Source organism: Streptomyces mangrovi (assembly GCF_900114215.1).
Taxonomy (GTDB): domain Bacteria; phylum Actinomycetota; class Actinomycetes; order Streptomycetales; family Streptomycetaceae; genus Streptomyces; species Streptomyces barkulensis.
This window is the reverse complement of the sequence record NZ_FOSG01000006.1, coordinates 282,679-334,072: the sequence shown is the minus strand read 5'-3', so window position 1 is coordinate 334,072 and position 51,394 is coordinate 282,679. Positions and strand designations below refer to the sequence as shown.

The 51,394-nt window shown below is 73.9% G+C and carries 43 protein-coding genes and 1 pseudogene (1 of these 44 cut by a window edge); 23 read left to right on the top strand and 21 right to left on the bottom strand.

Annotated features, from left to right (window positions below):
- The 3 genes from BM237_RS11610 to BM237_RS11600 form a co-directional block, all read right to left on the bottom strand.
- On the bottom strand, window positions 1-590 hold a 590-nt coding region (locus BM237_RS11610), incomplete at its 3' end, for an NAD(P)-binding protein (RefSeq protein WP_139238092.1).
- 13 nt (window positions 591-603) lie between these two features.
- The gene (locus BM237_RS11605) at window positions 604-2,523 is read right to left on the bottom strand and encodes an AMP-dependent synthetase/ligase (RefSeq protein ID WP_093849482.1); all 1,920 of its coding nucleotides are present in this window, start codon (window positions 2,521-2,523) and stop codon (window positions 604-606) included.
- 183 nt (window positions 2,524-2,706) lie between these two features.
- Window positions 2,707-4,023, bottom strand: coding sequence for an acetyl-CoA C-acetyltransferase (locus BM237_RS11600; RefSeq protein ID WP_093849481.1), 1,317 nt, complete (start codon window positions 4,021-4,023; stop codon window positions 2,707-2,709).
- A gap of 74 nt (window positions 4,024-4,097) precedes the next feature.
- On the opposite strand from BM237_RS11600, the gene BM237_RS11595 reads away from it, so the two are divergent.
- Together BM237_RS11595 and BM237_RS11590 are read left to right on the top strand one after the other, a co-directional pair.
- Window positions 4,098-5,456: a 3-oxoacyl-ACP reductase gene (locus BM237_RS11595; protein ID WP_093849480.1), complete on the top strand. Its 1,359-nt coding sequence runs from the start codon at window positions 4,098-4,100 to the stop codon at window positions 5,454-5,456.
- 14 nt (window positions 5,457-5,470) lie between these two features.
- Window positions 5,471-6,445 (top strand): MaoC family dehydratase, encoded by a 975-nt coding sequence (locus BM237_RS11590; protein ID WP_425443681.1) that lies wholly within the window; start codon window positions 5,471-5,473, stop codon window positions 6,443-6,445.
- Here the strand turns inward: BM237_RS11590 and BM237_RS11585 are convergent.
- Window positions 6,431-7,147, bottom strand: coding sequence for a TetR/AcrR family transcriptional regulator (locus BM237_RS11585; protein WP_093849479.1), 717 nt, complete (start codon window positions 7,145-7,147; stop codon window positions 6,431-6,433). The two genes, BM237_RS11590 and BM237_RS11585, sit on opposite strands and share 15 nt — an antisense overlap.
- Window positions 7,148-7,227: 80 nt before the next feature.
- Here BM237_RS11585 and BM237_RS11580 point away from each other — a divergent pair, with 80 nt between their 5' ends.
- The 6 genes from BM237_RS11580 to BM237_RS11555 all read left to right on the top strand — a co-directional run bounded on the left by BM237_RS11580 (window position 7,228) and on the right by BM237_RS11555 (window position 15,438).
- The gene (locus BM237_RS11580) at window positions 7,228-7,698 is read left to right on the top strand and encodes an SCP2 sterol-binding domain-containing protein (protein ID WP_093849478.1); all 471 of its coding nucleotides are present in this window, start codon (window positions 7,228-7,230) and stop codon (window positions 7,696-7,698) included.
- Between the two features lie 16 nt (window positions 7,699-7,714).
- A complete protein-coding gene (locus BM237_RS11575; protein WP_093849477.1) occupies window positions 7,715-8,929 on the top strand; it encodes an acyl-CoA dehydrogenase family protein in 1,215 nt (404 codons plus the stop codon).
- 437 nt (window positions 8,930-9,366) lie between these two features.
- A complete protein-coding gene (locus BM237_RS11570; protein ID WP_093849476.1) occupies window positions 9,367-10,602 on the top strand; it encodes an MFS transporter in 1,236 nt (411 codons plus the stop codon).
- Window positions 10,599-12,491 carry a S9 family peptidase gene (locus tag BM237_RS11565; protein ID WP_245793553.1) on the top strand — a complete coding sequence of 631 codons (1,893 nt, stop codon included), beginning with the start codon at window positions 10,599-10,601 and terminating at the stop codon, window positions 12,489-12,491. The genes BM237_RS11570 and BM237_RS11565 overlap by 4 nt, the downstream gene beginning before the upstream one ends.
- A gap of 201 nt (window positions 12,492-12,692) precedes the next feature.
- A complete protein-coding gene (locus BM237_RS11560; protein ID WP_093849475.1) occupies window positions 12,693-14,639 on the top strand; it encodes a RiPP maturation radical SAM C-methyltransferase in 1,947 nt (648 codons plus the stop codon).
- Between the two features lie 115 nt (window positions 14,640-14,754).
- The gene (locus BM237_RS11555; protein ID WP_425443680.1) at window positions 14,755-15,438 is read left to right on the top strand and encodes a DUF5825 family protein; all 684 of its coding nucleotides are present in this window, start codon (window positions 14,755-14,757) and stop codon (window positions 15,436-15,438) included.
- Window positions 15,439-15,654: 216 nt separating this feature from the next.
- Here BM237_RS11555 and BM237_RS11550 read toward each other — a convergent pair whose 3' ends face one another.
- Complete coding sequence (locus BM237_RS11550; protein ID WP_093849473.1) at window positions 15,655-16,545, bottom strand: universal stress protein; 891 nt, start codon at window positions 16,543-16,545, stop codon at window positions 15,655-15,657.
- A 186-nt stretch (window positions 16,546-16,731) separates the two neighbouring features.
- Window positions 16,732-17,367, bottom strand: coding sequence for a hypothetical protein (locus BM237_RS11545; protein WP_093849472.1), 636 nt, complete (start codon window positions 17,365-17,367; stop codon window positions 16,732-16,734).
- Window positions 17,368-17,673: 306 nt separating this feature from the next.
- Between BM237_RS11545 and BM237_RS11540 the strand changes: the two genes are divergently transcribed.
- From BM237_RS11540 to BM237_RS11500, 9 genes are all read left to right on the top strand, one after another.
- Complete coding sequence (locus BM237_RS11540; protein ID WP_093849471.1) at window positions 17,674-18,135, top strand: Crp/Fnr family transcriptional regulator; 462 nt, start codon at window positions 17,674-17,676, stop codon at window positions 18,133-18,135.
- Window positions 18,136-18,286: 151 nt separating this feature from the next.
- The gene (locus BM237_RS11535) at window positions 18,287-18,901 is read left to right on the top strand and encodes a CBS domain-containing protein (protein ID WP_093849520.1); all 615 of its coding nucleotides are present in this window, start codon (window positions 18,287-18,289) and stop codon (window positions 18,899-18,901) included.
- 225 nt (window positions 18,902-19,126) lie between these two features.
- Complete coding sequence (locus tag BM237_RS11530; RefSeq protein ID WP_093849470.1) at window positions 19,127-19,834, top strand: response regulator; 708 nt, start codon at window positions 19,127-19,129, stop codon at window positions 19,832-19,834.
- A 124-nt stretch (window positions 19,835-19,958) separates the two neighbouring features.
- Complete coding sequence (locus BM237_RS11525; protein ID WP_093849469.1) at window positions 19,959-20,387, top strand: pyridoxamine 5'-phosphate oxidase family protein; 429 nt, start codon at window positions 19,959-19,961, stop codon at window positions 20,385-20,387.
- A 191-nt stretch (window positions 20,388-20,578) separates the two neighbouring features.
- Window positions 20,579-24,286, top strand: a complete 3,708-nt coding sequence (locus tag BM237_RS11520; RefSeq protein ID WP_093849468.1) for a nitrate reductase subunit alpha — start codon at window positions 20,579-20,581, stop codon at window positions 24,284-24,286.
- Window position 24,287: 1 nt separating this feature from the next.
- Window positions 24,288-25,829, top strand: a complete 1,542-nt coding sequence (gene narH, locus BM237_RS11515) for a nitrate reductase subunit beta (RefSeq protein WP_093849467.1) — start codon at window positions 24,288-24,290, stop codon at window positions 25,827-25,829.
- A complete protein-coding gene (narJ, locus tag BM237_RS11510; protein ID WP_093849466.1) occupies window positions 25,826-26,629 on the top strand; it encodes a nitrate reductase molybdenum cofactor assembly chaperone in 804 nt (267 codons plus the stop codon). Before narH (BM237_RS11515) ends, narJ (BM237_RS11510) begins: the two co-directional genes overlap by 4 nt.
- The gene (narI, locus tag BM237_RS11505; RefSeq protein ID WP_245793552.1) at window positions 26,626-27,438 is read left to right on the top strand and encodes a respiratory nitrate reductase subunit gamma; all 813 of its coding nucleotides are present in this window, start codon (window positions 26,626-26,628) and stop codon (window positions 27,436-27,438) included. The genes narJ (BM237_RS11510) and narI (BM237_RS11505) overlap by 4 nt, the downstream gene beginning before the upstream one ends.
- On the top strand, window positions 27,435-28,082 hold the full coding sequence (locus BM237_RS11500) for a vitamin K epoxide reductase family protein (protein WP_245793551.1): 648 nt from the start codon (window positions 27,435-27,437) through the stop codon (window positions 28,080-28,082). Before narI (BM237_RS11505) ends, BM237_RS11500 begins: the two co-directional genes overlap by 4 nt.
- 63 nt (window positions 28,083-28,145) lie before the next feature.
- Here BM237_RS11500 and BM237_RS11495 read toward each other — a convergent pair whose 3' ends face one another.
- The 10 genes from BM237_RS11495 to BM237_RS11450 form a co-directional block, all read right to left on the bottom strand.
- Window positions 28,146-28,520 carry a cupin domain-containing protein gene (locus tag BM237_RS11495; RefSeq protein ID WP_245793550.1) on the bottom strand — a complete coding sequence of 125 codons (375 nt, stop codon included), beginning with the start codon at window positions 28,518-28,520 and terminating at the stop codon, window positions 28,146-28,148.
- Window positions 28,517-29,275, bottom strand: a complete 759-nt coding sequence (gene narI / locus BM237_RS11490) for a respiratory nitrate reductase subunit gamma (RefSeq protein ID WP_093849465.1) — start codon at window positions 29,273-29,275, stop codon at window positions 28,517-28,519. The genes BM237_RS11495 and narI (BM237_RS11490) overlap by 4 nt, the downstream gene beginning before the upstream one ends.
- Entirely contained in the window at window positions 29,272-29,985 is a 714-nt protein-coding gene (narJ, locus tag BM237_RS11485; protein WP_093849464.1) for a nitrate reductase molybdenum cofactor assembly chaperone, read from the bottom strand. Before narJ (BM237_RS11485) ends, narI (BM237_RS11490) begins: the two co-directional genes overlap by 4 nt.
- Window positions 29,982-31,703, bottom strand: a complete 1,722-nt coding sequence (narH, locus tag BM237_RS11480) for a nitrate reductase subunit beta (protein ID WP_093849463.1) — start codon at window positions 31,701-31,703, stop codon at window positions 29,982-29,984. Before narH (BM237_RS11480) ends, narJ (BM237_RS11485) begins: the two co-directional genes overlap by 4 nt.
- Window positions 31,703-35,377 (bottom strand): nitrate reductase subunit alpha, encoded by a 3,675-nt coding sequence (locus BM237_RS11475; RefSeq protein WP_093849517.1) that lies wholly within the window; start codon window positions 35,375-35,377, stop codon window positions 31,703-31,705. The genes narH (BM237_RS11480) and BM237_RS11475 overlap by 1 nt, the downstream gene beginning before the upstream one ends.
- 237 nt (window positions 35,378-35,614) lie before the next feature.
- On the bottom strand, window positions 35,615-36,088 hold the full coding sequence (locus BM237_RS11470) for a hemerythrin domain-containing protein (RefSeq protein ID WP_093849462.1): 474 nt from the start codon (window positions 36,086-36,088) through the stop codon (window positions 35,615-35,617).
- Window positions 36,089-36,155: 67 nt separating this feature from the next.
- Window positions 36,156-37,316, bottom strand: coding sequence for an MFS transporter (locus BM237_RS11465; RefSeq protein WP_175540973.1), 1,161 nt, complete (start codon window positions 37,314-37,316; stop codon window positions 36,156-36,158).
- Window positions 37,317-37,677: 361 nt separating this feature from the next.
- Entirely contained in the window at window positions 37,678-38,124 is a 447-nt protein-coding gene (locus BM237_RS30280) for a CopD family protein (RefSeq protein WP_217655833.1), read from the bottom strand.
- A complete protein-coding gene (locus tag BM237_RS11455; protein ID WP_217655831.1) occupies window positions 38,121-39,605 on the bottom strand; it encodes a multicopper oxidase domain-containing protein in 1,485 nt (494 codons plus the stop codon). The genes BM237_RS30280 and BM237_RS11455 overlap by 4 nt, the downstream gene beginning before the upstream one ends.
- A gap of 167 nt (window positions 39,606-39,772) precedes the next feature.
- Window positions 39,773-40,564 (bottom strand): DUF2249 domain-containing protein, encoded by a 792-nt coding sequence (locus BM237_RS11450; RefSeq protein WP_093849459.1) that lies wholly within the window; start codon window positions 40,562-40,564, stop codon window positions 39,773-39,775.
- A 68-nt stretch (window positions 40,565-40,632) separates the two neighbouring features.
- On the opposite strand from BM237_RS11450, the gene BM237_RS11445 reads away from it, so the two are divergent.
- From BM237_RS11445 to BM237_RS11435, 3 genes are read left to right on the top strand one after another with little or no spacing between them, the layout of a single operon-like run.
- Entirely contained in the window at window positions 40,633-41,361 is a 729-nt protein-coding gene (locus BM237_RS11445) for a helix-turn-helix transcriptional regulator (RefSeq protein WP_093849458.1), read from the top strand.
- Window positions 41,358-42,539, top strand: a complete 1,182-nt coding sequence (locus BM237_RS11440; RefSeq protein ID WP_217655829.1) for a DUF8744 domain-containing protein — start codon at window positions 41,358-41,360, stop codon at window positions 42,537-42,539. Before BM237_RS11445 ends, BM237_RS11440 begins: the two co-directional genes overlap by 4 nt.
- Window positions 42,536-45,325, top strand: a complete 2,790-nt coding sequence (locus BM237_RS11435) for a multicopper oxidase domain-containing protein (RefSeq protein ID WP_093849457.1) — start codon at window positions 42,536-42,538, stop codon at window positions 45,323-45,325. Before BM237_RS11440 ends, BM237_RS11435 begins: the two co-directional genes overlap by 4 nt.
- On the opposite strand, the gene BM237_RS11430 is transcribed toward BM237_RS11435, so the two are convergent.
- The 4 genes from BM237_RS11430 to BM237_RS11415 all read right to left on the bottom strand — a co-directional run bounded on the left by BM237_RS11430 (window position 45,309) and on the right by BM237_RS11415 (window position 47,893).
- The gene (locus BM237_RS11430; RefSeq protein ID WP_245793549.1) at window positions 45,309-45,818 is read right to left on the bottom strand and encodes a GNAT family N-acetyltransferase; all 510 of its coding nucleotides are present in this window, start codon (window positions 45,816-45,818) and stop codon (window positions 45,309-45,311) included. The two genes, BM237_RS11435 and BM237_RS11430, sit on opposite strands and share 17 nt — an antisense overlap.
- A gap of 91 nt (window positions 45,819-45,909) precedes the next feature.
- Window positions 45,910-46,791: an alpha/beta fold hydrolase gene (locus BM237_RS11425; RefSeq protein WP_093849455.1), complete on the bottom strand. Its 882-nt coding sequence runs from the start codon at window positions 46,789-46,791 to the stop codon at window positions 45,910-45,912.
- Between the two features lie 13 nt (window positions 46,792-46,804).
- Window positions 46,805-47,446: a TetR/AcrR family transcriptional regulator gene (locus BM237_RS11420; protein WP_093849454.1), complete on the bottom strand. Its 642-nt coding sequence runs from the start codon at window positions 47,444-47,446 to the stop codon at window positions 46,805-46,807.
- Window positions 47,447-47,617: 171 nt separating this feature from the next.
- Window positions 47,618-47,893, bottom strand: coding sequence for a helix-turn-helix domain-containing protein (locus tag BM237_RS11415; protein ID WP_093849453.1), 276 nt, complete (start codon window positions 47,891-47,893; stop codon window positions 47,618-47,620).
- A gap of 37 nt (window positions 47,894-47,930) precedes the next feature.
- Between BM237_RS11415 and BM237_RS11410 the strand changes: the two are divergent.
- Window positions 47,931-48,221, top strand: a pseudogene (locus tag BM237_RS11410) (M24 family metallopeptidase); the annotation flags it as partial.
- On the opposite strand, the gene BM237_RS11405 reads toward BM237_RS11410, so the two are convergent.
- Window positions 48,208-49,035, bottom strand: a complete 828-nt coding sequence (locus BM237_RS11405; protein WP_093849452.1) for a methyltransferase domain-containing protein — start codon at window positions 49,033-49,035, stop codon at window positions 48,208-48,210. The pseudogene BM237_RS11410 and the gene BM237_RS11405 overlap by 14 nt on opposite strands.
- A 113-nt stretch (window positions 49,036-49,148) precedes the next feature.
- Here BM237_RS11405 and BM237_RS11400 point away from each other — a divergent pair, with 113 nt between their 5' ends.
- Together BM237_RS11400 and BM237_RS11395 are read left to right on the top strand one after the other, a co-directional pair.
- On the top strand, window positions 49,149-50,123 hold the full coding sequence (locus BM237_RS11400) for a LysR family transcriptional regulator (protein WP_093849514.1): 975 nt from the start codon (window positions 49,149-49,151) through the stop codon (window positions 50,121-50,123).
- A gap of 243 nt (window positions 50,124-50,366) precedes the next feature.
- A protein-coding gene (locus tag BM237_RS11395) for a DNA translocase FtsK (RefSeq protein ID WP_139238091.1) crosses the window boundary here: on the top strand, window positions 50,367-51,394 show its 5' portion. It continues 604 nt past the right edge of the window; 1,028 of the gene's 1,632 nt are visible here — the first part of the coding sequence; the start codon lies at window positions 50,367-50,369; its stop codon lies off the right edge, out of view.

The window sequence follows — 51,394 nt, the reverse complement described above, 5'->3', positions numbered from 1 at the left end:
GCCTTGATCTCGCCTCCCGCGTCCTCGCCGTCGCCGAAGAAGACGCCCACCGGCGCCAGGTGGAAGGTGTCGCCCACGCCCATCCTCCCGGCCGCCGCCTTCAGATGGACGTCCGAGGGCGTCACCGTGGGGTTCAGCCGTACTCCCAGCATCCGCCTGGCCTGGTCGTAGTACGGCTTCAGCTCCTCCTGCCAGTCGGTGATGTGCCCCCACTGGCGGTCGGCGAAGAACGCCGGCGGCGGCACGTAGAGGGTGTTGGCGTAGTTCAGCGAACCGCCGCCCACCCCGGCACCGGCCAGGATCATCACCTTGTCCATCAGATGGATGCGCTGGATGCCGTACAGGCCCAGCGCCGGGGCCCACAGGTAGTTCCTCAGGTCCCAGGAGTTCTTCGGCAGCGTCTCGCGGGTGAAGCGCCGCCCCGCCTCCAGCACCCCGACCCGGTAGCCCTTCTCCGTCAGCCGCAGCGCGGACACCGAACCGCCGAAACCGGAACCGACCACGATCACGTCGTAGTCGTACGCGCGCCCGGTCTCACGGCCGGGTTCGCGGTCGCGGCCGCTGTGGTGGTCGCCGTGGTGGTCGCTCATGGCGGTCCTCCTCTCACTTCCGGTAGAGGGCGTCGATCCGGTCCGCGTGGGCGGCGGCCACGGCATGTCGCTTGATCTTCATCGACGGGGTCAGCAGGCCGTTGTCCTCGGTGAACTCCCCCTCGACCAGGGCGAAGCGGCGGATCGACTCCGCCCGGGAGACCGCCTCGTTGGCGTAGTCCACGGCGCGCTGGACGTCGGCGAGGAGTTCGGGGTCCTTCTCCAGTTCGGCGAAGGGGGTGTCGAGGGGGCGCTTGCGCACCGACAGCCAGTGCTCCAGGGCGTCGGGTTCGAGGGTGATCAGTGCCGCCACATAGGACCGGTTGTCGCCGACAACCATGCACTGCCCGATCGGCGGCCGGCTGCGCAGCCGGTCCTCCAGCACGGCCGGGGAGACGTTCTTGCCGCCGGAGGTGACGATGATGTCCTTCTTGCGGCCGGTGATGCCGAGGTAGCCCTCCTCGTCCAGGAAACCGACGTCTCCGGTGGCGAACCAGCCGTCCCGCAGGGACTGGGCGGTGGCCTGCGGGTTGTTCCAGTAGGAGGCGAAGACGACACTGCCCCTGATCAGCACCTCGCCGTCGTCGGCGATGCGCACGGCGGTGCCGGGGATGGGCTGCCCGACCCTTCCCGGGCGCGGGTCCAGGGGCGGGACGAGGGTGGCGGCGGCGGTGGTCTCGGTGAGGCCGTAGCCCTCGTAGATGATGATGCCGCAGGCGGCGAAGAAGAGGTTGAGACGGCGGTCCAGGGGGGAGCCGCCGCTGATGGCGTAGTGGAGTCTGCCGCCGAGCTCCTTGCGGACGCGCCGGTAGACCAGCAGGTCGTACAGGCCCCGGGCGAGGGAGAGTTTGAGACCGGGGCCGGTCCCGGTGCCGCGGAAGGTGTCCATGAAGGCCTCGCCGTAGCGTACGGCGATACGGTCGGCCCGTTCGAAGGAGGAGCCGCGGCCGATCTTCTCCGCCGTGGCGCGTCCGGTGTCGTGGATCTTCTCGAAGAGGTAGGGCACGCCGACGAGGAAGGTGGGGCGGAACCGCTTGAGCTCGGGCCGCAGTTCGTCGGGCTTGATGCTGGGCCAGTGTCCGATCTCGATGCGCGCCTGGAGGCAGGCGATCTGGATGGTGCGGCCCAGGATGTGGGCCAGCGGCAGGAACAGCAGGGTGGAGGCCTCCTTGCCGGTGGCCGCCTCGAAGACCGGGTGCAGCAGCTGCACGGTGTTGTACGCCTCGGCCTGGAGGTTGCCGTGGGTCAGCACGCAGCCCTTGGGGCGGCCGGTGGTGCCGGAGGTGTAGCAGATGGTGGCGACGGTGTCACAGGTCAGGCCGGCACGGCGCTCGGTCACCTTCTCGTCGCCCACCTCCCTTCCCAGATCGGACAGTTGGGCGACGGCCCCGGCCTCGATCCGCCAGGTGCGCGGCGGTTCGGGGACGGAGACCGCGGCGGCCGCGGCGGTGACGGCGTTCTCCTCGGTCTCCACGACCAGGAAGCGGGCGCCGGAGTCGCGCAGGATCCACTCGATCTGATCGGCCGACGAGGTGGGGTAGACCGGTACGGTCTGCCCGCCGGCCGCCCAGATCGCGAAGTCGAACAGCTCCCACTCGTAGCGGGTGCGGGACATCAGCGCGACCCGGTCGCCGGCCCGGAGTCCGGCGGCGATCAGCCCCTTGGCGACCGCGTTCACCTCGCGGGCGAAGGCCGCGGCGGTGACCGGGGCCCACCGGCCGGCCTCCCTGCGGCGCAGCACCACCGCGTCGGGGTCCTGTTCGGCGCAGGTGAAGGGGATGTCGGCGGTGGTGCCCCGGTCGGCGGGCGGCGGGGTGCGCCAGGAGGAGCGCGCCTCGCGCACGGCGCCGTCCTCCCGGATCAGCTCCACCGTCACGCGGTCGGCGAGTTCGCTGCGCTGCTTCGCCCTTTTCAGATCCTTGCGTACGCCCATGGTCGGCTCCTGTTCGCGGCGTGGGGAGGACTGCACTGACCGATGTGTGGGGGGAGGTGTGGACCGGCTTCGGTTCGGGGAGCGGTTCCGGCCGGCACCGGGCCCGGGGGCGTCGGGCCCGGTGCCGGGCCGGGGAGAGGGGCGGGCCCGTACGGGCGGCGGTGGCTCGTACGGGCCCGGCGGTCAGCGTTCGAGGATCGCGGTCACGCCCTGCCCGCCCGCGGCGCAGATCGATATCAGGCCGCGTACGGTCGGCTCCCCTCCTTCGGAGGGCCCGCCGCGCTCGGCGGCCTTCTCGTGGAGCAGCTTGGCGAGGGTGCCCACGATCCGGCCGCCGGTGGCGGCGAAGGGGTGCCCGGCTGCGAGGGAGGAGCCGGCGACGTTGAGCCGGTCGCGGTCGACGGTGCCCAGCGGGCCGGGCAGGCCCAGGCGGCGGACGCAGAAGCCCTCGTCCTCCCAGGCGGCGAGGGTGGCCAGGACCTGGGAGGCGAACGCCTCGTGGATCTCGTACAGATCGAGGTCGCCCAGCTTCAGCCCGGCGTCCTGGAGCAGTTTCGGCACGGCGTACGCCGGCGCCATGAGCAGTCCGTCGGGGCCGTCGACGAAGTCGACGGCGGCGGCGCGGGAGTGGGTGAGGTAGGCCAGTACCGGCAGGCCGCGCCGCGCGGCCCACTCCTCGCTCGCCAGCAGCACGGTGGAGGCGCCGTCGGACAGCGGGGTGGAGTTGCCGGCGGTCATGGTGGCCCCCTCGCCCCTGCCGAACACCGGCTTCAGCCGGGCGAGTTTCTCCGGTGTGCTGTCCGGGCGCAGGTTCTGGTCGCGCTCCAGGCCCCGGAAGGGGGTGACCAGGTCGTCGAGGAGGCCGCGTTCGTAGGCGGCGGCCAGGCGCCGGTGGCTGGTGGCGGCCAGGGCGTCCTGGTCGGCTCGGGCGACGCCCCACTCGGCGGCGGTGCGGGCGGCGTGCTCGCCCATCGACAGGCCGGTGCGCGGCTCGGCGTTGCGGGGGATGTCGGGGACGGCGTGCCGGGGGCGCAGCCCGGCCAGGGCGCCCAGGCGCCGGGGCAGGGAGCGGGCCCGGCGGGCCTTGAGGAGCAGTTTCCGCAGGTCGTCGTTGAGGCCCAGCGGTGCGTCGCTGGCGGTGTCCACACCGCCGGCGACGCCGCATTCGATCTGCCCCAGGGCGATCTTGTTGGCGACGAGGATGACGGTCTCCAGGCCCGTTCCGCAGGCCTGCTGGACGTCGTACGCGGGGGTGCGGTGGTCCAGTGTGCTGCCGAGGACCACCTCCCGGGCGAGGTTGAAGTCCCGGCTGTGCTTGAGGACCGCTCCCGCGGCGAGCTCCCCCAGCACCTCGCCGCGCAGGCCGTGGCGCTCGATCAGGCCGGCCAGGGCGGCGGCGAGCATCTCCTGGTTGGAGGCGGTGGCGTAGGGCCCGTCCGCCCGGGCGAAGGGGATGCGGTTGCTGCCGACGATCGCGACGCGGCGGACGGCCGTTGCCATGGCCACCACTCCTTGTGGTAGGAAACCCCTCTACTTACTTCGGAGTAAACTTACTCATGCGTAAGGAGAAATCAATGGTGGATCGCTACCAGAAACTGACGGCCTCCGGCCCCGGGGCGCTCCTCGCCCGGCGCCTGGGTCTGCCGCGCCCGGAGATCCTGGAGCGCCACCGCCCGGGCCGCCCCGTCCTGTCCGGCCCGGTGGTCGTGGACGGCGCCGGGGGCGGCCGGCTGACCGGACCGCTGCGCGAGCTGGTGGCCGCGCTGCCGGGCGCCTTTGGCGGCTCCTCCGGTTCGCAGGACTCCCCCGCCGCGCTGGTCTTCGACGCCACCGGCATCGACGGCAGCGAGGGGCTGCGCGCCCTGCACGACTTCTTCCACCCGCGGATCCGCTCGCTGGCCCCCTGCGGCCGGGTCGTGGTCCTGGGCACCCCGCCCGAGGCGGCCGGCGGGGTGCGGCAGGCCGCCGCCCAGCGGGCGCTGGAGGGCTTCGTACGCTCGGTCGGCAAGGAGCTGCGGCGCGGGGCGACCGCGCATCTGCTGCTCGTCGCCCCCGGGGCGGAGGGCGCTTTGGAGTCCACGCTGCGCTTCGCGCTCTCGGCCCGTTCCGCCTACGTCTCCGGCCAGGTGCTCCGGATCGGGGAGCCGGTCGCGGGAAGCGCCGCGCCGGACGACTGGGAGCGCCCGCTGGAGGGGAGGACGGCCGTGGTCACCGGAGCGGCGCGCGGCATCGGCGCGGTGGTGGCCGAGACCCTGGCCCGGGACGGGGCGACGGTGGTCTGCCTGGACGTGCCCGGCCAGGGCGGGGAGCTGCGCGAACTGGCCGGACGGATCGGCGGGGACGCGCTGGAGCTGGACATCACGGCCGACGGTGCCGCCGACGCCCTGGCGGAGCACCTGAGCGACCGTCACGGCGGTGTGGACGTCGTGGTGCACAACGCGGGCATCACCCGCGACAAGACCCTGGGCCGGATGGACGCCGCGAAGTGGGACTCGGTGATCGCGGTCAACCTCACCGCGGTGGAGCGCCTGACCGAACGCCTGCTGGGGGCCCGGGGCTCCGGCGAACCGGTGCTGCGCGAGGGCGGCAGGATCGTGTGCACCTCCTCCATCAGCGGCATCGCGGGCAACGTCGGGCAGACCAACTACGCGGCGAGCAAGGCCGGTCTGATCGGGCTGGTCCAGGCCCTCGCACCGGTCGCGGCCGAACGCGGCGTCACCGTCAACGCGGTGGCCCCGGGCTTCATCGAGACGAGGATGACGGCGGCGGTGCCCCTGTTCGTGAGGGAGGCGGGCCGCCGCATGAACAGCATGAAGCAGGGCGGGCAGCCCGTCGACGTGGCCGAGGCCGTCGCCTACCTCGCCTCGCCCGGCAGCGGCGGGGTCAGCGGCCAGGTGCTGCGGGTGTGCGGCCAGTCCCTGCTGGGAGCGTGAAGGACATGGGAGACATGAAGGGCGCGGAGGGTGCGGGAAGCGCGGGAAGCGCCGGCCGCGGGGAGCCGGAGACGCTGGAGATGTCGTCCGCGCCGGGTACGGCCGGGCTGTACGTCCGCGCGGTGCTGCCCAAGTCCGGCGGCGGGCGGGGCCGTCCGGTGCCGGCGCGGCGGCTGGTGCTGCGCGATGTCGCGGCCGACCCCGGGCGGCTGCGCCGCTACGCCGGGGTCTGCGGCTTCACCGGCGCCTCCCGGCTGCCCATGACGTATCCGCACATCGTCGCCTTCCCGCTGACGATGTCGCTGATGACCCGGCGGGACTTCCCGCTGCCGCTGCTCGGGCTGGTCCACATCGCCAACCGGATCGACCGGCACAGGCCGGTCGAGGCCGGGGAGCGGCTCACCTACCGGGTCTGGGCCGGGGACCTGCGGCCGCACCCGAAGGGCACGGCCTTCGATGTGACGGCCGAGGCCGACGACGGCGCCCGTACGGTGTGGCGGTCGGTCAGCACGTATCTGCGCCGGGGGCGCGCGGCGGCCGGTCCCGCGCCGGGCGCCGGAGCCCGCTCCGGTGGGACCGCGCCCGGTGGCGCGGGCGGGCCGGGCGGGCCGGGCGGGCCGGGCGGGCCGGTGCTGGAGGAGCGCTGGGAGGTGCCCGGCTCGGCGGGGCGCGCGTACGCCGCCGTCTCCGGTGACCGCAACCCGATCCATCTGCACCCGCTCACCGCGCGGCTGTTCGGCTTCCCGCGCGCCATCGCGCACGGCATGTGGACCAAGGCCCGCTGCCTGGCGGCGCTGGAGGAGCATCTGCCCGGTGCCTGCCGGGTGGACGTCTCCTTCCGGGCCCCGGTCCCGCTGCCCTCGGCGGTGCGCTTCCACGCCTCGGGTCCGGCCGCGTCCGCCGGCGGCGTGCTGTGGGACTTCGCTCTGCGCGGGGACGGCGGCGCGGGGCGCGAGCATCTGCGCGGCGAGGTCTCACTCCTGGACTGAGTGCTCCGGGGCCGCCGGCGCCCCCGGTGTCCCGGCGGGTTCCGGGCCCGGGGCGCCGGACCCCGCCGGGGGCGTCCAGATCTCCCCGGCCAGCACATTGCGCATGCCCACCCACACCATGTTCATCAGACGCCGGGTGACCCGCTCGGGGGACTCCCCGGGGTGGCGCTCCATCCAGTCGGTGAGCGAGTCCGCCGCTCCCACCAGCGCGTGGGCCACGAAGTCGGCCTCCTCGTCGGCGACCGGGACCGGCCCGAGGGCCTCACCGATCCCGTCCCGCACCAGGCCCGCGACCTCGGCCATGACCGCGCGGCGGGCCTGGGCGACCTCGGCGGTGATGGCCTCGCTGAGCTGCGACGCCTGGCGGTGGAGGACGACCCAGCTGTCCCGGTGCTCGGCCACGAAGGCGAAGAACGCCGACAGTCCCGCCCACAGCCGCAGCTCCGGGGTGCGCACATCGCGCGCCGCGCCCTGGAAGGCCGCCACCAGCCGCTCGGCCTCGCGGCGCAGGCAGGCCAGGAACAGACCCTCCTTGGAGTCGAGGTAGAGGTAGACCATCGGCTTGGAGATGCCCGCCAGCTCGGCGATCTCGTCCACCGAGGCGGGGTGGTATCCGCGCCTGGCGAAGACCTGGACCGCCACGTCGATGATCTGCTGTTCCCGGATCCTCCGGGGAACCCGTCGCCTGCGTTCGCCGCTCACTCTTGCCAGCCTACCTACCACGTCGTAATCTTACTCACCAGTAAATTTACTCTTGAGTAAGAAGAGTGAAGGGGAACCCCATGACCAACGGCGTCAGCCGGGAACCGGCCGACCTCGCCGCCCTCGACTTCACCACCGTCTCCCCCGAGGAGTTCGCACGGATCGTCAAGGGTCTGTCCACCAAGGAGATCGCCGAGATCATGCGCGGCGAACTGCGGATGCGCGTGCTGGACGAGGTCTTCCGGCGCATGGAGCGGCAGTTCCGCCCCGAGCGGGCCGGATCACTGGACGCCGTGATCCGCTGGAAGGTCACCGGGGAGAGCGAGGTCGTCCGAGAGATCACCATCCGCGACGGCGCCTGCACGGTCCGCGAGGGCCGCGGCGAGACCGACCCGCGCGTGACGCTGACCCTGGGCGACGCCGAGTTCCTCAGGCTCGTCTCCGGCAACGCCAGCCCCGTGACGATGTTCATGACGCGCAGGCTGAAGCTGGCCGGCGACGTCGGCCTGGCCTCCGGCCTGACCCGCTACTTCGACATCCCCAAGGCATGAGGAGCGAACGCGGATCATGAGCGGTTTCTGCCTCGACCTCACCGAGGAGCAGAGCGACCTGCGCGAGTGGGTGCACGGTTTCGCCGCCGACGTCGTGCGCCCGGCCGCCTCCGAGTGGGACGAGCGGGAGGAGACCCCTTGGCCCGTCATACAGGAGGCGGCGAAGATCGGCCTGTACGGCTTCGAGTCCCTGGCCGACATGTACGGCGACCCCTCGGGCCTGTCCCTCCAGATCGCCAACGAGGAGCTGTTCTGGGGCGACGCCGGCATCGGCATGGCCCTGTTCGGCACCTCGCTGGCGGTGGCGGGCATCTTCTCCGCCGGCACCCCCGACCAGCTCGCCGAGTGGGTCCCGCAGTGCTTCGGCGACGAGGACGACCCCAAGGTGGCGGCCTTCTGCGTCTCCGAGCCCGAGGCCGGCTCCGACGTCTCGGCCATGCGCACCCGCGCCCGGTACGACGAGGCGAGGGACGAGTGGGTGATCAGCGGCCAGAAGGCCTGGATCACCAACGGCGGCATCGCGAACGTGCACGTGGTGGTGGCCTCGGTGGAGCCGGAGCTCGGCGCACGCGGCCAGGCGGCGTTCATCGTCCCGCCCGGCACATCCGGCCTGGAGTCCGGCCGCAAGATCAGGAAGCTGGGCCTGCGGGCGTCGCACACGGCCGATGTCTTCCTGGACGAGGTGCGGGTGCCGGGCCACTGCCTGCTGGGCGGCAGGGAGAGGCTGGAGGCGCGCCTGGCCCGCGCCCGCGAGGGCGGACAGGCCAAGGGGCAGGCCGCCATGGCGACCTTCGAGGTCAGCCGGCCCACCGTGGGCGCTCAGGCGCTCGGCATCGCGCGCGCCGCCTACGAGTACGCCCTGGAGTACGCGGGCGGCCGCGTCGCCTTCGGCCGCCCCATCGTCGAGAACCAGGCCGTCGCCTTCGCCCTGGCCGATCTGCGGACCGAGATCGAGGCCGTCCGTCTGCTGATCTGGCAGGCGGCCTGGATGGCCCGCAACGGCCGCGCCTTCGACGCGGCCCAGGGGTCGATGTCCAAGCTGCGCGCCGGCGAACTGGCCGTCGCCGCCACCGAGAAGGCCGTACAGGTCCTCGGCGGCGCCGGGTACAGCCGGGAGCATCCGGTGGAGCGAATGTACCGGGACGCCAAGATCTACACCATCTTCGAGGGCACCAGCGAGATCCAGCGCCTGGTGATCGCCCGCGCGGTCTCCGGCCGCCACATCCGCTGACGCGGCGCCGGCTCCCACCGCTCCCCCGCACCGTCCGTCCGCGCTCCCGGCCACCCGGGGCGCGGACCGACGCGTTCCGTTCCGCGGCCCCAACTCGCCTTTCCCACAGGCCTCTTGTGACCCGCGTCACCTCGTGATTAGACTCCCGTCCGCTGTGATTCGCACACGTTTTCTTCGCATGTCGACCATCGGATCCGACCTTCACGGACACCGCGTGGAGATCGAGTGGAAGGGCTGCGCGTGGAACGAGGACCGGCGTTACCGGAGACGAGTGCCTTACCCGCGTTGACCCGCTTGGGCGCACGGCTTTCCGCACGGTTTCCCGCGCTGCTTCCCACGCCGCGCCCCACGCCGCGCCCCCGGCCCGCCCGGTGAGGCGGACCGGGGCCGCCGGCCCGGCGGCCGGCGGGCACCGGGCTCCAGCCCCGCGCCGCGACGTGCGGCTGCTGTGGTGGGCCAACAGCGCCGACGCCCTGGGCACCCAGATCTCCGGTCTCGCCCTCCCCCTGCTCCTGCTGGGCCTGGGGTACTCCCCCGCCCTCGTCGGAGCGGTCGCGGGGGCCTCCACCGCACTGGGGCTGCTGATGGGCCCGTTCGCCGCCGTGCCCGCCGACCGGGGCGCCCGCCGCCGCGTGATGATCCTCTGCGCCGCGGTGTCCGCCGCCGCGCTGGGGTCGCTCGCCGCGGCCCTGGCACTGGGCTCCCTCCATCCGGCGCACCTGTTCGCCGCGGTCCTCGTCGAGCGCGTCGCGACCTCCTGCCAGGAGGCGGCGGCCCGCGGCGCCGTGGCCCTGATCTGCCCCGCGGACGACCACCCGAGGGTGGTCTCGCGGCTCCAGGCCGGCGAGCAGGGCGCCCTGGTGCTGGGGCCGCTGCTGGGCGGGCTGCTCTACCAGGCCGCCCGGTGGCTGCCGTTCCTGGCGGACGCCCTGTCCTACCTCGTCGCCGCGCTGTGCGTGCGCGGCATGCGCTCGGACCTCGCTCCGGCGGGGACACGGGCGCGGGACACACGCCCCTCGCGGGCCCGGTGGGCGGCCTTCGCCTCCGAGGCGGGAGCGGGCCTCGGCCTGGTCCTGCGCTCCCCCGTACTGCGCCTGGTGCTGGTGTGGACGGCCGCCGCCGGCGGGCTGCTGGTCGCGCTCCACTACACGGTCGTCTTCGCACTCCAGGGCGGCGGACGGGGCCCGGCCGCCGTGGGGCTGGTGTTCTCCGTCGCGGGCGCGGCCGGCCTCGCCGGGGCACTGGCCGCACCCGCCGTGGTCCGGCGGCTGACCGCGCCGCGGACGCTGGTGGCGGTCTCGTGGCTGGTGGTGACGCCCGCCGCCGCACTGGCGGCCGGAAGCGGCCCCTGGTCGTACGGGCTGCTGTTCGGCGCCGTCTCCCTGCTGGTCCCGGCCGCCGTGGTGGTGCTCCAGACCCGGGTGCTGCGGGTGACGCCGCCCGAGCTGCTGGCCCGCACCGGAACGGCGCTGGCCACCGCGGCGGGGATCGCCGCGGCGGTGGCGCCCCTCGCCGCCGGGGCGGCCGTGGCCCGGGTCGGAACCGCGCCGACGATCGCGGGGTGTGCGGTGCTGCTGGCCCTGCTCGCCGCGGGCACCACCCTGGCGGTGGCCCGCGGCGCCCTGTCCGCGCCCCTGCCCGGGCCGGACGCGACGGTGAAGGGGGCACTGTGAGCACGACCGGCTCCTCCGCGCCGGACGCGGGCCGCCCCGCATCCGGTTACCGCGTCTACCGGCCGGTGCTGCCGGAGGTCTGCCCCGGCGACCCGGCGCTGATGGTGCTCACCGGCGACGCCGGCGGCCGCTGCGAGGTCTTCGCCCTCGACGCCCGTACCGGCCGCACCCGGCAGGTCACCGACCGCCCGCGCGGCACCCTGCACTGCGCCATCGACGCCGACGCCGCCGTCTGGTGGTTCGACGAGGACGAGACCGGTCGCGGCCGCTGGCTCCACCAGGACTTCCACGGCGGTCCCGTACGGCCCGGCCTGGCCGGCCTGCCCGCCGGGACCCCGCGCGGGCTGGCGGTCGGCGCCGGCGGGACGGTCGCCGTCGGACTCGGCGACGAAAGCGGTCTGACGGTCCATCTCGGCCGGCGCGGCGGCCCGGGCCGGCCGGCCGTGCGAACGGAGGGGCACGCGGTCCTGTGCGGGCTCTCCCCGGACGGCCGGCTGCTGGCCGTCACCCGGTCGGCGTCCTCGGACCGGGCCGTCACCGTCCACACCGCCTCCGGCGAAACGGTGGCCGAGCTCTCCGGCCGGGGCGGCGGGCTGTGGGCGTTGGGTTTCGCACCCGCCGCACCCGGCAGCGGCGGGGACGGCGGGGCGGAGCTGCTGCTGGTGCGGCAGGACGGCGACCGCTACGAGACCGCCACCTGGCGTGCCGGGGACGGGGTGCGCCCGCACCGGTGGTGCTCCTTCGACACCGAGATCACCGCCCGCTGGTACCCCCGGGGGCGCCGGATCCTGGTACGCCAGGACCGCCGCGGCCGCAGCCTGCTGTTCACCGCCGACCTGGACCGGCAGGCCCTGACCCCCGTGCCGGTGCCCCGCGGCAGCGTTCTGGACGCCGTGCCCCGGCCGGACGGGGACGTGCACTACCTGTGGACCGACACCGCCACCCCGCCGCACGCCCGTTCCGCCTCCGGCGCCCCGCCGCCGGCCGCGGAAGCGCCCGCCGTCCGGGTGCCCGGACGGCACACCGAACTGTGGACGCCCGGGCCGGACGGGGACGTACACACCCTGCTCAGCCTCCCCGAACGTCCCGCCGTCCGTCCGCCGCTGGTGATGCTCGTCCACGGCGGCCCCGCCGACCACGACCGGGACGCCTACGACCCGACCGTGCACTCGCTGGTCGCCTCGGGCTTCGCCGTGGCCCGGGTCAACTACCGCGGCTCCACCGGCTACGGGCCCCGCTGGCGCGCGGCCTACGGTCAGGGGGTGGGCCTGACCCAGGTCGCCGACCTCGTCTCGGTCCGGGCCGACGTACTGGCGCGCGGGCTGGCCGATCCCGGTGCGGTGGGCCTGTGGGGCACCTCCTGGGGCGGTTACCTCGTCCTGCTGGCGCTGGGCACCCGGCCCGGCCTGTGGAGCGCGGGGGTGGCCGTCAAGCCGCTGGCCGACTGCGCCACCGCCCACCGCACCGGTACGCCGGCCCTGCGCGCCCTGGACGAGGCGCTGTTCGGCGGCACCCCCGATCAGGTGCCCGAGCTCTACGCGCGCAGCTCCCCCGTCCACTACGCGCACCGGGTGCGGGCGCCGCTGCTGATGGCCGCAGCCCTCCACGACGTCAAGTGCCCGCCCGAACAGGTGCGCACGTACCTGGCGGCGCTGCGCGCCTCGGGGGTGCGCCACGAGGAGATGTGGCTGGACTCCGGCCACGACGGCTACCTCGGCGGCGACCACGTCGCCGTGCTGCGCCGGGCCCTGGGCTTTCTGGACCGGGAGCTGCGCGGCGCCGGCCGGACGACCGGCCGTGATCACGACTCCCCGTCCCGGCCGGGGCGGGGGCAGGACCGGCCGCCGGCACCGGCGGCCGGGGACCGAGTGGACCACGAGAGGAGGTAGCCATGCAGAAGGACGTCATCAACAACGACCCGCTCGCGGGCGACGAAGAGAACCGCAAGCCCACCGTCGGCGTCACCGTCACCATCCCGCTCCGCACCGCGGAGGACACCGAGGAGGAGTGACTCCTCACCGCCCGGTCCGGCCCTCACCGCCGGGCCGGGCGGCCGCTTCCGGCCACATCTTCCGTTCCGAGGAGCTGCCATGCGCGTCCTTCTTGTCAACATGCCCTGGTCACCGATCGATCTGCCGTCCCTGGCGCTCGGCATCCTCAAACGCAGCGTGGACGAGCGGGTTCCCGGTGGCCGGGCCGAGGTGCTGCACGCCAACCTGGAGTTCACCGACTGGATCACCGACCGCATGGAGTTCTCCGGGGACGACTACGAGTACTACGCCCTGTCCTCCTACTTCATGGGATGCGGCGACTGGGTCTTCTCCTCCGCGCTCTACGACGACCCCGAGTGGCGGACCGAGGAGTTCACCTCCGTGATGGGCGGGAAGCTGAGCTCCTCCCGTCTGCGGCTGACACGTGAACTGCACCGGATCGCGCCGGAGTTCGTCCGGGAGACCGCCGAGCGGATCGTGGCGTACGAACCGGACGTGGTCGGCTTCACCTCCACCTTCCAGCAGAACACCGCCGCGCTGGCCGCCGCCCGGCAGGTCAAGCTGCTGGCCCCGCACATCGTGACCGTCATGGGCGGCGCCAACTGCGACGCCGAGCAGGGCGCCGCCGTCCACCGCAACTTCCCGTTCGTGGACCACGTGGTGCGCGGCGAGGGCGAGGTGGCCTTCCCCCGGCTGCTGACGGCGCTGGCCGAGGGCGCCGAGAAGACGGAGGGGGCCGATCTGTCGGACATACCGGGGCTGTGCCACCGGGGGGCGGACGGATCCGCCACCGCCAACCCGATGAGCACCTCGCCGATGCCCCCGTCCGCCATCCTGCCGCCCGACTACACCGGCTACTTCGAGCGGCTGGCCGCCTCCGTGGCCCGCAACTGGGTGGAGCCCAAGCTCGTCGTCGAGGGGGCCCGCGGCTGCTGGTGGGGCGAGAAGCACCACTGCACCTTCTGCGGGCTCAACGGCTCGTTCATGCAGTTCCGCAGCAAGAGCCCGGAGGTCTTCCACGACGAGATCATGGAGCTGGCCCGCCGGCACCGGGTGCTGGACATGTACGTCGTCGACAACATCCTCGACATGGGCTACCTCAACACGGTGCTGCCCCGCATCATCGACAGCGGGTACGACCTGCGGCTGCACATCGAGATCAAGGCGAACATGCGCCGCTCCCAGCTGCGCACCCTCGCGGACGCGGGCCTGATCTACGTCCAGCCGGGCATCGAGAGCCTCAACAGCCGTGTGCTGGGGCTGATGGACAAGGGGGTCAGCGGCTGCCAGAACGTCCGGATGCTGCGGGACGGCGCCGAGACCGGCCTGTCGGTCTCCTGGAACTACCTCCACGGCTTCCCCGGCGAGACGGCCGCCGACTACGAGGGGGTCATCGCCCAGATACCGGCGCTGGAGCACCTGAACCCGCCGGTCGACCTGTCCGCCCGCATCGCCATCGAGCGTTTCAGCCCGTACTTCACCCGCCCCGAGCTCGGCTTCTCCGGGCTGCGCGCCGAAGAGCACTACCGCTTCACCTACGACCTGCCCGAGGAGGAGCTGTACGACCTGGCCTATGTGTTCAAGGCCCCGGCGCGCGGCATCGGCGAGGAGACCGTGAAGTCGCTCAACAAGGCGCTGGCCGCCTGGAAGAAGGCCCATGCCGACAGCAGGCTCACCCACGCCGACCTGGGCGACCGGATCGTGCTGGTCAGCCGCCGGAGACTGTTCGACTGGGGCGCGCTGGAGCTGACCGATCCGCTGGAGATCGCCGCCTTCCGGCTGCTGGACCAGCCGCACGCCCCCACGGCCCTCACCCGCAAACTCACCACCCGGCTGCGCCACTCCGTGGAGGGGGACGCCGTGGAGGGGCTGCTGAAGCGCTGGCTGGAGCTCGGCCTGGTCTTCGCCGAGGGCGGCCAGTACGTCCACGTGGCCCCCGCGGCGGTCAACGAGGATCTGCTGAGGCTGGACTTCATGCGCCATCTGCACGCCGCCCCGCGGGAGGGCGGCCCCACACCGGCGGCGCGGCCGACGGCCGGTGTCTGAGGGGTCCACGAGCCGCCACCGACCACCGGCTTCCGGCTTCCGGCTTCCGGCTTCCGGCTTCCGGCTTCCGGCTTCCGGCTTCCGGCCGAGCATGCCTACGAGGGAGAGGACACGAGTGAGCACGACGATCACGGAACACCCCGGCGGCCCGGCGCCGCTGACCGTCGCCGCCTGGCGCGACTACGACCCGCGGGCGTGCGCGCTGCCCGGCATGCGCATGGAGGATGTACGCATCGAGGGCCCGGTCACGGCCGCGGTGGACCGGCTGTGGGAGTCGGGCGTCCGCCGGGTGCGGCTGCCGGGCACGGTGGACCTCGCCGCCACCGGCGATCCCGGTGCCGCGGCCCGTGCCGTCCGCGACCTGTGCCTGGTGCGCGACCTCACCGCACGCGCGGTGTTCGTCGAGTGGCGGCTGCGGCTGGCCCCGGAGCCCTCCGGCGACTGGGAGGTCCTGGGGCATCTCCAGCCCCCCGCCGAGTTGGAGGGGCCGAACGACGCGGCCGGTGCGCTGGCCCGGTGGCGCGAGGGGCATTACCTGTGCAAGTGCCTGTGGCGGCAGGGCCCGGGTTTCGTACAGATACGCGACCGCCGCTGGGGGGATCTGCGCCGCTTCACCGCCGACGGGCCCGAGTACCACGCGGCCATCACCACGCTCGCCCACGGCGCCCGCGCCGGTGACGTGCCCGCGCCGGTCCTGGCGGAGTTCCGCGAGGAGCGCCTGGTGGCCGACGTGGGGCCCCTGGTGCTGTGGCTGCCCTACCGGGTGCGGCGGTGGATCCAGGAGGCCATGGTGATCTGACGGCGCCGAGGTGCCGTCAGATCACCATGGCACCCGGTGCGGCAGGGCGGCCCGGTGGCGGAACGGGGAGTCCAGCCGTACGACCGCGCTCGTCCCACTGTGTGCGCCCGCCCGGAAGGCGTGGCGCCCACCCGGCGATGCCGGGGCCGCGACCTTTCGGTGGACGCCGAAGGGTCGCGGCCCGGTGGTGCGCACGGCCGTGGCGGCGGGTGTCCGTCAGCCGAACGGGACGACGGCGACGGGCGCCTTGGAGTGGTGCATGACCGCGTGGGCGACCGGTCCGGTGTGGAAGCCGATCGGCGAACGGCGGATGCGGCGGCCGACGACGACCAGTGAGGCGTCCTCGGAGGCCTCCGTCAGATGGCGGGCGGCCCGGCCAACCACGGCCTGCGCCTTCACCTCGACGTCCGGGTACTTCTCCCGCCAGTGGCTCAGCGCCTCGTTCAGGTTGCGGGAGCTCTCCTGGGCCAGGTCGGTGGCCAGGCGGGGGTCGACGGCGATGGGGTCGACGCCGTAGACCAGCGGCGGGTTCCAGCCGTGGATGACCCGCAGCGCGGCGCCGCGCCGGGCGGCGGCGTCGAAGCCGAACTCGATGAGCTCGTCGGCCGGCCGGTACAGCTCCAGTCCCATGACGACGTCGCGGGGCGTGGCGGGAGGCTCCGCGCCCTCCGGTTCGCCCTCCTTCGACGTCTCGGCCCGCACCAGCACCACCGGGCACTTCACACGGGCGACGGTGGCCAGGCCGACGGAGCCGACCAGGAAGCCGGCCACGGGCCCCAGGCCGCGGGTGCCGATGACCAGCACCTCGGCCTGCTCGGCGACCGCGGTCAGCACCTCGGGGGGACGGCCGGTGAGCTGGTCGGTGGTGATCTCCAGCTCCGGGTGGCGGCGGGCGAGGTCGTTCGCCGCCTCGCGCGGGATCCGCTGGGCCCAGTGCTGCCGGGTCTCGGGGTCGGCGAAGGAGTCCGGAGGGGTGAAGGGGTCGGGCTCCCGCACGTGGACGAGGCGCAGCGGCACCCCGCGCCGCGCCGCCTCCCGGGCCGCCCAGTCGGCAGCGGCCAGGCTCTCGGCGGAGCCGTCCACTCCCACGGTGACCGTACGTACCATCACAACACCTCCGTTGACAGGCGGCTCTCCGCCGCTTTCTTTTCCATGATCGGTCCGAGTACCCGCGTTCGGCAGGGGTCACTGGTCCCTTTCCCGCGGGTCTGACGTCCCGCACGGCGGGGAGACGGCCGGCCCGCGACGCCCCGGAGGCGCCGCGGGCCGGTGGTCCGCCGCGGGGCGGCGGGTTCACCGCAGCCAGGGGAAGCTGCGGACCAGGGGCAGCCGGGCCCACCACCGGCCCAGCCCCCAGGTGTCGCCCGCCGCCGCGACCGCCAAGGCGATCATGACGGCGGCGTACATCACGTGGTAGTCCACGACCGGGTTGGTCGACATGCTGGGGCTGCCGTCCGACAGGTGCTGGGCCAGGGGCCATTCCGCGGCCCACATCAGCGCCATCATCACGGTTCCGGCGGCCGCCGTGAGCCGCAGCGCGACGCCGGCGGTCAGGGCGAGGCCGATGCCCAGCAGGCCGAGCATGAACAGCCAGTCCGCCCAGGCGGCTCCGGCGATGTCGTGGAAGAACGACTCCAGGGGGCCGACGGCCACACCGCTGAGGAAGCCCTTCGTGGGCGAGCCCCCCTCGATCCAGGCCCGCTCGGCGGGGGTCGCGTAACCCAGGCCGAAGGCCTTGTCCGCGAACGCCCACAGGAAGACGAACCCGGTCGCGAAGCGGACCCCGGCCAGGACGCGGGCCGCGGTCGACGCCGCCGGCACCACGGCCGTCGCGGCCGCCGTCTCACCGGACGCGGGTGCGGTCCGGGTGGTGCGCCGCACCGGGAGGCGGAACCCCCGGTGTCCGTGCGTGTGGCCGTGGACTGCCATGTCGCTCATCCCCTTCGCGGAAAGCCGGCCCGCCGTTCGGGCACGTTCACACCGTCTCGCGGCGGCGGCCGCGGCAGCAGGGGTCCGCGGGCCCGTGCACGGGGGCCGAAAGTCCCGTCCGAGGTCCCCGTACGGCCCCTGCCCCGGCGGTGCGGGAAATCCGACGATGACGGTGAGGCGCCACTTACCGGCCACGGGAGTACAACGGGAGTAGAGACAGCGGCGGCGGACCGCCATGACGCCCGTACCGGGAGCGGACGCCCGCGCGTACACCGCCCACTCGGCTCAGCACCAGGGAGGCCCGCCATGATCGTCACCGCCAACAACCTGCTCGGGGCACTGCCCCCGGAGAACCGCGAACGGCTGCTGGAACTCGCCCGCGAGGTCTCCTTCCCCGCCGGCGCCCGTATCTCCGAGGAGGGCCACCGGGCCGACCGGTTCTGGGTGATCCGCACCGGCTCGGTCACCCTCGACATGCGGGTGCCCGGCCGCCGCCCCGCGGCGGTGGAGACCCTCTCCCACGGCGACCTGCTGGGCTGGTCCTGGCTCTTCCCGCCCTACACCTGGCAGTTGGGCGCCGAGGCGCTCAGCCCGGTGCGGGCCCTGGAGTTCGACGCCGCCCGGGTGCGTCAGCTGTGCGAGGCCGACCCGGTGCTGGGGCGCGCGGTGGCCCTGCGGATGGCCGAGATCATCTCGCACCGGCTGCAGGCGGCCCGCACCCGGCTGCTGGACCTGTATGGGCCCTACGGCAGCGGCCCCATGCCGTGACGCGCGCCCGGCGCGGCACGGCGGACGATTCTTCGAGGAGGGCCCCATGAACAACACGGGCAACATGGACAACGCAGGCAGCATGGACGGTGCGGGCAGCACGGACGGCGCGGACGGCACCTCGCACGCCCCGCACACCGTGGGCGACGTGATGAGCCAGACCGTCGTCTCCATCGGGCGGGACGCCCCGTTCAAGCAGATCGTGGTGACCATGGAGCAGTGGAAAGTCAGCGCTCTGCCGGTGCTGGAGGGCGAGGGCCGCGTCGTCGGCGTCGTCTCCGAGGCGGATCTGCTGCCCAAGGAGGAGTTCCGGGACGGCGACCCCAGCCGCATGGAGCAGTTGCGGCGCCCGGAGGAACTGGCCCGGGTGGGAGCGGTGACCGCGGGCGAGCTGATGACGTCGCCGGCGGTGTGCGTCCACGCCCGCGCCACACTTGCCGAGGCGGCGCGGATCATGGCGCGCCGGCGCGTCAAGCGCCTGCCCGTGACCGATGCCGACGGCCTACTGGTCGGCGTCGTCAGCCGCGGAGACCTGCTGAAGGTCTTCCTGCGGCCGGACGAGGACATCGCCCGGCAGGTGCGCCGGGAGGTCGTCGAACCCCTCTTCCCCGGCGGTGACCGGAGCGTGGGGGTGCGGGTGGCGGACGGCGTGGTGACCTTCACCGGCGAGATCCGCAACACCGCCCTGGTCCCGGTGGCCGCCCGGATGGCGCGGTCGGTGGAGGGGGTGGTGGACGTCGGGTTCGATCTGGGGCGGTCCGCGTGACGTGAGCCGCCGGCGACCACCGGCGATCCCCGCGACCGCCGGTTGCCCTCGGAGACCACCTGCGACCGCCGGCGACACGGCCGGCGTGCCGGGGCGGGCGGTCGCGGGCTCCCGCCGCGCGTGCGGGCGGCGGGGCCGTGGGGCCCTGGCGCCGGACGGGCGGGTCGGGGCAGGATCATGGGGCGGGGGGCGTGGCGCCCCCGACCGACAGCATGAAGGATCCGTATGACTCAGGCCCAGCAGTTCTCACCACAGGACCCGATCCGGGTGTTCCTCCTCGACGACCACGAGGTGGTGCGGCGCGGCGTGCACGACATGCTGGACGCCGAGCCCGACATCGAGGTGGTCGGCGAGGCCGGCACGGCCGAGCAGGCCCTCGCGCGCGGTCCGGCCCTGCGTCCGCACGTGGCCGTGCTGGACGTGCGCCTGCCAGACGGCAACGGCATCGCCGTCTGCCGCGAGCTGCGCTCGCGGATGCCGGAGCTGGCCTGTCTGATGCTGACCTCGTTCGACGACGACGACGCCCTGCTGGATGCGATCATGGCCGGTGCCTCCGGCTACGTCCTCAAGCAGATCAAGGGTTCGGACCTGATCGCCGCCGTGCGCACCGTCGCCTCCGGGCAGTCCATGCTGGACCCGGCGACCACGGCGCGGCTGATGAACAGCCTGCGGGTGCAGGACACCGAGGAGCCCGTCGAGGAGCCGCAGGACGCCGCGCTGGCCTCGCTGACGCCCCGCGAGCGCGACATCCTGGCCCTGATCGGCGAGGGGATGACCAACCGGCAGATCGGCCGGCAGCTGTACCTGTCGGAGAAGACGGTCAAGAACAACATCTCCCGGCTGCTGGCCAAGCTGGGGGTGGAGCGGCGGGTCCAGGCCGCCGTCATCGCCACCCAGACCGCCCCGCACCCCCCGGGGCAGCAGACGCGCTGAGCGGGATCCGCGCGAGCGGCGGACCGGGGCGGGGCCGCGGACCGGGGCGGGCCCCGCCCGTTTTCGCCCCGGATGGGGCCGACCGGCCCTATCCCCGCCCGTGCGGCGCGCGCACCATGGAGGCATGCACCGAAACGACGGCTTCCGCGAACTCGACCGGCGGGAGTGCCTGGACCTGCTGACGCAGGTCCCTCTGGGACGCATCGTCTACACCGAGAACGCGCTGCCCGCCGTCCTCCCGGTCAACTTCTTCCTGGACCACGACCAGGCCGTGGTCCTGCGCACCTCGGGCGCGTCCCGGATGGCCCGCGCGGTGGACGCCAGCGTGGTCGCCTTCGAGGTGGACCGGTTCGACGAGACGACGCGCTCCGGCTGGAGCGTGGTCGTCACCGGGCGTGCCTCGCTGGTGACCGATCCCGGCGAGGCCGAGCGGCTGGGCCGGTCCGGGCCGCTGTCCTGGGCCCCGGTCGAGGACGGGGTCCATGTACGGATCGAGCCCGAGCTGGTGACCGGCCGGCTGCTGGAGGACGTCTCGCCCGCCGGGACCGTCTGAGCCCTCCGCCCGCGCGGGTGCCCCGGTCTCTCCGGCCGGGGCGCCCGCGCTCTTCGTTCCCCTGCGTCGACCGGCCCCGGGACCAAGGGCCGAACGGCCCTGTTCCGCCGTCCGGCCAGGGCCTTCCGGCCGGGCGGCGGGGGCTCTCCGGCCCCGGCCCGGCGGGCGGGGGGCCGCATAGCGTTCCGGCCATGGTGAACGACGAGAAGGCGGGGGTCCGGACGGTCCGCGGTGAACGCGACTGGCCGCTGGCCGCGCGCCGGCTGCTCAGCCGCCGCGAGGTGTCGGCCGACGGCCGCGCGGTCTACGGCACGGGCGACGAGAAATGGGAGGGCTTCTACCGGGACCGGTGGTCCCACGACAAGGTGGTGCGCTCCACCCACGGAGTGAACTGCACCGGGTCCTGTTCGTGGATGGTCTACGTCAAGGACGGCATCATCACCTGGGAGCACCAGGCGACCGACTACCCCTCGATCGGTTCGGACTGCCCCGAGTACGAGCCCCGCGGCTGCCCGCGCGGCGCCTCGTTCTCCTGGTACACCTACTCCCCCAGCCGGGTGCGCTACCCGTATGTGCGGGGGGTGCTGCTGAAGATGTGGCGGGAGGCCCGCGGCCGGCTGGGCGACCCGGTGGCGGCCTGGGCGGAGATCACCGGCGACCCGGAAAGGGCCCGCGCCTACAAGCGGGCGCGCGGCAAGGGCGGCTTCGTCCGCGCCGACTGGGACGAGGTGGCCGAGCTGGTCGCCGCCTCCCAGGTGCACACCGTCAAGGAGTACGGCCCCGACCGGGTGGCGGGCTTCTCCCCGATCCCGGCGATGTCGATGGCGTCGTTCGCCGCCGGTGCCCGGTTCCACTCCCTGATCGGCGGCACCCTGCTGTCGTTCTACGACTGGTACGCCGACCTGCCGGTCGCCTCGCCGCAGGTCTTCGGCGACCAGACGGACGTGCCGGAGGCGGCCGACTGGTGGAACGCCGGCTATCTGATCATGTGGGGGTCCAACATCCCCGTCACGCGCACGCCGGACGCGCACTTCCTGACCGAGACCCGCTACAACGGCACCAAGGTGGTGGCCGTCAGTCCCGACTACGCCGACAACGTCAAGCACGCCGACGAGTGGCTGGCCCCGCACCCGGGCACCGACGGGGCTCTGGCGATGGCGATGGGACATGTGATCCTGCGCGAGTTCCTGGTGGACCGCGAGGTGCCCTACTTCCGGGACTATCTGCGCACGTTCACCGACGCCCCGTTCCTGGTCACCCTGCGCGAGCGGGCGGACACATTCGTTCCGGACGGGTTCCTGACCGCGGCCGACCTCGGCGGGGCCGAGGCGGAGGCGGAGAACGCCGGCTCCAAGACCGTGCTGCTGGACAGCCGCACCGGTGAACCCGTCGTACCGAACGGCTCGCTCGGCTTCCGCTGGGCCGAGGCCGGGAAGGGGCACTGGAACCTGGACCTGGGTGAGGTGGTGCCCGAGCTGAGCCTGCTGGAGGGGGCCGGGGAGACGGCCGCGGTCGCGCTGCCCCGGTTCGACGAGGGGGCGACCGAGGGCGGCACCGGCATGGTCCGCGGCGTCCCCGTGCGCCGGATCGGCGGGAAGCTCGTCACCACCGTCTTCGACCTGATGCTCGCCCAGTACGGGGTGGAGCGTCCCGGCCTGCCGGGCGACTGGCCGGCCGGTTACGAGGACGCGGACCGGCCGTACACCCCTGCCTGGCAGGAGACGATCACCTCCGTCCCGGCGGCGCAGGCGGCCCGGATCGCCCGCGAGTTCGCCCGTAACGCCGAGCGCACCGGCGGCCGCTCCATGATCGCCCTCGGCGCGGGCACCAACCACTGGTTCCACTCCGACACCATCTACCGCGCCTTCCTGGCGCTGACGACCATCACCGGCTGCCAGGGCGTCAACGGCGGCGGCTGGGCCCACTACGTCGGCCAGGAGAAGGTCCGCCCGGTCACCGGGCTGCAGCACCTGGCCTTCGCGTTCGACTGGCAGCGGCCGACCCGGCACATGGCCGGCACCTCGTACTGGTACCTGAACTCCGACCAGTGGCGCTACGAGGCGTTCGGGCCCGACGAGCTGGCCTCTCCGCTGGGCGAGGGACGGTTCAAGGGGAAGGCGTTCGCGGACTGCCTGGCACAGGCGGTCCGGCTGGGCTGGACGCCGGGGCACCCCGCCTTCAACCGCAACCCGCTCGATCTGGCGGACGAGGCGAAGGCCGCGGGCCGGCCCGTCCCCGAGCACATCGTGGAGGAGCTGAGGTCCGGGCGGCTGCGGTTCGCCGCCGAGGACCCGGACGACCCGGCCAACTTCCCCCGCGTACTGACGGTGTGGCGGGCCAACCTGCTGGGCTCCTCCGGCAAGGGCAACGAGTACTTCCTGCGCCATCTGCTGGGCACGGACGCGGCCGTGCGCTCGGAGCAGACGCCGCCCGAGGGGCGCCCGCGGGAGGTGGTCTGGCGCGAGGAGGCGCCCGAGGGCAAGCTCGACCTGCTGGTCACCATGGACTTCCGGATGACCTCCACCGGCCTGCTCTCCGACGTCGTGCTGCCGGCCGCCACCTGGTACGAGAAGGACGACCTGTCCAGCACGGACATGCACCCCTTCGTCCACGCCTTCACCCCGGCCATCGCCCCGCCCTGGCAGGCCCGTACCGACTACGACACCTTCCTCACCCTCGCCGACCGGTTCAGCGAGCTGGCGGCCGGGCACCTGGGAACCCGCACCGACGTCCTGGCCGTGCCCCTGCTGCACGACACCCCCGACGAACTCGCCCAGCCCGGCGGGGTGGTGCGCGACTGGAAGGCCGGCGAGTGCGAGCCGGTGCCCGGCCGGACCATGCCCAAGCTGGTGACCGTCGAGCGGGACTACGCGGCGGTCGCGCAGAAGATGCGCGCCGTCGGGCCGCTGCTGGACACCCTGGGCACTACCACCAAGGGCGTCACCGTCCACCCGGACCAGGAGATCGGCGAACTGCGCCGCCGCTGCGGCACCGTCCGCGACGGGGCGGCCGCCGGCCGGCCCTCCCTGGCCACCGCCTCCGACATGTGCGAGGCGATCCTGGCCCTGTCCGGCACCACCAACGGGCGTCTGGCCACCGAGGGCTTCCGCGAGCTGGAGCGGCAGACCGGCAGCGAGGGCCTGGTGGAGCTGTCCGCCGAGCGCGAGGCCGAGCGGATCACCTTCGCCGACACCCGCGCACAGCCGCGCTCCGTCATCACCTCGTACGAGTGGTCCGGATCGGAGACGGGCGGCCGCCGCTACTCGCCCTTCGTCATCAACACCGAGCACCTCAAGCCCTGGCACACCCTCACCGGCCGCCAGCACTTCTTCGTCCAGCACGACTGGATGGCCGAACTCGGCGAGCAGCTGCCCGTCTACCGGCCCCCGCTGAACACGCCCCGGCACTACGGCGACGAGCACCTGCGCGAGGACGGCCGGGCCGAGGTCACGGTCCGCTACCTCACCCCGCACTCGAAGTGGTCCATCCACTCCAACTACCAGGACAACAAGTACATGCTCGACCTCTCCCGGGGCGGTCCCACGATCTGGATGAGCCGGGAGGACGCAGAGAGGATCGGCGTGAAGGACAACGAGTGGATCGAGGCGTACAACCGCAACGGCGTCGTCGCCGCACGGGCGGTGGTGACCCACCGCATGCCCGAGGGCACGGTGTACATGTACCACGCCCAGGACCGCAACGTGAACGTGCCGAAGACCGAGGTCAGCGGCAGGCGCGGCGGCATCCACAACTCGCTGACCAGGCTGCTGCTCAAGCCGACCCATCTCGCGGGCGGTTACGCGCAGTTCACCTACGCCTTCAACTACTACGGACCGACCGGCAACCAGCGCGACGAGGTCACCGTCATCCGCCGCCGCGACCAGCGAGTGGAGTACTGAGATGCGCGTCATGGCCCAGATCGCGATGGTGATGAACCTCGACAAGTGCATCGGGTGCCACACCTGCTCGGTCACCTGCAAGCAGACGTGGACCAACCGCAGTGGCGTGGAGTACGCCTGGTTCAACAACGTCGAGACCAAGCCCGGCGTCGGCTATCCGCGCCGCTACGAGGACCAGGAGCAGTGGAAGGGCGGCTGGATGCTGGACAGGCGCGGGCGGCTCGTCCTGCGCTCCGGCGGCCGGGTCAGGCGGCTGCTGTCGCTGTTCTCCAACCCGGACCTGCCCTCCCTGGAGGACTACTACGAGCCGGTCACCTACGACTACGACAACCTCGTCAGCGCCCCCGCCGGGCCGGACATGCCCGTCGCCCGTCCCCGCTCGGTGCTCACCGGGAAACCCACCTCCATCACCTGGGGCGCCAACTGGGAGGACGGGCTCGGGGGCGCCCCGGAGAACGCCGGCGGCGACCCCAACCTCGGCGGGGACTGGGCCGAGAAGGTCAGGTTCGAGTTCGAGCAGACCTTCCTCTTCCACCTGCCGAGGCTGTGCGAGCACTGCCTCAACCCGGCCTGTGTCTCCGCCTGCCCGTCCGGCGCGATGTACAAGCGGGTCGAGGACGGCATCGTCCTGGTCGACCAGGACCGCTGCCGCGGCTGGCGGATGTGCGTGACCGCCTGCCCGTACAAGAAGGTCTACGTCAACCACGCCACCGGCAAGGCCGAGAAGTGCACCTTCTGCTTCCCGCGCATCGAGGCCGGGCAGCCCACCGTCTGCTCCGAGACCTGCGTGGGGCGGCTGCGCTACCTGGGCCTGCTCCTGTACGACGCCGACCGGGTCGGCGAGGCGGCCTCCACACCCGACGAGAAGGACCTCCTGGACGCCCAGCGCGGTGTCTTCCTCGACCCGCGCGACCCGGAGGTGATCGCCGCGGCCCGCGCGTCCGGCATCCCGGAGGACTGGCTGGAGGCCGCCCGCCGCTCCCCCGTGTACGACCTGGTCATGAGGTACCGGGTGGCCCTGCCGCTGCACCCGGAGTACCGCACCCTGCCCATGGTCTGGTACGTGCCCCCGCTGTCGCCCGTCCTGGACGCCGTCGACGCGGCCGGCGGGAACCAGGACGACCCCGACCACGTGTTCGCGGCCGTCACCCGGCTGCGCATCCCCCTGGAGTACCTGGCCGAGCTGTTCACCGCCGGGGACGCCGACGTGGTCGGCGGGGTGCTGATGAAGCTCACCGCGCTGCGCTCCTACATGCGCGAGCGCACCCTCGGCGAGGCCGGCGACGAGGCGGCCCTGAGGGCCGTCGGGCTCACCCCCGGTGAGGCCGAGGACCTGCACCGCCTGCTGGCCGTCGCCAAGTACGCCGACCGCTACGTCGTCCCGGCCGCCCACAAGGAGGACGCGGCGGCGCTGACCGCGATGGAGAACCGCTGCCCCGTGGAGTCCTCCGGCGACCCCCAGCCGTCCGACGGCCGCCGCGTGATGCTCGGCATCCCCACCCTGCGCCGCGCCCCGGCCTCCCCGGAAGGAGACCCCGCATGAGCCCCCTCCCGAACTCCGTCCGGGGGTACCCCCCGCCCGCCACCGTCCGCACCCGGGTGAAGGCGGCCCTGCGCCGCCCGCACCGGTCGGCCGCCCCGCTCACGCCCGAGGAGGAGGAGACGCGGGCCCTGCTGCTGCGGCTGATGTCCCTGCTGCTGCAGTACCCGGACGCCTCGCTCACCGCCGCCCGGCCGGTGCTCACCGCCACCGTCGAGGCGCTGCCGCCCTCCCCCGCCGCCGAGCGTCTGGCCGCGTTCACCGAGTGGTTCGCCGGACAGGAGCCGGACGCGCTGGAGCGGCACTACGTCGAGACGTTCGACCTGCGGCGCCGCAGCGGCCTCTACCTCACCTACTACCTGCACGGCGACACCCGCCGCCGCGGCATGGCGCTGCTGACCCTCGCCCAGCGCTACCGCGCCACCGGCTGGGACACCGACGGCGGCGAGCTGCCCGACCACCTCCCGGTCGTCCTGGAGTACGCCTCGCTCGCCGGACCGCGCGCGGGCGAGGCCCCGCTGCGCCTGCACCGGCGCGGGCTGGAGCTGATCCACCACGCGCTGGCCGACGGCGGCTCCCCCTACCGGCACGTGCTCGCCGCGCTGCTGACCCTGCTGCCGCCCGCCACCGAGGCCGATCTGAAGGCCGTCGCCGAGCTCGCCGCCCAGGGCCCGCCCGCCGAGGACGTCGGACTCGACCCGTACGGGGCGGGCGAGTTCGCGCCGCCGGGCGCGTTCGTCCCGCCCCGGCAGGCCCCGCCCACCGTCATGCCGCCCCTGTCGACCCCGGAGGGCTCCCGATGAGCGCCGCACCCGTCCCCCTGGCCGCGGCGAGTGGCGCCGAACTCCTGCTGTGGGTGGCCGTCCCCTATGTCTGCCTCGCCGTGTTCGCGGTGGGACACGTCTGGCGCTACCGGCAGGACCAGTTCGGCTGGACCTCCCGCACCAGCCAGCTGCTGGAGCACCGGTGGCTGCGCTGGGGCAGCCCGCTGTTCCACCTGGGCGCCTTCATGGTGATCGCCGGACATGTCGTCGGCCTCGCCGTGCCGGCCTCGTGGACGGAGGCGGTCGGTGTCGACGAGCACACCTACCACCTGACGGCCGTGTGGGCGGGCTCGGTCGCCGGGGTGGCCATGGTGGCCGGCCTGGGCATGCTCTGCGCCCGCCGGCTGCTGACCCGCCGGGTCCGGCTGGGAACCGACCGCAGCGACAAGGTCCTCTTCCCGCTGCTGTCCGCCACCGTGGTGCTGGGCATCGCCGCGACCGCCGCCCACAATGTGTTCGGCGCGGGGTACGACTACCGCTCCACCGTCTCCGTCTGGTTCCGCGGCCTGTTCGCACTCCAGCCGCAGCCGGAGGCGATCGCCGGAGCGCCGCTGCTGTTCCAGCTGCACGCCCTGACCGCCTGCCTGCTCTTCGCCGCCTGGCCGTTCACCCGGCTGGTGCACGTCTGGTCCGCCCCCGTGGGCTATCTGGCCCGGCCCTATCTGGTCTACCGGAGCCGGAGCGGTGCCGCGGTCCCGGCTCCCGGCGGCGGGGTGCCCCGGCCCCGCTCCGGCGGGCACGGGTCCGGTGGGCGCAGGTCCGGCGGCCGTACCGGGAGCCGGGCGTGACGGCCGGGCGGGTTCCCGGGGAGTCCGGGAGCGCCGCGCCCGCGCGGCGCTCCCCCCTGGGGGCGGGCCGGGCGACGGCCCTGGTCGTCACCCTCACCGGACTGGTCGGCTGGCTGGCCTCCTTCCAGCTGACCGCCGACGGCTGGCGGGTGCTGGGCGACCCGGACTACCGGCCATCGTGCGACCTCAGCCCCGTCGTCGGCTGCGGCAGTGTGCTGTCGAGCCCGCAGGGCAGTGTGCTGGGCTTCCCCAACATGCTGCTCGGCCTGGGCGCCTTCGCCGCCGTCGCCGCCCTCGGCGCGGCCCTGCTCCTGGGGGCGCGCCTGCACCGGGCGCTGTGGCTGGCCCTGAACGCCGGGGCGCTGGCCGGGGTCGTCCTCGTCCACTGGCTGATCCAGCAGTCGCTCTACGAGCTGGGCCGGATCTGCCCGTACTGCGCCGTGGTGTGGGCCGTCACCATCCCGCTGTTCTGGTACGTGACGCTGCACAACCTCCGGCACGGCGTCCTGCCGGTGCCGCGCCGCGCGCGGGGCGCCCTGCACTCCGTGCTGGAGCTGCACGGTGTGATCCTGGCGACCTGGTACGCCGTCATCGTGCTGCTGGTCCTCACCCGCTTCTGGGACCACTGGACCGGCCTGCTGTGAGACGGCCCGGCCCGGCGCGGACCCGGTGAGGGGGCTGGTCCGCGCCGGGCCGGGCCGGCGGGGTCAGTCCAGCCGGACGGTGAGCAGCACCAGGGCGTCGGTGTCGGCGGTCAGCCGGTGGCGCTCCGCGGGGATGGCGATGAGGTCCTCCGGGCCCAGCTCCCACTCCCGCTCGACGGTGCTCAGCGTCACCCGGCCGGCCAGGCACAGCAGCGTCGCGGCCCCCGGCGCCTGGTGTTCGGCCAGTCCGTGGCCGGAGGCCAGCGCCATCAGGGTCACGCTGAGTCCGGGGACCTTGACGACGGTCTGCGCCTTCCGCCCGGAGCCGGCCGCCCCCGCCTCGGCCAGCAGCCATTCGCCCTGGGCCTTCAGCCCGGCCACCTCTCCGGCGGGATGCTTCTCGCGGTCCGGCTCGGGACCGCCCTGCGGAGTGATCATCGGACACGCTCCCATCCGCGCCGGGTGGCACGCGAGCCCAACTGCGTGTCCCGGCTGCGGTAGACGATGTAGGGACGGGTGAGGTACCCCAGCGGAGCGGTCAGCATGTGCACCAGCCGGGTGAACGGCCAGACGGCGAACAGGGCCAGCGCGCTGAGCGCGTGGAGCTGGAACAGCAGCGGCACGCCGACCATCAGCGCGGGGTCGGGCTGGAAGTAGAAGATCGACCGGAACCAGGGGGAGATGGTGGTCCGGTAGTCGTAGCCGTCGTCGACGATGTTGGCGGCCACCGTGGCGGCCAGCCCCAGCACCAGTGCCGCGGTGAGCATCAGGTACATCAGCTTGTCGTTGCGGGTGGTGGCGCTGAAGACCGGGCCGACGGTGCGGCGCCGGTAGATCAGGATGGCGATCCCGCCCAGTGTGCACACGCCCGCGATGGTGCCCATGACGACGGCGGAGACATGGTAGGTGTGCTCGCTCACCCCCGCCGCCTCGGTCCAGCTGTTGGGGATGACCAGGCCGACGACATGGCCGATCAGCACCACCAGGATGCCGAAGTGGAACAGCGGGCTGCCGATGCGCAGCAGGCGCTTCTCGTAGAGCTGGGAGGAGCGGGTGGTCCAGCCGAACTTGTCGTAGCGGTAGCGCCAGACGTGCCCGCCGACGAACAGCACCAGCGCCACGTACGGCAGGATCACCCACAGCAGGATGTCGAGCGCGCCGGGATCGGCGGCGTTCTGGGCCAGGTGCGTCATCGGCGGCCTCCCACCGGGTCGGGCATGTACTGGGGCGGTGCGAAGGGCGCCAGGCCCACCTCCTCCTCGGGCGGCCCCTCGGCGGCCAGGCGGGCGACGGCCTCGCGCTCGTCGCCGCCCAGCGGCGGCAGGGTGGCCGAGACCGAGTCCAGGACGTGCGCCCAGGGCGCGCCGGTGTCGTGCAGGGCCAGGCGCAGCAGTTCCAGGCCGGCGCGGTGCTCGGTCAGCAGCTTCCGCCCGGCCTCGGGCTCGCCGGCGGCGAACTCCAGGACGACGGCCAGGTGGTCGGGCAGTTCCTCGTCGGTCAGGCGCAGTCCGGCGGCGGCGTACGTCCGCTTGATGCGCAGCAGCGCCACGCCGCGTTTGCGGGTGTCGCCGTGGGCGTAGTAGGTCAGGAACGGGCAGCAGCGTCTGCGGTGGTCGAAGACCTCCACGTACTCGGCGGCCAGGCGGGCGGCGCCGGTGCGCTCGGCGTGGTCCAGGAAGCGGTGCAGGGGGGCCGCGACCGGTTCGGGCAGCGCGGCCGCGACCCGGCGGGCCAGACGGAGGCGGCCGTCCAGGTGCTCGTCGGGGTAGGCCAGTAGCAGGGACTGGATCTGCCAGGCCGGTGCGGGCAGGGAGGCTTCCGGTCCGGACGTGTGCCCGGATGTGTGCCCGGTGGCACGCTCGGTGGCGCTGTCGGGGGTGTGGTCGGTGGTGCGGGGGGTCATGGCTTCGGCTCGCTCTCGGCGTTCGGGTCGGTGCCGTCCATCAGTTCCCTCGGGGGCGCCTCCCCGCTGCCGGGACTGTCGGGGAAGAGCCCCTTCGGGCGGCCCTTTCCGTCCCAGTTGAGGAGGTTGACGCGATTGGCCTTGTCCGCCGGGTCGGTGAGGGAGTCGGTGGTCTGGCGGGCGTGGAGCATCCGGAAGTTCTCCACGGCCACCGGGTCGGGCCCGCCGGACGCCTCGCCGAAGGGACCCGAGCCTCCCATACCGGGGCCGCCCTCGTAGTCCAGGCTGCACTCGGTGGCCAGTTCCTCCAGGCCGTGCGCCTGCTCGGCGTGGGCGGGCGGGATGACGTACCGCTCGTCGTACTTGGCCAGTGCCAGCAGCCGGTACATCTCGTACATCTCCTCCTCGCCCATGCCGACGGCGGCCGGGATGGAGGAGTCGGGCTCACGGCCGAGGTTGATGTCGCGCATGTAGCTGCGCATGGCGGCGAGCTTGCGCAGTACGGCGTCGACGGGGGCGGGATCGCCGGCGGTGAACAGCTCGGCGAGGTACTCGACGGGGATGCGCATCGTGTCGATGGCGGCGAAGAGGTTGCCGCGGTCCTCGGCGTCGTGGCCGGTGCCGCGCACCGCGTCGACGACCGGGGACAGCGGCGGGATGTACCAGACCATGGGCATGGTGCGGTACTCCGGGTGCAGCGGCAGGGCCACCTTGTAGGTGTTGATCAGGGAGTGGACCGGGGAACGCTGGGCGGCCTCGATCCAGTCGCGGGGGATGCCCTCGCGCTCGGCCGCCGCGATCACCTCCGGGTCGTTCGGGTCGAGCAGGATGCTCCGCTGCGCCTCGTACAGGTCCTTGTCGTCGGGGGTGGAGGCGGCCTCCAGCACCCGGTCGGCGTCGTAGAGGACCAGGCCGATGTAGCGCAGCCGTCCCACGCAGGTCTCGGCGCAGACGGTGGGCAGTCCGACCTCGATGCGCGGGAAGCAGAAGGTGCACTTCTCGGCCTTGCCGGTGCGGTGGTTGAAGTAGACCTTCTTGTACGGGCAGCCGGTGACGCACATCCGCCAGCCGCGGCAGCGGTCCTGGTCGACCAGGACGATGCCGTCCTCGCTGCGCTTGTAGATCGCCCCCGAGGGGCAGGAGGCGGCGCACGAGGGGTTGAGGCAGTGCTCGCAGATGCGCGGCAGGTAGAACATGAAGGTCTGCTCGAACTCGAACTTCACCTTGTCCGCGATCTCGGCGACCAGCACGTCCTTGCCGCCGTGCTCCGGAGCCCCGCCGAGGTTGTCGTCCCAGTTCGCCGACCAGGTGATCTTCATGTCCTCGCCGGTGATGAGGGACTTGGGCCGGGCGACGGGGCTGTGCTCCTGCAGGGGGGCGTTGGTGAGGGTCTCGTAGTCGTACGTCCACGGCTCGTAGTAGTCGTCGAGCGCGGGCAGCTTGGGGTTGGAGAAGATGGTGATGAGCTTCTTGAACCGGCCGCCGGCCCTGAGCTTCAGCCGTCCCCGCTTGTTGACCTCCCAGCCGCCCTTCCAGGTCTCCTGGTCCTCGTAGCGGCGCGGGTAGCCCTGGCCGGGCCGGGTCTCGACGTTGTTGAACCAGACGTACTCCACGCCGCTGCGGTTGGTCCATGCCTGCTTGCAGGTGACCGAGCAGGTGTGGCACCCGATGCACTTGTCGAGGTTCATCACCATCGCCATCTGGGCCATGACCTTCATCAGTAGGTCACCTCCTGGGAGCGGCGGCGGATGACGGTGACCTCGTCGCGCTGGTTGCCGGTGGGGCCGAGGTAGTTGAAGGCGAAGGAGAGCTGGGCGTAGCCGCCGATCAGGTGGGAGGGTTTGATCAGCAGCCTGGTCAGGGAGTTGTGGATGCCGCCGCGCCTGCCGTTGGTCTCGGAGCGGGGCACGTCGATGAGCCGGTCCTGCGCGTGGTGCATGTATACGGTGCCCTCCGGCATGCGGTGGGAGACGATCGCGCGGGCGACGACCACGCCGTTGCGGTTGACCGCCTCGATCCATTCGTTGTCGGCCACTTTGATCTTCCGCGCGTCCTCCCGGCTCATCCAGACGGTCGGCCCGCCGCGGGAGAGCGAGAGCATGAACAGGTTGTCCTGGTACTCGGAGTGGATGGACCACTTGTTGTGCGGGGTCAGGTACCGGACGGTGACGCCCAGTTCGCCGGTGCTGCCGACCTGTGGCTCGTCGAAGAGGGCGTGCATGTTCAGCGGTGGCCGGTAGACGGGCAGCCACTCGCCCAGCTCCGCCATCCAGTCGTGGTCGAGGAAGAAGTGCTGGCGTCCGGTGAGGGTGTGCCAGGGCTTGAGGCGCTCGACGTTGATGGTGAAGGGCGAGTAGCGCCGCCCGCCGGACTCCGACCCGGACCACTCCGGGGAGGTGATGACGGGGACGGGACGGGCCTGGGTGTCGGCGAAGGTGACCTGTTTGCCCTCGTGTTCGGCGGCCAGGTCGGCCAGCCGGGTGCCGGTGCGGGCCTCGACGCTGCGGAAGCCCTGGGTGGCCAGGTGCCCGTTGGTGGTGCCGGACAGGGCGAGGATCGCCTCGCACGCCTGGACGTCGCGGGCGATGGAGGGACGGCCGTCGGCGACGCCGCCGTGGACGGTGCCGTTCTTGCTCCGCAGGTACTCCAGTTCCCGGTCGAGTTTGAAGGTGACGCCCTTGGTGGTGGCGCCCTGGCTGTCCAGCAGGGGGCCGAGGGCGGTCATCTTGTCGGCGACGGCCGCGTAGTCGCGTTCGACGGTCACCAGTTTGGGCATGGTGCGGCCGGGGACGGGCTCGCACTCGCCGGCCTTCCAGTCCCGTACTCGGCCGTGGGGGTTGGCCAGTTCGTCCGGGGTGTCGTGCAGGAGGGGGGCGGCGACCACGTCGCGGAGGGTGCCCAGGTGGTCGGCGGCCAGCCGGCTGAAGGCCTTGGCGATGGTGTTGAAGGCGTCCCAGTCGGTGCGGGTCTGCCAGGGCGGGGAGATGGCCGGGTTGAACGAGTGCACGTAGGGGTGCATGTCGGTGGTGTTGAGGTCGTGCTTCTCGTACCAGGTGGCGGCCGGGAGCACGATGTCGGAGTAGATGGTGGTGGACGTCATCCGGAAGTCCAGCGACAGCAGCAGGTCGAGCTTGCCGGTGGGTGCCTGCTCGTGCCAGACCACATCCCGCGGGCGGGCTCCCTCGGGCGCCTCCTCGGCGCGCACGGAGGAGTCGGTGCCCAGCAGGTGTTTGAGGAAGTACTCGTTGCCCTTGGCGGAGGAGCCCAGCAGGTTGGCCCGCCACACCGTCAGCACGCGGGGGAAGTTGGCCGGGTCGTCCGGGTCCTCGGCGGCGAACCGCAGCCGCCCGGACTTCAGCTCGTCCACCACGTACTCCCCCACCTCGCGGCCGGCCGCCGCGGCGTCCTCGGCCACGGCCAGCGGGTTGCGGTCGAAGGTGGGGTAGGACGGCATCCAGCCCATGCGGGCGGACTGGGCGATGACGTCGGCGGTGGTCTTTCCGGCGAACGTGCCGCCCGCGGAGGCCGCCGAGAGGGTGTCGGCGCTGAAGGGGTCGTAGCGGAACTGGTCGGTGTGCAGGTACCAGTACGCGGTCTGGATCATCTGCCGGGCGGGCCGGTTCCAGTCGGCGGCGGTGGCCAGCGCCGAGTAGCCGGTGATGGGGCGGACCTTCTCCTGGCCGACGTAGTGGGCCCAGCCGCCGCCGTTGACGCCCTGGCAGCCGGTGATGGTCGTCAGGGTGAGGAACGCCCGGTAGATGGTGTCGGAGTGGAACCAGTGGTTGGTGCCCGCACCCATGATGATCATGGAACGGCCGCCGGACTCCTCGGCGTTGTCGGCGAACTCCCGCCCGATCCGGGCGGCCTTCTCCGCCGGAACCCCGGTGATGGCCTCCTGCCAGGCGGGGGTGTAGGGCTGGGAGGCGTCGTCGTAGCCGGTGGGCCAGGTGCCCGGCAGCCCGTCGCGGGCGACGCCGTACTGGGCCAGCAGCAGGTCGAAGACGGTGGTGACCGGCTTCCCGCCGATCCGGCGGACGGGGACGCCGCGGCGCAGTGACGCGGCCCGGCCGTCGGGGGTGTCGAAGCGGGGCAGTTCGACCTCGACCGCCGCCTCGCCGCCGCCGGAGGCGGTGAGCAGCGGGTCGGTGTCGCCCAGCTCCAGGTTCCACTTCCCGGCGCCGGACTCGCCGTAGCGGTGGCCGAGCGAGCCGTTCGGCACCACGGGGTCACCGGTGGCCGAGTCCAGCAGGACGGTCTTGAACTCCGCGTTCTCCGCCTCCGCCTCGGCCCCGCCGAGGTCGGCGGCGGTCAGGAACTTGCCCGGCCGGTACACACCTTCCGGGCCCTCCTCCAGGCGGACCAGGAACGGCAGGTCGGTGTAGCGCTTGACGTAGTCGGCGAAGCGCCCGGCCTGCCGCTCGACGAAGAACTCCTTGAGGATCACATGGCCCATGGCCATCGCCAGCGCCCCGTCGGTGCCCGGGTGCGGGGCCAGCCACTCGTCGGCGAACTTGACGTTGTCGGCGTAGTCGGGGGCGACGGCGACGACCTTCTGGCCCCGGTAGCGGGCCTCGGCCATCCAGTGCGCGTCGGGGGTGCGGGTCACCGGCAGGTTGGACCCCCACATGACCAGGTAGCCGGCGTCCCACCAGTCCCCGGACTCGGGGACGTCGGTCTGGTCGCCGAAGACCTGCGGGGAGGCGACGGGCAGGTCGGCGTACCAGTCGTAGAACGACAGCATCGCCCCGCCGAGCAGGGAGTAGAAGCGGGCTCCGGCGGCGTGGGAGACCATCGACATCGCCGGGATCGGGGAGAAGCCGGCCAGCCGGTCGGGGCCGTACTCCTTGATGGTGTGGACGTGGGCGGCGGCGATCATCTCGGCCGCCTCCTCCCAGGTGGCCCGCACCAGGCCGCCCTTGCCGCGCACCGACTTGTAGCGCCGGGAGCGCTCGGGATCGGAGACGACGTCGGCCCAGGCCGCCACCGGGTCGCCCAGGCGCTGTTTCGCCTCGCGGTACATCTGCAGCAGCACCCCGCGCACATACGGGTAGCGCACCCGGGTGGGCGAGTAGGTGTACCAGGAGAACGCGGCGCCGCGCGGGCAGCCGCGGGGCTCGTACTCGGGGCGGTCGGGGCCGACCGACGGGTAGTCGGTCTGCTGGGCCTCCCAGGTGATGATGCCGTCCTTGACGTACACCTTCCACGAGCACGACCCGGTGCAGTTGACCCCGTGGGTGGAGCGCACCACCTTGTCGTGGGACCACCGGTCCCGGTAGAAGGTGTCGGCCTGGCGTCCGCCGATGCGGTACAGGGCCCGGCGGTCCTCGGAGACCTCGGCGCGGGTGAAGAAACGGCGGCTGCCCACCAGGGCGTCGGCCACCTCGCCGTCCAGACCGGGACGGTGCTCCGTCTCCGCCGCGGTCTTCCTGTTCCTCGCTCTCACCTGCGCGTCCCTCCCGGGATCGGAAGTCGGTTCACGCACCGGGCCGCGGGCGGCCGGGCGCCCACTTTCGATCGGACGCGTTCCCTGCTCCGCGCCGGTGCTGGCCCGTTGACTACCCGGAAAGCAAGATCTCACACGGGCCGTTCGGAAGTGTTTCCGATCATTCACCGGCGCGGTCGCGCGAGGTCAGGCCGCGGCGGCGGGCATCCCCGATCCGGCGCGGCCGCGGGCGGCGGCGACCGCCTCCCAGTCCTCGGTGTCCAGCACGGACAGGGCGGCGGGGAAGACGCCGTCCTGCTCCTTGAGGATGTGCTCGCGCAGCGTCTCCAGGGCCTCCCACAGGCGCTGCGGCCAGTCCGGGTCGGCCGGTGTGCCGCCCCCGGCCTCCGCCAGCACCGACTCGATGCGCCGGTGCTCGTCCTCCAGTGCCGCGATGTGGTCGGGGAACTCCTCCTTCATCGCGGGGAAGAGACCGTGCTCCTCGACCTCGGTGTGCGGGCCGAGGACCGCGGCGATGCTCCGGGCGGCCCGGGCCATCCGGGGGAGGTCGCCGTCGCTTTGGGCCGCGCGCACCTCGCCGATCATGTTGACGACCGTGTCGTGTTCACGGGTCAGCTCGTCGATGGCTTCCAGGGACTGGCAGCCGCAGTACTCGCACATGTCTCCTCTTTCCCTTCTTCTTCCGGGCGCCGCGCCGTCAGGCGTCATACCGTCAGGTGTCGCGGCGTCAGGCGTTGTGCCGTTCCACGGCCCGCCGCACCCCGGTGAGGGTGTAGACCAGGGCCGCCGCGGCGACCAGGGCCAGCAGCGCCAGGCCGATCGCGTAGGAGTCGGTGGCCCCGTAGACCGCGCCCATCACCAGCGGGGGCAGGAATCCGCCCAGTCCTCCCGCGGCGCCCACCACACCGGTGACCGAGCCGACCTTGTCCGCCGGGGCGGCCAGCGAGACCAGGGCGAAGGTCGCGCCGCTGCCGGCGCCCAGGGCGACGGCCATCGACAGGAAGGCCACGGTGCCCTGCGGGGCCAGGTCCAGGGTGAAGGACTGCATCACGGCCCCGACGACGACCACCGCCAGGGAGGCGGCCAGGACGCGCACCGGGCCGAAGCGGTCCGACAGCCATCCGCCGATCGGGCGCATCAGCACCGCCAGCACCACGAACCCGGCCATCCGGTTGGCCGCGTCCGTCTGCTCCAGCCCGTAGGCGGTCCTGAGGTAGACCGGCAGGTAGACCGAGAAGGCGACGTAGCCGCCGAACGCCACCGCGTACAGCGCCGACGCCTGCCAGGTGATTCCCAGGCGGGCGGTGGCGGCCAGCCGGCGGAGCAGAGGCTGGGAGGGCACGGTGCGGCCGGGGGCGTCGCGCAGCACCGCGTAGGCCAGGACCGCGTAGAGGGCGAGGGCGACGGCGGTGATCACGAACGGGGTGGCGGTTCCGTGGTCCTTGACGAGCTGGACCGTGGTCAGGGCGCTGATGGCGGTGCCGCCCATGCCCGCGCCGAAGACTCCGATGGCCAGGCCGCGTCGCGCGGGCGGGAACCAGGCGTTGACGAACGGCACCCCGATGGCGAAGGCGGTGCCGCCGATGCCGAGGAAGAAACCGCCGATCAGCAGCCCCGCCAGGGATGTGTGGCCGGACAGGCCCAGATAGAGGACGGGGACGATGGTCGCGGCGGAGACCAGCGGGAACATCACCCGGCCGCCGAACCGGTCGGTCAGCGCGCCCACCGGAATACGGCCCACCGAGCCGACGATCACCGGCACCGCGACGATCAGCGACTGCTCGAAGGAGGACAGCTCCAGGATCTCCTGGAAGCGGGGGCCCAGCGGGCTCAGCAGCGCCCACGCCCAGAAGTTCAGGGCGAAGCCGACGGTGGCGACGGCCAGCATCAGCAGGCGCCGCTTCGCGGCTTCGTCGGCACCGGTCCCCTCGGCGGTCGGACGGGTGGGCGCGGTCGTCCCGCGCGGCTCACGGTCCATGGTGGTTTCCGTATCCGTTTCGTACGGCAGTGTGGTCATGTCGTCCTCGGCCGATTCGATGGTGGCTCCGTGTCGCGGGCCGGAACCGGCGGTGTGTGCTCAGGTGCCCTGAGCGGCCGGCGCCATGCCCGCACCTCAAGGGTCTTCACACCCCTGTCCTGCGGTAAGGGACCAACAGGTCCCGCAAGGGACCATTGGTCTCGCCTTTTCCGGGGCCGTCCGGCACGGCTCCGCGGCGCGGCCCCCGGCACTCCCCGCGGCACGGCGCCCATCAGGTGACGGGCAGGGCCGTGGCCAGGAGCACCACTCCCAGCGAGCCGACCAGGGAGGTGACCGCCAGGGCGCGGGCCAGCTCCGGGCGGCCCCGCGAGTGGGCCCGGCCGTGCAGCGCGGCGACTGCCATCACGGCGGTGAACAGGGCCAGCTTGGCAGCCAGGGTCCGCCCGTAGCCGGGCTCGGCCAGCGAGGCCCAGGTCACCCCCTTGTGCCAGGCCATCGCCACCCCGCTGGCCAGCTGGAGGGGGAGGAACACCGCCCCGGTGAGCTTCCCGAAGCGGCGTCCGGCCTCCCGTACGAACCGCCCCCGGGCCTCGGGGGCCAGCATCCGGCGGGCCAGCGGCAGGATCACCAGCGACAGGGCCAGTTGCCCGCCGACCCACAGCGCGGCCCCGATGACGTGGGTGAAACGTACGAGGGCCCAGGCGTCCACCCCGTTCACCTCCTCACCTCCACCGCTCCGTGGGCGCCGGCCTCGGCGCGCCGCATGTCGTGGTCGACGAACGGATAGCGGCCGGCCTCGGGGAACACCGCCTCGACGAAACCCCCCTGCGCGGTGGACAGGCCGAGCACCTGGGCGCCCCCGGGATCCTCCGGGCGCAGCCGGTGGGCGCCCTCCTGATACACGGTGTCGAACACCGTGCCCACCACATGGAAGGCCACCCCGTCGCCCGGCCCCGCCGCCACCACCCAGAAACGGACCCGCTCCCCCGCCCGCGCGGTCAGGGGCTCCCGGGCGTACTGGCCGGCCACCCCGTTGAAGGCCCAGGCGTCCGGGGTGTTGGCGCGCATCCTCGCCACCTGCTCCTCACCGCCGACGGCGCCCAGATAGAGCTGGGAGGCCACCAGCAGATACTCCCGGTCCACCTCGGGCAGACCGGGCGGATCGATCACCACGGCCCCGTACATGCCGTTGGCGATGTGCTGGAGCATCGGCGCGGTGCCGCAGTGGTACAGCCACGCGCCCGCCCGCTCGGCGGTGAACCGGTAGACCAGCGACTGGCCCGGCTCGATGGTGCGCATCGGCTTGTCGGGGGCCAGCGCCCCGGCGTGGAAGTCGATGCTGTGGCCCATGGCGCCGTCGTTGACCAGGGTGATCTCGAAGGTGTCACCGACCCGGCCGCGCAGGGTGGGGCCCGGCGCGGTACCGCCGAAGGTCCACATCCGCTGCCGCACCCCGGGAGCGACCTCGATGTCCTTCTCCACGGTGCGCAGGGTCACCCGGTGGACGCGGCCCGGGCCGGCGGGCGGCAGCGCGGCCGGCCGGGAGGCCCAGCCCGGCGAGAACTCCGCGGCCAGATCCGGCCCGGCCGCCCCGGCGACCGGGGCGTGTTCCTCATGCTCCTCGCCCCCACCGGCGCCGCCCGCGCCGGTCTCCCCTGCCGCGATGCGCATGCTCATGCCCGCGGCACGGTGTCCGGCCACGGTGCACCAGGCCGCGCGGTCGGCGGTGACCGTTCCGACGTCCAGACGGGCGCTCTCGCCCCGGCCGAGCATCGGAGTGGCGGGGCCGTCCTCCACCCGCAGGTCGTGGCGCATGGCGTCCCGGTTGACGACCTCCAGGACCAGGCGGGTGCCGGAGGGGACCTCGACGGTGGCGGGGCTGACCCGCATGCCCCTCAACTCCACCCGCACGGTGCGGGTCCCGGAGGCGCCCGTGGTGTCGGCGCCCCGGCCGCCCGCCGCCTCCACTCCGCCGCCCGGTGTCCCGGCCACCAGTACGGCCAGTACGGTCAGCAGGACGCCGGCCACGGCTCCGAACAGGGGCGCCCGCCGCGAGGTGCTCGTGGGCGGGGGTCCGCCGCGGGGTCCGGGCGGCCGGCCGGCCGGGGTGGGCGGGCCGGGCGGTTCGGGTGGTTCGGACGGTGCGGGTATGCCCGGTGGCGGGGCGTCGGCGGCCTCGGCCGGGGGTGGGGTGGTCACGTGCGCTCCTCAGGGTCCCGTCGCGGTCGCGGCGGATGATCGGGACATCGAGGCCGATTGTCGTTCCGGGGCGTGCCGGCGTTCGGGCGGCGAAGGTCCCCCGCGCCGGGCCTTTCGGCCCCCGGTCCGGACCCGGGGGTCCCGGGTCCGGACCGGGGGCGGCCGTGTCAGCGGTGGGTGAGGCGCAGGCGCCAGGCCTGCGGGCCGCGCTCCAGGTACTCCACCGCGAAGGCGCCGGATGTGCGCTGCTCGATCTGGGCCAGCAGGGGCAGCGGGTCGTGCGGCGCGACCAGCACCATGGACCGGCCCGCGGGGACGGCCTCGAGCGCTCCGAAGACCGTGGCGTGGCGGATGGCGTGCGGGACCTCGCGCACGTCCAGTTCGGGCGCTTCCCCGGCGTCCGTCTCCCCGCAGGCGCAGCCTCCGCCGCAGCCGCCCTCCTCGCCGTCCCGGCCCGTCCCGCCGGACTCCTCGTGACCGCCGAGCAGTTCGTGCATTCCGGCCAGCAGTCCGGCCAGGGAGACGTCGGGTGCGGCGGCGATCAGTGGCAGCACCAGGTCGTTCTCCTTGTCCAGGTGCTCCTCGAAGAGGACCTGGAGGGCCCGTGCGTCGGCCGCCGCGCGGGCCGGGGTGAGCGGGGCGCGCAGCGCCTCGACGAGCGCACCGATCCTGCGGTGCTCGGCGAGCATGCCGTCGACCAGCAGCCGGGCCTCGGCGGTGCGGTGCGCGGCGGGGTAGAGGGCGGACTCCTCGGCGGCGGCGTGCGGGAGGAGTTCGCGGTCGCAGAAGGCGACCAGGCCCGCGCGGGCCCGGTCGGCGGCGGCCGGGTCGCGGTCGGCCGCGTCCAGCAGCATCGCGACGCGTCCGGCCAGCTGACCCGCGAGCTGCGCGTGGTGGGCCTCGACGGCTTCGACGGCCGCGGCGTCCCGGGGGTCGGAGGCGAGGGTGAGAGTGCTCATGGCTTTCCTCCCGAAGGTGGGCGGCCCACCGGGTCGTCCGGGGCCGACGCGAGCAATATACTACGGACATGTCCGTGAAAAATAAGGGTCCACTGCCGGGCGGCGGCTCGGACGACCATCCGCCGGTCTCCCGGCAGCGCAGGGCGGTCCTGCAGCATCTGCGCGGCCGGACGCAACCGGTCACGGCCGCCGACCTCGCGGCGGAGTGCGGGCTGCACTCCAACACCGTCCGCGAGCACCTCGACGCCCTGGTCGACGCCTGTCTGGCCGCCCGCGAGCGCGCTCCGGCCGCCGGCCGCGGCCGGCCCGCCTGGCTCTACCGGGCCCGGGCCCCGCAGCAGTCCGCCGTACGCGAGTACGCCGGGCTGGCCACCGTCCTCGCCGCGCGGATCGCCCGCACCAGCCCCGACCCGCGCGCCGACGCCCTGGCCGCCGGGGAGGAGTGGGGCCGCGCCCTGCTCGCCGGGCAGGAGCCCGCGCGCGATCCCGGGGAGGCGCGCGCAAGGGTGCTGGTGCTGCTGGAGGAGATCGGCTTCGCCCCGCAGCCGGACGGGCCCGACGGGACCGCACGCGAGGTGCGGCTGCCGCGCTGCCCCTTCGTCGAGGCCGCCCGCGAGTACCCCGGCGTGGTCTGCGCCGTCCACGAGGGCCTGGTCAGGGCGGGGCTCGCCGCTCTGGGCGGGGACGCGGAGCGGGTGGCGCTGCACCCCTTCGCCGAACCAGACGCCTGCCGGCTGAGTCTGGACGCCGGACCGCGCGGGCCGTCGGGGGACGACACCGCCGGAGGAGACCGGTGACCGGCGCCGGGGCGGCAGCCGCGCCCGTCCGTGCCTCCGCCGCCGCGGCCCGGCGCACGGGCGCCCGCCGCGCCGTCCTGCTGCTGCCCGCCGGGCTGGCCCTGCTCGCCGGACTCGACGCCGCCCTGCTGCTGCTCGGCCTGCCCGCCCCCGTCGACGCCGACCGGCTGCCGCGCGTGCACGGGGTGCTGCTGGTGCTCGGCTTCGCCGGGACGCTGGTGTCGCTGGAGCGGGCGGTCGCCCTGGGCGCCTGCTGGGGGTACCTCTCCCCCGCCTGCCTGGGCGCGGGCGGCCTGCTGCTGATCACTCCCGGTGGGCTTCGTCCGGGCGGGCTGCTGCTCGCCTCCGGCGCCGCCGTCCTGCTCGCGGTCTACGTCCGGCTGTGGCGGCGTCAGCCGGGCCCGGCCCTGGCCGTGCAGGCCGGGGGCGCGGTGGCCGCGCTGGGCGCCGCGCTGCTGTGGCTCGGCGGACTCGACGTGCCCCGGCTGCTGCCCTGGCTGGCCGCCTTTCTGGTGCTGACCATCGCCGGGGAGCGGCTGGAGCTGTCCCGGGTGGGCCTGCTGCCGCCCCGCGCCGAGCACACCTTCCTCGTCTGCTCCGGCGCCGTGCTCGCCGGGGCCGTCGCCGCCCTGCTGTGGCCCGCCGCAGGCACCCTGCTGCTGGGGGCCGCGCTGCTCGCCCTGGTCGGCTGGCTCACCGCGTACGACGTCGCCCGCCGGACGCTGCGCTCCACCGGGCTGCCCCGCTTCGGCGCCGCGTGCCTGCTGGCCGGTTACGCCTGGCTGGGCCTGGCCGGGGTGCTGTGGCTGGTGTACGGGCCGATCGCCGGCGGGCCGCGGTACGACGCGGTGGTGCACTGCGTGTTCCTGGGCTTCGTGCTGTCGATGATCATGGCCCATGCCCCGGTGATCCTGCCCGCGGTGCTGCGCCGCCCCCTGCCCTACCACCCCGCCCTCGCCGTACCGGCCTGGCTGCTGCACCTCTCGCTGGCCCTGCGCGTCCTGGTGGGCGACCTGCGGGGCCTGGAGTGGGCCTGGCGGCTGGGCGGGGCCCTCAACATCGCCGCCGTGCTGCTGTTCGCGGCGGTGGCGGCGTCCTCGTCGGTGATCGCCGCCCGACGCTCCCGGACCGGACCACCCGCCCCGTCCGCCCCGTCCGCCCCGGAGGTACCCCGGTGACGCTCCTTTCGCCTCCTTCCACGCCCCCCGGCCCCTCCGGCGGCTCGCCTGCAGGGAGAGCCGGGCGTTCACCGCGCGCCTCCTGGCACCTGGGCGCGAACGCGGTGGTGGTGCTGTGGCTGGCGCTGTTCGCCGCCGCGGCGGCCGGGCACCACTTCCTGCCGTCCGCCCGCTGGCTGATGGCCCATCTGCTGCTGCTCGGCGCGGTGAGCAACGCGATCGTCATCTGGTCGGGACACTTCGCCGCCTCGGTGCTGCGGCTGCCGGAGGCGAACCGAGGGGCTCCGGCCGTATGGCGGCTGGTCTGCCTCAACGCCGGCGCCGCCGCCGTGATCGGCGGAATGGCCGCCGGGGTGTGGCCGGCCGTCCTGGCGGGCGGGGCGGCCGTGGCGGGTGCGGTGACGGCCCACGCGGTGTGGCTGGTGCGGCTGACGCGCCGCGCCCTGCCCGGCCGCTTCACCATGACCGTGCGCTACTACGTGGCCGCCGCCTGCCTGCTGCCCGTGGGCGCCGCGCTGGGCGTGGTCATGGCCCGCGGCGATCTGTCCGGCGGCCTCCACGCACGGCTGCTGACGGCCCATGAACTGGTCAACCTGCTGGGCTGGGTGGGCCTGACCGTGGCCGGGACGCTGATCACCCTGTGGCCCACGATGCTGCGCACCAAGGTGGCGGACGGCGCGGAGCGCGCGGGCCGCCGCGCCCTGCCCGTACTGCTCGCCGGACTCGGCGCGGCCGTCCTCGCCGTGCTCGCCGGCCCGCCGCCCCTGGCCGCCGCCGGGGTCGCCGCCTACGCCGCCGGGTGGGCCGTGGCGGGCGTGCCCTGGGTGCGCGAGGCGCGGGCGAAGGCACCGCACTCCTTCGCCACCTGGTCGGTGGCGGCGGGCGGGGTGTGGCTGCTCGGCTCGCTGGCGGGCCTGGCCTGGATCCTGCTGACCTCGTCTTCCTGGCCGCAGGCGGCGGCGCGGGTGCCGGCCCTGACCGCGCCGCTGGCCGCCGGGTGGATCGCCCAGACCCTGCTGGGGGCGCTGACCTTCCTGGTGCCGGTCGTGCTCGGCGGCGGGCCTGCCGCCGTACGGGCCGCCTCCGCCGGGCTGGAGCGGGGCGGTCCCTTCCGGCTGGCCGCGGGCAACGCCGCGCTGGCGCTGTGCCTGCTGCCGGTGCCGTCGGTGGTCCGGGTGGTGGGCTCGGTGCTGCTGCTGGGTGTGCTGGTCGCCTTCCTGGTGCTGCTGGTCCGCACCGTCGCAGGCGGGCTGCGGGCCCGCCGGGGCGGTGCTTCGGCGTCTGACGCACCGCCTTCCGCGCGGCCGCCCGCACCGTCGGCCGGGAAGCCGGCCGGGAGGCAGACCGCGGAACCCCGCCCGCACCGCGTCCTGGGCGGCGCCGCCGCGGGGCTGGCGGCGGTGGTGCTGGCGGTCGCGGTCGGCGGCGCGGCGGATGTGCGCTCCCTGCCGGTCCTGCCCCGCGCCGCCTCGGGCACGGCGGACGGCGCGGGGGACAGAGGCGTGGAGGCCACCGGCGAGACCACCACCGTGGAGGTGGTGATGCGCGGGATGCGGTTCCACCCGGCCTCCGTCGAGGTACCCGCCGGGAACCGCCTGGTGATCGAGGTGCGCAACGAGGGCGACGACGGCCACGACCTGGTGCTGGAGTCCGGCGCCCGCACCGGCCGGCTCGCCCCCGGCGAGCGGGAGACGCTGGACGCGGGAGTCGTCGGCCGCGATCTGGAGGGCTGGTGCTCTGTGGTGGGACACCGGCGTATGGGCATGATCTTCGGCGTACGGGCCACCGGCGACAGCGGCGGTGCGGCGGCCGGAGGGGAGGGGGCCGCAGAGTCCGCGGAGCAAGGGAAACACGAGGGGCGGGGCGAACAGGGCGGTGCCGGAGGGGAGTCCGCCGCCTCCGCGTTCGACCCCATGGCCGAGCCCGCCCCCGGCTTCACCGCCCGTGACGCCGCGCTGCCGCCCGCGACCGGCGACTTGGGGCCGCGCGTCCACCGCCGGACCCTGACGGTGCGCGAGACCGTGCGCGAGGTCGCCCCCGGAGTGCGGCAGACCCTGTGGACCTTCGGCGGCACCGCGCCGGGCCCGGTGCTGCGCGGCCGGGTCGGCGACACCTTCGAGATCACCCTGGTCAACGACGGGTCGATCGGCCACAGCATCGACTTCCACGCCGGGGCCCTGGCACCCGACAAGCCGATGCGCACCATCGCCCCCGGCGAGTCGCTGACCTACCGGTTCACCGCCGAGCGCAGCGGGGTGTGGATGTACCACTGCTCCACGATGCCGATGTCGCTGCACATCGCCAACGGCATGTACGGGGCCGTCATCGTCGACCCGCCGCAACTGCCCGAGGTCGACCGGGAGTTCCTGCTGGTCCAGTCGGATCTGTACCTGGGCGGGCAGGGAGGTACCGCCGACGCGGACAAGGTGGCGGCCCTGCGGCCCGACGCCGTGGTCTTCAACGGCTACGCCAACCAGTACGCCCACGACCCGCCGGCCGTCCGCACCGGCGAGCGGGTACGGATCTGGGCGCTGGCGGCCGGGCCGAACCGGCCGAGCGCCTTCCATGTCGTCGGCGGCCAGTTCGACACCGTCTACCAGGAGGGCGCCTACCGGCTGCGGCCGGACGATCCGGGCAGCGGCGGCGCGCAGGTACTGGATCTGGCCCCGGCCTCCGGCGGGTTCGTGGAGCTGGCCTTCCCCGAGGCCGGCACCTATCCGTTCGTCTCGCACATCATGAGCGACGCCGAACGCGGCGCGAAGGGGGCGTTCAGGGTGACGGACTGAGGCGCTTCTCGAACCAGTGGTCGGCGTACTTCCCGCCGTTGTAGTCGGGGATCTCGGTGTAGCCGCCGCGCGCGTACAGGGCGCGGGCCTCGACCAGGTCGGCGCGGGTGTCCAGACGGATCACCCGCGCGCCCAGCACCTCGGCGGCGGCGCGCTCGGCCGCCGCCAGCAGCCGCGCGCCACCGCCCGTCCCCCGTGCGCCGGGGAGCACGAAGAGGCGGGTCAGCTCGGCGGTCCGCCCCTCCAGCAGGCGCAGGCCGGCGCACCCGGCGGGCCGCCCCTCCCACCGGCCCACCAGGAAGTGGCCGGTGGGAGGGGCGAGATCGTCGCTGGGCTCCTCGGCGAGCGCCGTGTCGACCTCCTCCCGGGTGGCGCGGCGGCCGTGGTAGCGGCCGACGATGTCGTCGTAGTACGCGCGCAGCAGGGCCGCGGAGTCGGGATGCCCGACGGGCAGGGGCGCGATGTTCCAGGGGTCCGGTCGTCCGTCGTTCACACGCCTCATCCTCACAGTCCGGGCCCGCCCGCCGCCTCCCGGTTTCCGCCCCGTCCGGGTTCCGGGCGGGGCGGAACGGGCGGAACGGGGGTCAGGACGTACGGCCGGCCGCGCCGGCGGCCCGGGTGTGGGCCAGGAGCGCTTCGGCCAGCGGCGGCACGGCCTCGCGTCCGAGCGCGTGCCCGAGCCCGGGGACGGTGACCAGCCGCGCGGAGGGGATCGCGCGGGCCAGCCGGGCCGCGTGCGGCGGGGGCGCGACCGGGTCCTCGGGTGCGTCGACGACCAGGGTCGGGACCGTCACCCGCGCCAGTTCCTCTCCACGTTCCATGCCGGACTGGTCGGCCAGGGCGTGCGCGGACGACGCGGTCCAGGTGCCGCTGTGGGCGGCGACCCGGCGTTCGAGGTCGCGGAACTCCTCGGCGTCGAAGGGCAGTACGCCGCCGTTGAGCAGGCGCCAGTGCTCCACCCGCCACTCGAGTTCGGCCTCCTGGTCGCGTTCCTGCCCCATCTGCTCCCACATCGCGAGCAGGCGTGGGTCGGGGCCGGGCAGGTCCGCGTCGCGGATCTCCGGGTCGGGGCGCGCGCCGCCCAGTACCGAGGTGCCCCACAGCGCGGCGCCGAGCAGCCGCTCCGGGCGATCCAGTAGCAGCAGTTGCACCAGGTAGCCGCCCATCGACATCCCCGCCACGTGCGCCCGGTCGACGGACAGCGCGTCCAGCACCGCCACGGCGTCACCGGCGAGGTCGCGGACCGCGTAGGGCCGTTCGTGGAAGGCGCGGGTGGAGCGGCCGGTGTCGCGGTGGTCGTAGCGGATGACGCGGTGGTGCCGCGCCAGCCGGGCCACCAGTGCGTCGGGCCATCCGAGGCCGCAGGCTCCGGCGCCCATGATGAGCAGCAGCGGCGGCAGGTCGTCGTCTCCGGCCGTCTCGACCCACAGCCGGTAGCCGTCCCCCGTCTCGACGAAGGCCTCCATCGTCTCTCCCCCCTCAGTTCGGGCCCTGGTTCGGGCCCTGGTTCGGGCCCTGGTTCGGGCCGTGGTGCCGCAGGCCGTTGAGCGCGGTCTCCAGCAGCACGTCGGCGTACTCCTCGGTCAGCGGCCCGCTGCGGGTCAGCCACCGCTGTGCCATCGGCGCGAAGATCGCGTCGACGGCGATGTCCAGGTCCAGGGAGGCCGGTAGCTGGCCCGCGCGCTGCGCGGACCGCAGCCGGGCCCGTTTGGCCTCCCGGGTGGGCTCCTCCACCCGGACACGGTGCTCCTCGGCCAGGGCCTCGTCCTCGACCATCGCGACCGTCAGCGCTCGCAGCGGCCGGTCCACCTCGGGGCTGGCGAGTTCCAGCGCGGTGGCCCGCAGGACGGTGCGCAGGTCCGCCTCCAGATCACCGGTGTCGGGCAGCGACGCCGGCTCCTCGCCGTCGCCGAAGCTGCGCACGAGGATCGCCTCGAACAGCACCGCGCCCTTGGAGGGCCACCACCGGTAGATCGTCTGCTTGCCGACCCCGGCGCGCGAGGCGATCGCCTCGATGCCGAGCCTGCCGTAGCCGACCTCTCCGACCAGTTCGAAGGCCGCGTTCAGGATCGCGGCACGGGAGGCCGCGCTGCGCCGGGCGGCCGTCGGTTGCCTGGACATGACGGGACCGTACCATCCGCGAGACGATACGTCTCGTCTCGTCTCGCCAGACGCCCCCGCGCTCGCCGCTCCCGGCGAGACGCGGCCCCTCTCGTCCGGCCGAAGGCTCGCGCGACCGCCAATCCGTCACAGGCGGCCCCCGCGTCCGGTCCGAGCGGAAGGAGGAAGGCGCTACGCCGACAGCGCGTGCTCGCCCTCGTCGCCGCCCCGGGCACAGGCAGCGGCCAGGTCGTCCAGGGGGAGATCCAGCACGGCCACCAGGGCCGCCACCGTGAAGAACGCCGGGGTCGGCGCCCGTCCGGTCTCGATCTTCCGCAGCGTCTCCGCCGACACCCCGGCCGCCGCGGCGACCTCCACCATGCTGCGCCCACCGCGCGCTTCGCGCAGCAGCGCACCGAGCCGTTCCCCGCGCTGCCGCTCCCACGGGGTCAGAGGAGTTCTCACCATGACCGTGATACTAATACCGGTATAAGAATTGGATCGCGCCGGACCGGCGCGCTGCGGCATGCCGCGGGACTTCGGCGGACACGGCATCGGCCGCCGCATGCACGAGGACCCCCATGTGCCCAACCGCGGGCGCCCCGGGCGCGGCTTCCCCCTGCGCCACGGACTGGTCCTCGCCATCGAGCCGATGCTGATGGCCGGCGGGAGCGACGCCTACCGCACCGACGCCGACGGCTGGACGCTGCGCACCGCCGACGGCAGCCGGGCCGCCCACATCGAGCACACCGTCGCGGTCACCGAGGAGGGCCCGCGCATCCTCACCCTGCCCTGACCGGGCCCGCGCCGGGCGCCCGGCGGGCGATCAGCTGGAAGAGGCGGGCGGTGTGCCGGTAGGCGGGCCGGTCGGTGAGCGCGAGTTCCAGCCGCTCCAGGTCGGCGTAGAAGGCCGGGTCGTGCTTGCGCTCGTCGTCGGTGATGTAGTCGCTGACGCTGCGGATGCCGTAGTGCGCCGCCCCCGGGCAACCCAGGCCCTCCAGCCGGGAGGCGATCTCCCCGGCGGTGTACAGCGTCATGGTGGTGCCGAAGGTGCGGCCGTCGGCGCGGTCCCGGCCGAGGGCCGCCAGCGCGGCGGCCGGGTCCAGTTCGCGCACGGCCGCGACCATCGGGGCGGAGTGGCGGTTGACGGCCATCACCGACAGCACGCCGCCCTCCCGCAGCGGCGCCACGGCCGCCGCCAGCACCTCCTGCGCCGCGTCCGGATCCTCCGCGTACTGCAGGAGGTTGTGGCACAGCACGGCGTCCCAGCCGCCCGAGGCGATCTCCCTCGGCAACTCCTCGACACGAGCCCGGACGCAGGTGACGCGGTCGGCGACTCCGGCCGCTGCGGCCCGTTCCTCCGCGGCGGCCAGCATCCCGGGGGCGAGATCCACCACGGTCACGCGGTGGCCGCGCGCGGCCAGCCGGACGGCGTCGCCGCCGTCTCCTCCGGCAAGGTCCAGGATCCGCAGGGGGCCGTGGCCGAGTCCGTCCAGATGGCGCAGGAGGTTGGCCTCGGCGAGGGTGAAGCGCAGACGCCCCCAGGGGGCCTGCTGCCACTGCCGCCAGGCGGCCATGGAAGAGTCGAACCTCTGAGCTGCCCCGGACATGCGCAGAGCCTAACCCGGGCGCCGACTCGGCGACCGCACACCGGAGTTGTGGTCCGTACCAATCCTCTGCCGATGTATTGCCCCCGCGTACCGGGCGGCCCAAGCTGTCGGGCATGGACCTGGAACTGCGGCACCTGAAGACGATCCGGGCGATCGCGGACGCGGGCAGTCTCACCCGGGCGGCCACGGCGCTGGGCCTGGCCCAGCCGGCGCTCAGCGCACAGCTCAAGCGGATCGAACGCGCCCTGGGCGGGGCACTGTTCACCCGCGGCCGGTTCGGGGTCCGGCCGACCGCGCTGGGCGAGCTGGTACTGGACCGTGCCTGTGTGCTGCTGCCCGCGGTGCGCGAACTCCAGGAGGAGGCCGTACGGTTCGCGCGGGCGTGGGAGGGCATGCCGCGCTTCCGGCTCGGCGGTACGCACGGGCCGCTGCTGGGCGGCCTGGTGGACCGGCTGGCGAAGTCCCATCCGCAGGTCGCGGTGACCACCCGCACCTCCTGGTCGGAACGGGAGATCGCCGCGCTGGTGGTCGAGGGACGGGTGGACTTCGCCCTGGTCGGCGCCTGCGGGGAGAGTCCGCCGCCCGCGGCGGACCGGCTGGTGTGGCGGGAGATCGCCGTCGATCCGGTGTTCGTGATGCTGGGCCGGGATCACCCGCTGGCCGAACGGCGCGAAGTGGAACTGGCCGAGCTGGCCCGGGAGTCCTGGACGGACGTGCCGGGGGACGGCTGCTTCGCGGACTGCTTCGCCGCGGTCTGCGCCCGCGCAGGATTCACCCCCGTCCGCGTCTACGAGACCGACACCGCCTCGTGCGTCCATCTGGTGCAGGTGGGGCGGGCGGTGGGACTGTGCCGGGCCACGTTCCCGCCGGCCCCGGGCGTGGTGACCCGCCCGCTGGCCGGGGCTCCGCTGCACTGGCGGCATCTGGTCGGCTGGCATCCGGGCTCGTCCGCGGCGGGCGTCGCGGGCCCGGTGGTCGCCCAGGCCCGCGCGGCGCACACCGAGGCCGCCGCCCGCAGCACCAGTTACACCCGGTGGCTTGCCGACCACCCCGGGTTCGGCGCGACTTCCCCGGCGGCGGTCGGATGACCGCGGGACGACAGTCGGACGATACGGCCTCGCACGACACGCCGGGGTGCCCGACCGGCGCCCCGGCGGCCCGCCCGGCCCGACCGCCAAGGCTCCCGTAGCAGAACGGAGTTGTGCGGCGGCCGACGGGCCGCTGGTCGGGGCGTACGCCCGGACGGATGCGGAGTGCCGGTACCACCCCCACGATGACATCCCCCGGTCCGCTACAGTCCGTCGTCCTGGGAAGTGCCACAAGGGGGCTGAATGCGTCGCGATACATGCCCGGTCTGCGAGCAGCGGGCGCCGGTGACCGACGGGGTCATCGGCCACCACGAGAGCGAAGGCCGAAGCTGCCGAGGAGCGGGCCGGACCGCCGCGGAGGCGGAGGCCCCACGGGAGGACGCTCCGCGTCCCGCGGGGAAGAACCGGCCGAAGACGGCCGCACGCCTGTCCGCGGTCCTGGCGCTGGCCGGCCTGATCCTCCTCGTCCTCGGAGCCGTTCTGGGTTCCGTGCCGCACCTGGCGGGCGGCACCGTCTTCCTCCTCGCGGCGGGAGCCGCCGTCCTGGCGGGCCGCCGCGCCCCGGCGGGCGGACGCGGTGCCGCACGCGCGGCGGCCGGTGAGCGGACCGCCGGGCAGGGCGGAGCCGAGGAGACGGCTGAGGAGAAGGCCGAGAAGAAGACGGCGGAGGCCACCGTCCGTACCGAGCCGGAGCCACACACCGAGCCGCGCACCGAGCCTCGGCAGGAGGCGGAGCACCGCGAGGAGGAGAGGGAGAGCGCCTCCGGTTCCGTTCCGGTGGAGGCGGTCTCCGTGGAGGAGACCGCTCCGGAACGGCTTTCGACGGGCGGCCTGTTCATCTCCGATCCCGCTGACTCCGCCCCTCAGCCGGAGCGGTCGGAACGGTCGGAACGGGAGGAGAGCCGGGACTCGGCTCCCCGCGCACCGGAGCCCGAGCAGAGCACACGGGAACCGGAGGCTCGGGGCGAGGACTCACCGGCGCCGGAGACCGGGGCGCCCCAGACGCCGGAGCCCCCTGCCGACGAGCCCGCCTCCCCCACCGTGGAGACGGTGAAGGCCGAGACGCCCGCCCCGGGGACCGAGGCCCCCGCCGAGATCCCCGCTCCCCGGGCCGAGGAGGCCGCCCCGGCGGTCCCGGCCACCACGGAGACCACGGAGACCGCGGAGACCGCGGAGACCGCGGAAGCCGCTGTGGAGGCCGACGGCGGCAAGGTCGCCGCTCCGGAGCCCTCCACCGGGAACGAACCCTCCGCACCCGCCGAGGCGTCCGC

Bases quoted from the DNA above. Each gene is read 5' to 3' on its own strand.
- BM237_RS11605 (WP_093849482.1), bottom strand. From the start codon at position 2,523: ATGGGCGTACGCAAGGATCTGAAAAGGGCGAAGCAGCGCAGCGAACTC.
- BM237_RS11600 (WP_093849481.1), bottom strand. From the start codon at position 4,023: ATGGCAACGGCCGTCCGCCGCGTCGCGATCGTCGGCAGCAACCGCATC.
- BM237_RS11595 (WP_093849480.1), top strand. From the start codon at position 4,098: ATGGTGGATCGCTACCAGAAACTGACGGCCTCCGGCCCCGGGGCGCTC.
- BM237_RS11590 (WP_425443681.1), top strand. From the start codon at position 5,471: ATGAAGGGCGCGGAGGGTGCGGGAAGCGCGGGAAGCGCCGGCCGCGGG.
- BM237_RS11580 (WP_093849478.1), top strand. From the start codon at position 7,228: ATGACCAACGGCGTCAGCCGGGAACCGGCCGACCTCGCCGCCCTCGAC.
- BM237_RS11575 (WP_093849477.1), top strand. From the start codon at position 7,715: ATGAGCGGTTTCTGCCTCGACCTCACCGAGGAGCAGAGCGACCTGCGC.
- BM237_RS11560 (WP_093849475.1), top strand. From the start codon at position 12,693: ATGCGCGTCCTTCTTGTCAACATGCCCTGGTCACCGATCGATCTGCCG.
- BM237_RS11550 (WP_093849473.1), bottom strand. From the start codon at position 16,545: ATGGTACGTACGGTCACCGTGGGAGTGGACGGCTCCGCCGAGAGCCTG.
- BM237_RS11545 (WP_093849472.1), bottom strand. From the start codon at position 17,367: ATGGCAGTCCACGGCCACACGCACGGACACCGGGGGTTCCGCCTCCCG.
- BM237_RS11540 (WP_093849471.1), top strand. From the start codon at position 17,674: ATGATCGTCACCGCCAACAACCTGCTCGGGGCACTGCCCCCGGAGAAC.
- BM237_RS11535 (WP_093849520.1), top strand. From the start codon at position 18,287: ATGAGCCAGACCGTCGTCTCCATCGGGCGGGACGCCCCGTTCAAGCAG.
- BM237_RS11530 (WP_093849470.1), top strand. From the start codon at position 19,127: ATGACTCAGGCCCAGCAGTTCTCACCACAGGACCCGATCCGGGTGTTC.
- BM237_RS11525 (WP_093849469.1), top strand. From the start codon at position 19,959: ATGCACCGAAACGACGGCTTCCGCGAACTCGACCGGCGGGAGTGCCTG.
- BM237_RS11520 (WP_093849468.1), top strand. From the start codon at position 20,579: ATGGTGAACGACGAGAAGGCGGGGGTCCGGACGGTCCGCGGTGAACGC.
- narH (WP_093849467.1), top strand. From the start codon at position 24,288: ATGCGCGTCATGGCCCAGATCGCGATGGTGATGAACCTCGACAAGTGC.
- narJ (WP_093849466.1), top strand. From the start codon at position 25,826: ATGAGCCCCCTCCCGAACTCCGTCCGGGGGTACCCCCCGCCCGCCACC.
- narI (WP_245793552.1), top strand. From the start codon at position 26,626: ATGAGCGCCGCACCCGTCCCCCTGGCCGCGGCGAGTGGCGCCGAACTC.
- BM237_RS11495 (WP_245793550.1), bottom strand. From the start codon at position 28,520: ATGATCACTCCGCAGGGCGGTCCCGAGCCGGACCGCGAGAAGCATCCC.
- narI (WP_093849465.1), bottom strand. From the start codon at position 29,275: ATGACGCACCTGGCCCAGAACGCCGCCGATCCCGGCGCGCTCGACATC.
- narJ (WP_093849464.1), bottom strand. From the start codon at position 29,985: ATGACCCCCCGCACCACCGACCACACCCCCGACAGCGCCACCGAGCGT.
- narH (WP_093849463.1), bottom strand. From the start codon at position 31,703: ATGAAGGTCATGGCCCAGATGGCGATGGTGATGAACCTCGACAAGTGC.
- BM237_RS11470 (WP_093849462.1), bottom strand. From the start codon at position 36,088: ATGTGCGAGTACTGCGGCTGCCAGTCCCTGGAAGCCATCGACGAGCTG.
- BM237_RS11465 (WP_175540973.1), bottom strand. From the start codon at position 37,316: ATGCTGGCCGTCGCCACCGTCGGCTTCGCCCTGAACTTCTGGGCGTGG.
- BM237_RS11450 (WP_093849459.1), bottom strand. From the start codon at position 40,564: ATGAGCACTCTCACCCTCGCCTCCGACCCCCGGGACGCCGCGGCCGTC.
- BM237_RS11445 (WP_093849458.1), top strand. From the start codon at position 40,633: ATGTCCGTGAAAAATAAGGGTCCACTGCCGGGCGGCGGCTCGGACGAC.
- BM237_RS11425 (WP_093849455.1), bottom strand. From the start codon at position 46,791: ATGGAGGCCTTCGTCGAGACGGGGGACGGCTACCGGCTGTGGGTCGAG.
- BM237_RS11420 (WP_093849454.1), bottom strand. From the start codon at position 47,446: ATGTCCAGGCAACCGACGGCCGCCCGGCGCAGCGCGGCCTCCCGTGCC.
- BM237_RS11415 (WP_093849453.1), bottom strand. From the start codon at position 47,893: ATGGTGAGAACTCCTCTGACCCCGTGGGAGCGGCAGCGCGGGGAACGG.
- BM237_RS11405 (WP_093849452.1), bottom strand. From the start codon at position 49,035: ATGTCCGGGGCAGCTCAGAGGTTCGACTCTTCCATGGCCGCCTGGCGG.
- BM237_RS11400 (WP_093849514.1), top strand. From the start codon at position 49,149: ATGGACCTGGAACTGCGGCACCTGAAGACGATCCGGGCGATCGCGGAC.